This window comes from Xanthomonas sp. A1809, assembly GCF_017746015.1.
GTDB classification, from domain to species: domain Bacteria; phylum Pseudomonadota; class Gammaproteobacteria; order Xanthomonadales; family Xanthomonadaceae; genus Xanthomonas; species Xanthomonas euvesicatoria.
In genome coordinates this window covers 471-58141 of sequence record NZ_JAGHWZ010000014.1, presented here as the reverse complement: position 1 = coordinate 58141, position 57671 = coordinate 471, and the positions used below count along the sequence as shown (strand labels likewise).

45 protein-coding genes and 1 pseudogene (1 of these 46 only partly in view) are annotated in these 57671 nt (G+C 64.5%); 22 read left to right on the top strand and 24 right to left on the bottom strand.

What is annotated here, in order from left to right; all coding sequences use genetic code 11:
- From J7396_RS17275 to J7396_RS17245, 7 genes are all read right to left on the bottom strand, one after another.
- Positions 1-739, bottom strand: the 5' portion of a protein-coding gene (locus J7396_RS17275; RefSeq protein ID WP_209261802.1) for an NAD-dependent epimerase/dehydratase family protein. Its footprint begins 206 nt before the window's first position; 739 of the gene's 945 nt are visible here — the first part of the coding sequence; its start codon is at positions 737-739; its stop codon lies beyond the left edge, outside the window.
- 1 nt (position 740) lies between these two features.
- Positions 741-1469 (bottom strand): SDR family oxidoreductase, encoded by a 729-nt coding sequence (locus J7396_RS17270; protein ID WP_209261801.1) that lies wholly within the window; start codon positions 1467-1469, stop codon positions 741-743.
- Between the two features lie 2 nt (positions 1470-1471).
- The gene (locus J7396_RS17265) at positions 1472-2773 is read right to left on the bottom strand and encodes an FAD-binding oxidoreductase (protein ID WP_008576931.1); all 1302 of its coding nucleotides are present in this window, start codon (positions 2771-2773) and stop codon (positions 1472-1474) included.
- The gene (locus J7396_RS17260) at positions 2773-4161 is read right to left on the bottom strand and encodes a UbiA family prenyltransferase (protein WP_008576933.1); all 1389 of its coding nucleotides are present in this window, start codon (positions 4159-4161) and stop codon (positions 2773-2775) included. The genes J7396_RS17265 and J7396_RS17260 overlap by 1 nt, the downstream gene beginning before the upstream one ends.
- A gap of 102 nt (positions 4162-4263) precedes the next feature.
- Positions 4264-5250 carry a lysylphosphatidylglycerol synthase transmembrane domain-containing protein gene (locus tag J7396_RS17255; RefSeq protein ID WP_209261800.1) on the bottom strand — a complete coding sequence of 329 codons (987 nt, stop codon included), beginning with the start codon at positions 5248-5250 and terminating at the stop codon, positions 4264-4266.
- A gap of 15 nt (positions 5251-5265) precedes the next feature.
- Positions 5266-6210, bottom strand: coding sequence for an electron transfer flavoprotein subunit alpha/FixB family protein (locus tag J7396_RS17250; protein WP_209261799.1), 945 nt, complete (start codon positions 6208-6210; stop codon positions 5266-5268).
- Positions 6210-6956, bottom strand: a complete 747-nt coding sequence (locus tag J7396_RS17245) for an electron transfer flavoprotein subunit beta/FixA family protein (RefSeq protein ID WP_209261798.1) — start codon at positions 6954-6956, stop codon at positions 6210-6212. Before J7396_RS17245 ends, J7396_RS17250 begins: the two co-directional genes overlap by 1 nt.
- Positions 6957-7183: 227 nt before the next feature.
- Here J7396_RS17245 and rfbB point away from each other — a divergent pair, with 227 nt between their 5' ends.
- From rfbB to J7396_RS17220, 5 genes are all read left to right on the top strand, one after another.
- The gene (gene rfbB, locus J7396_RS17240) at positions 7184-8239 is read left to right on the top strand and encodes a dTDP-glucose 4,6-dehydratase (protein WP_057680819.1); all 1056 of its coding nucleotides are present in this window, start codon (positions 7184-7186) and stop codon (positions 8237-8239) included.
- A gap of 55 nt (positions 8240-8294) precedes the next feature.
- Positions 8295-9182 (top strand): glucose-1-phosphate thymidylyltransferase RfbA, encoded by an 888-nt coding sequence (gene rfbA, locus J7396_RS17235; RefSeq protein ID WP_031424432.1) that lies wholly within the window; start codon positions 8295-8297, stop codon positions 9180-9182.
- Positions 9179-9736, top strand: coding sequence for a dTDP-4-dehydrorhamnose 3,5-epimerase (gene rfbC / locus J7396_RS17230; protein WP_011052372.1), 558 nt, complete (start codon positions 9179-9181; stop codon positions 9734-9736). The genes rfbA and rfbC overlap by 4 nt, the downstream gene beginning before the upstream one ends.
- Positions 9733-10632 (top strand): dTDP-4-dehydrorhamnose reductase, encoded by a 900-nt coding sequence (gene rfbD / locus J7396_RS17225; protein WP_209261797.1) that lies wholly within the window; start codon positions 9733-9735, stop codon positions 10630-10632. The genes rfbC and rfbD overlap by 4 nt, the downstream gene beginning before the upstream one ends.
- Positions 10633-10972: 340 nt before the next feature.
- On the top strand, positions 10973-12139 hold the full coding sequence (locus J7396_RS17220; protein ID WP_008576953.1) for a nucleotide sugar dehydrogenase: 1167 nt from the start codon (positions 10973-10975) through the stop codon (positions 12137-12139).
- A gap of 289 nt (positions 12140-12428) precedes the next feature.
- On the opposite strand, the gene J7396_RS17215 is transcribed toward J7396_RS17220, so the two are convergent.
- Both J7396_RS17215 and J7396_RS17210 read right to left on the bottom strand, forming a co-directional pair.
- Positions 12429-13832, bottom strand: a complete 1404-nt coding sequence (locus J7396_RS17215; protein ID WP_008576956.1) for a mannose-1-phosphate guanylyltransferase/mannose-6-phosphate isomerase — start codon at positions 13830-13832, stop codon at positions 12429-12431.
- Between the two features lie 47 nt (positions 13833-13879).
- A complete protein-coding gene (locus tag J7396_RS17210; RefSeq protein WP_008576959.1) occupies positions 13880-15226 on the bottom strand; it encodes a phosphomannomutase/phosphoglucomutase in 1347 nt (448 codons plus the stop codon).
- 134 nt (positions 15227-15360) lie between these two features.
- On the opposite strand from J7396_RS17210, the gene J7396_RS17205 reads away from it, so the two are divergent.
- Together J7396_RS17205 and J7396_RS17200 are read left to right on the top strand one after the other, a co-directional pair.
- Entirely contained in the window at positions 15361-16092 is a 732-nt protein-coding gene (locus J7396_RS17205; protein ID WP_008576961.1) for a CoA transferase subunit A, read from the top strand.
- Positions 16092-16721: a CoA transferase subunit B gene (locus J7396_RS17200; RefSeq protein WP_008576962.1), complete on the top strand. Its 630-nt coding sequence runs from the start codon at positions 16092-16094 to the stop codon at positions 16719-16721. Before J7396_RS17205 ends, J7396_RS17200 begins: the two co-directional genes overlap by 1 nt.
- A gap of 56 nt (positions 16722-16777) precedes the next feature.
- Here J7396_RS17200 and J7396_RS17195 read toward each other — a convergent pair whose 3' ends face one another.
- Positions 16778-18865 carry a glycoside hydrolase family 99-like domain-containing protein gene (locus J7396_RS17195; RefSeq protein ID WP_008576964.1) on the bottom strand — a complete coding sequence of 696 codons (2088 nt, stop codon included), beginning with the start codon at positions 18863-18865 and terminating at the stop codon, positions 16778-16780.
- Entirely contained in the window at positions 18862-20511 is a 1650-nt protein-coding gene (locus J7396_RS17190; RefSeq protein ID WP_209261796.1) for an electron transfer flavoprotein-ubiquinone oxidoreductase, read from the bottom strand. Before J7396_RS17190 ends, J7396_RS17195 begins: the two co-directional genes overlap by 4 nt.
- Positions 20512-20626: 115 nt before the next feature.
- Between J7396_RS17190 and J7396_RS17185 the strand changes: the two genes are divergently transcribed.
- Positions 20627-21226: an alpha-ketoglutarate-dependent dioxygenase AlkB gene (locus tag J7396_RS17185; RefSeq protein ID WP_008576968.1), complete on the top strand. Its 600-nt coding sequence runs from the start codon at positions 20627-20629 to the stop codon at positions 21224-21226.
- Positions 21227-21778: 552 nt separating this feature from the next.
- On the opposite strand, the gene J7396_RS17180 is transcribed toward J7396_RS17185, so the two are convergent.
- The 4 genes from J7396_RS17180 to J7396_RS17165 all read right to left on the bottom strand — a co-directional run bounded on the left by J7396_RS17180 (position 21779) and on the right by J7396_RS17165 (position 25389).
- Positions 21779-22423 (bottom strand): ABC-type transport auxiliary lipoprotein family protein, encoded by a 645-nt coding sequence (locus J7396_RS17180; protein ID WP_209261795.1) that lies wholly within the window; start codon positions 22421-22423, stop codon positions 21779-21781.
- Positions 22420-23346: an MlaD family protein gene (locus J7396_RS17175; protein ID WP_008576973.1), complete on the bottom strand. Its 927-nt coding sequence runs from the start codon at positions 23344-23346 to the stop codon at positions 22420-22422. The genes J7396_RS17180 and J7396_RS17175 overlap by 4 nt, the downstream gene beginning before the upstream one ends.
- A gap of 2 nt (positions 23347-23348) precedes the next feature.
- Positions 23349-24191 (bottom strand): ABC transporter ATP-binding protein, encoded by an 843-nt coding sequence (locus J7396_RS17170; RefSeq protein WP_008576976.1) that lies wholly within the window; start codon positions 24189-24191, stop codon positions 23349-23351.
- Between the two features lie 85 nt (positions 24192-24276).
- Entirely contained in the window at positions 24277-25389 is a 1113-nt protein-coding gene (locus J7396_RS17165) for an ABC transporter permease (RefSeq protein ID WP_008576978.1), read from the bottom strand.
- Between the two features lie 168 nt (positions 25390-25557).
- Between J7396_RS17165 and J7396_RS17160 the strand changes: the two genes are divergently transcribed.
- Complete coding sequence (locus tag J7396_RS17160) at positions 25558-26817, top strand: threonine/serine exporter family protein (RefSeq protein WP_008576981.1); 1260 nt, start codon at positions 25558-25560, stop codon at positions 26815-26817.
- Positions 26818-26873: 56 nt separating this feature from the next.
- Here the strand turns inward: J7396_RS17160 and J7396_RS17155 are convergent, their stop codons facing one another.
- The 3 genes from J7396_RS17155 to J7396_RS17145 all read right to left on the bottom strand — a co-directional run bounded on the left by J7396_RS17155 (position 26874) and on the right by J7396_RS17145 (position 29918).
- Positions 26874-27335, bottom strand: a complete 462-nt coding sequence (locus J7396_RS17155; protein ID WP_014091070.1) for an H-NS family nucleoid-associated regulatory protein — start codon at positions 27333-27335, stop codon at positions 26874-26876.
- Positions 27336-27478: 143 nt separating this feature from the next.
- Positions 27479-29173 carry a proline--tRNA ligase gene (locus J7396_RS17150; RefSeq protein ID WP_008576984.1) on the bottom strand — a complete coding sequence of 565 codons (1695 nt, stop codon included), beginning with the start codon at positions 29171-29173 and terminating at the stop codon, positions 27479-27481.
- A gap of 343 nt (positions 29174-29516) precedes the next feature.
- The gene (locus tag J7396_RS17145) at positions 29517-29918 is read right to left on the bottom strand and encodes a DUF4124 domain-containing protein (protein ID WP_209261794.1); all 402 of its coding nucleotides are present in this window, start codon (positions 29916-29918) and stop codon (positions 29517-29519) included.
- A 131-nt stretch (positions 29919-30049) separates the two neighbouring features.
- Here J7396_RS17145 and pssA point away from each other — a divergent pair, with 131 nt between their 5' ends.
- The 4 genes from pssA (at position 30050) to J7396_RS17125 (ending at position 33718) form a co-directional block, all read left to right on the top strand.
- Entirely contained in the window at positions 30050-30823 is a 774-nt protein-coding gene (pssA, locus tag J7396_RS17140) for a CDP-diacylglycerol--serine O-phosphatidyltransferase (RefSeq protein WP_008576987.1), read from the top strand.
- Positions 30824-30845: 22 nt separating this feature from the next.
- Positions 30846-31301: an alanine acetyltransferase gene (locus tag J7396_RS17135; protein ID WP_014091069.1), complete on the top strand. Its 456-nt coding sequence runs from the start codon at positions 30846-30848 to the stop codon at positions 31299-31301.
- Positions 31298-31780 carry a ribosomal protein S18-alanine N-acetyltransferase gene (gene rimI / locus J7396_RS17130; RefSeq protein WP_007964194.1) on the top strand — a complete coding sequence of 161 codons (483 nt, stop codon included), beginning with the start codon at positions 31298-31300 and terminating at the stop codon, positions 31778-31780. Before J7396_RS17135 ends, rimI begins: the two co-directional genes overlap by 4 nt.
- A gap of 804 nt (positions 31781-32584) precedes the next feature.
- Positions 32585-33718, top strand: a complete 1134-nt coding sequence (locus J7396_RS17125; RefSeq protein WP_008576993.1) for a pectate lyase — start codon at positions 32585-32587, stop codon at positions 33716-33718.
- A 305-nt stretch (positions 33719-34023) separates the two neighbouring features.
- On the opposite strand, the gene J7396_RS17120 is transcribed toward J7396_RS17125, so the two are convergent.
- Positions 34024-35997 carry a transglycosylase SLT domain-containing protein gene (locus J7396_RS17120; RefSeq protein WP_209261793.1) on the bottom strand — a complete coding sequence of 658 codons (1974 nt, stop codon included), beginning with the start codon at positions 35995-35997 and terminating at the stop codon, positions 34024-34026.
- A gap of 260 nt (positions 35998-36257) precedes the next feature.
- Between J7396_RS17120 and J7396_RS17115 the strand changes: the two genes are divergently transcribed.
- Positions 36258-39137 carry a TonB-dependent receptor gene (locus J7396_RS17115; RefSeq protein WP_071117239.1) on the top strand — a complete coding sequence of 960 codons (2880 nt, stop codon included), beginning with the start codon at positions 36258-36260 and terminating at the stop codon, positions 39135-39137.
- Between the two features lie 294 nt (positions 39138-39431).
- Here the strand turns inward: J7396_RS17115 and J7396_RS17110 are convergent, their stop codons facing one another.
- The 4 genes from J7396_RS17110 to J7396_RS17095 all read right to left on the bottom strand — a co-directional run bounded on the left by J7396_RS17110 (position 39432) and on the right by J7396_RS17095 (position 44733).
- Positions 39432-42266: a valine--tRNA ligase gene (locus tag J7396_RS17110; RefSeq protein WP_209261792.1), complete on the bottom strand. Its 2835-nt coding sequence runs from the start codon at positions 42264-42266 to the stop codon at positions 39432-39434.
- 198 nt (positions 42267-42464) lie between these two features.
- Positions 42465-42890, bottom strand: a complete 426-nt coding sequence (locus tag J7396_RS17105; protein ID WP_008571796.1) for a DNA polymerase III subunit chi — start codon at positions 42888-42890, stop codon at positions 42465-42467.
- Positions 42890-43216: a hypothetical protein gene (locus tag J7396_RS17100; protein WP_014091064.1), complete on the bottom strand. Its 327-nt coding sequence runs from the start codon at positions 43214-43216 to the stop codon at positions 42890-42892. The genes J7396_RS17105 and J7396_RS17100 overlap by 1 nt, the downstream gene beginning before the upstream one ends.
- Positions 43217-43260: 44 nt before the next feature.
- Positions 43261-44733, bottom strand: coding sequence for a leucyl aminopeptidase (locus tag J7396_RS17095; RefSeq protein WP_008571794.1), 1473 nt, complete (start codon positions 44731-44733; stop codon positions 43261-43263).
- A 107-nt stretch (positions 44734-44840) separates the two neighbouring features.
- Here J7396_RS17095 and lptF point away from each other — a divergent pair, with 107 nt between their 5' ends.
- The 3 genes from lptF to J7396_RS17080 are packed head-to-tail and all read left to right on the top strand — an operon-like array spanning position 44841 to position 47330.
- Complete coding sequence (lptF, locus tag J7396_RS17090; protein ID WP_008571793.1) at positions 44841-45923, top strand: LPS export ABC transporter permease LptF; 1083 nt, start codon at positions 44841-44843, stop codon at positions 45921-45923.
- Entirely contained in the window at positions 45920-47026 is a 1107-nt protein-coding gene (gene lptG, locus J7396_RS17085) for an LPS export ABC transporter permease LptG (protein WP_209261791.1), read from the top strand. The genes lptF and lptG overlap by 4 nt, the downstream gene beginning before the upstream one ends.
- Before the next feature lie 4 nt (positions 47027-47030).
- Positions 47031-47330, top strand: a complete 300-nt coding sequence (locus tag J7396_RS17080) for a hypothetical protein (RefSeq protein WP_008571790.1) — start codon at positions 47031-47033, stop codon at positions 47328-47330.
- Between the two features lie 117 nt (positions 47331-47447).
- Here the strand turns inward: J7396_RS17080 and J7396_RS17075 are convergent, their stop codons facing one another.
- A complete protein-coding gene (locus J7396_RS17075; protein WP_008571789.1) occupies positions 47448-47915 on the bottom strand; it encodes an RDD family protein in 468 nt (155 codons plus the stop codon).
- Positions 47916-48270: 355 nt separating this feature from the next.
- Between J7396_RS17075 and xerD the strand changes: the two genes are divergently transcribed.
- From xerD to J7396_RS17055, 5 genes and pseudogenes are all read left to right on the top strand, one after another.
- Entirely contained in the window at positions 48271-49242 is a 972-nt protein-coding gene (gene xerD / locus J7396_RS17070) for a site-specific tyrosine recombinase XerD (protein WP_057680834.1), read from the top strand.
- 7 nt (positions 49243-49249) lie between these two features.
- A pseudogene (locus tag J7396_RS22630) lies at positions 49250-49479 on the top strand (hypothetical protein); the annotation flags it as partial.
- A gap of 226 nt (positions 49480-49705) precedes the next feature.
- On the top strand, positions 49706-50503 hold the full coding sequence (locus J7396_RS17065) for a DsbC family protein (protein WP_008571787.1): 798 nt from the start codon (positions 49706-49708) through the stop codon (positions 50501-50503).
- Positions 50504-50807: 304 nt separating this feature from the next.
- Entirely contained in the window at positions 50808-54854 is a 4047-nt protein-coding gene (gene purL / locus J7396_RS17060; protein WP_209261790.1) for a phosphoribosylformylglycinamidine synthase, read from the top strand.
- A 647-nt stretch (positions 54855-55501) separates the two neighbouring features.
- A partial coding sequence (locus tag J7396_RS17055; protein ID WP_209261789.1) for an adhesin occupies positions 55502-57671 on the top strand: 2170 nt, incomplete at its 3' end.

Below are 57671 nucleotides of genomic sequence, written 5' to 3'. Positions count from 1 at the left end.
AGCTGATCGGGATATGCACGATCAGGGTGTGCAGTTTCTTGACCCGCTTGATCGTCTTGATGATGTCGACGTAGTCCACGCGCGTATCGCCAACGATATCGTAGACATCGCCGTCGGGCTCGCGTTCGATGCATTTTGCGATGCAACGGCAGAAGTCGCGCTCGTATAGCGGCTGACGCATGAAGCGGCCATCACCCGGAATCGGGAACACCGGCGTTTTGGCCATGAAGCGCGACAGCCAGCCGAGGTGCTTGGGATCGAACCAGCCGAACATCAGGGTTGGGCGTAGCACGCAGTGGGGCAGGCCACTGGCGACCACCATCTCTTCCTGCGCGCGCTTTGTGTTGGTGTAGTCATCCTTGGCCACCGAGTTCACCACCGAGGAGCTGATGTGCACCAGATACGGCACCTTCGCCGCGCGGCAGGCATCGAGCACGTGCGCGGTCGCGGTCAGGTTGTTTCGGGTGAATAGATCGGTTGTCTTACCGGTGATCTGCGCGTGCAACTGGGCGACGCAGGCTGCACCCTCGAACTCGCGTGCCCAGTCGCCGGGCTCGGCAAGGTCCGCCTGCACCACGCGCACGGCCGGGTGCAGCTCGCGCAGGATCTGCAGGTTGTGCGCATGTTTGTCGATCGCCACCAGCTGGGTGTAGCCCTGCTGTTCGAGTTCGACGATTAGGTTCTGGCCGACCAGGCCCGCGGCGCCGGTGATGACGATCTTGGCGTGTTTGTCCGTCATGTCAGAGCTTGATCCTGCGAAAAATGAATTCCGGGATGTTCTTGATCACCAGCATGATTGCCCACCAGAAACTAGGCAGGTAGGCCACAGCGCGACGCTTGTCCACTGCACTGAGGATCCCCTTGGCAATCTGGTCCGGCTTTGCCCACAGTGCGCCCTTTTTGAAGGCAGCGGTCATGGGGGTGTCGACGAAGCCCGGCTTGATCGTGAGCACGTTGATGCCTTGCGGGCGCAGGTGTTGTCCCAGGCCGCTCAGGTAGGCGGTCACTGCGGCCTTGGCGCTTCCATAGAGGTAATTACTGGCTCGGCCGCGATCTCCGGCCACTGAGGAAATGACTGCTAGCGTAGCGCCCGACGTCAGTCGCGGCACAATCGCTGCGCACAGGGCAATCGTGGAGGTGCCGTTGGTGGCGAATTCGCGCAGCGACAGTTCGACCGATGCGTTACACGCAGCCTGATCCGGCAACGTGCCATGTGCGACCAATACGACATCGACACCGCCCAATGCTGCCCAGGCTGCATCCAGAACCTGGCCATGATGCGCATCGTCGTTGACATCCAGCACGCCGATGCTGGTTCGCGCGCCGCGGGTCGTGAGGTCGGCGGCAATTGTTTCCAGGCGCGGGACTTGGCGGCCGAGCAGGTGGATGGCCACACCGCGTGCGGCGTAGCGTCGGGCGGTTGCTTCGGCAATGGCCGAGGTGGCCCCGATAATGAGGACGCGTTGCATGTCTACTCCGTGACCCGGCGCCAGAAGCCGGAAGAAAAACGTGGATCGAGATAGCTGCCGAACTCGCGCCAGCGGCCATAGGCACGCTGAAACGACTGCGCTGTCATACGTGCGTCCTTGGCAGGGTACAGAGCACCGCCTGCGTCGTCGACAATGCGGTCCAATCGCTCAAGCAGGCGGAAGACGCCAGGACCGGTATTGGGAAAGTCCAATGCCAAGGTCGTGCCTGGCCTTGGGAAAGACAGCATGCCAAGGGAAGGTGTGTTGCCGAATTCCTTCAACACGGCCAGGAACGAGCCGCTGCCGCTGCGCGCGATCTCTGCAAGCAGCGCGTCCACTCCGTCCCGCGCGGTTGCGGGCGGCAAGACACATTGATACTGCAGAAAGCCAGAAGGACCGTACATGCGGTTCCAGTCACGGATTCCATCAAGCGGGTAAAAGAACGGTAAGAGGTGGCTGACGAAGCGTTTGCGCGGCGCGGGCTGGCGCCAGTAATAGAGCGTGTTGAAAGGCCGCAGGGAGAACGTATTCACCAGCGACATCGGCGGAGTGAAAGGCATGGATAGACCTGCACCTGGCGGTTTCGGTCGCTCTTGCGCAAGCCCGGTACAGTGATCTGCGCGGGTAAAGTGCCCGCGACCGCGCGCCTTGCCGCTTGCCAGACAATCGATCCACGCCACACTGTACTCGTGGCTTTCGGCTGCGGCCGCCGACAACGCAAAAAACTCATCAAGCGAGCCGAAGCGAATGTTTTCTGCTTCCAGCATGGGGCCGCCGACCCGACGCAGCTGAATTTCCGCCCAGGTGATCAGGCCGGTCAGCCCAAGTCCTCCCACTGTAGCTGCGAACCAGCGATCGGCCTCATCCGGCGTACACAATCTGCGCTCGCCATCGCTACGCAGCAGCTCGAATGCGCGCACATGGTGGCCAAAATTGCCGGTCCGATGATGGTTCTTGCCATGCACATCGTTGGCAATGGCGCCGGCAACGGTGACGTAGCGCGTGCCGGGCGTCACCGGCAGAAACCAACCTTGCGGCAATACCAGCTCGATGATCTCGGCAAGGGTGACCCCCGCCTCGCAGCGAAGGACGCCATTGCCGGGATCAAAGGCAATGAATCGATCAAGCCCGCGTGCGCACAGCAGTGCGCCATCCGGATTCAGGCAACTATCGCCATAACTGCGTCCGTTACCACGAGGCAGCGCAAAGCCGTCGAATGCGGGCAGATTCGCCGCTCGATCGTTGATCGGTAGCAGCGTCTGCTGCGCTCTGGGATACCGCCCCCAGGATTGCCCCGGCGCCATCAGATGGCACTCAGGGCGAATAATCCGCACAGCACCACAACGATCTGACTGACACGATCGGTGGCAGCGAATACGATCGGGTCGTCATGCATTTCTCCACGATGAGCAATGATCCAGACCCTGCTCACCCAATACAGCAACACCGGGCACACGAGCCAGAGCAGCTTGGGATTGCGGTACAGCTCCACACTCTCGGGACTGTTGATGTACAGCGCCATCACCATCACCGCGATGTAGCCGGCCGCCGCACCCATGGATTGCAGCAGCGAGAGATCCTCCACCGAATAGGCCCGGCCACTGGCCTTGGTCTTGCCGCTGCTCAACATGGCATGCAGTTCCGTGTAGCGCTTGAGCAGCGCGAGCGACAGGAACATGAACATCGAAAATGCCAACAGCCAGAACGACAATTCGATACCGATCGCCACGGCGCCGCCGATGATGCGCACGGTGTAGAGCGCTGCGAGCAGCACCACGTCGATCATCACAATGCGCTTCAAACGTAGCGAATACGCCAAGGTCATGACGTAGTAAGCAAGCAAGACCAGGGTGAATTCAATATTGCATGCCAGCGACAGCAGGAGGCCTGCCACTGTCAGTGCAGGGGCAACCAGTAGGCCATGCAGAAGCGGGAGTCGGCCTGCCGCAAACGGGCGCTTGCGCTTACGCGGATGCTGACGGTCAGGCGTCAAGTCCAGCAGATCATTGAGCACATAGACGCCGGAAGCGCATAAGCCGAATGCGACCAGCGCAATCGTGGATTGCAGCACCGATTCCAGATCCAGGAATCGGTGCGCGGTCAGAAGCGGAACGAACACGAGCAGATTCTTCAGCCATTGGTGCAGGCGCAACGCTTTCAGCCACGCACGGGCCCGCGACGGGGCAGGCCAATGCGCATGCACGGTCGTCCTTTGCGCCGCTGCCCTTGCCAGTGCGGTGCCGTTGTTGACGACCCAGGCGCCCCCGGCCTTGTCCCAGACGTGCAGATCCACGCTGCCGTTGCCCGCGTAATCGAAGTTGCCCTGACCAAACTCCTCGACCAGCACCTCTGCCTTGTTGCGACCAGACAGATTGCGCTTTCCATCACTGGCAATGACCTGCTCGAAGAGGCCCAGATGCTCTGCAATGGGCTGCACCAGGAGTGCGTCGGAGGCGGTGCACAACACGCGCGGGCGTTGCGCTGTGGTGCGCAACAGCTCTAGCACCTGATGGTTGTAGGGCAGGGTCTCTGCAGGCAGGACGACGCGGGACGCAAGTTCGCGCTTCAGCGCGGCCTTGCCACGCAACAGCCACAGCGGCAGCAAGAACACGTAGAGCGGGTTTCGCGCCAGCAACGCCAGCACCGACTCATAGAGAATGTCCGAATTCAAAAGCGTGCCATCCAGATCCACGCACAAGGCGCGTCCCGAAACAACCGGACGGGTGGTGCTGCTGGTAGGGGCGGACATCGACTGCCTGGCGATCCATTGCGGGGCGCCGATTATACCTGTCGTTCACCGCGCGCTCTTGCGGACGGCGAATTCTGCGGCAAGCATAGACACTGCACCGACCAGAATGGCGTACCAAAGCGTCACCAGGCGCGCCGCGACAGCGACCGCAATGGCGTCTGCAGTAGAAATTCCGAGCCGGTTGAGCATCAAGACGATGGCCAGTTCGGTCGAGCCGACGCCACCGGGAACAAACGACAGTGCGCCGATCAGCATCGCAAGTGGGTAAATACCGAGCGCGACAGTAGGCTCCAGTTGCAGGTCCATGCCGACGCAAAGGCTCACGAACACCGCCGATGTCAGTCCCCAGGCGATGAACCCGGCAAGCATGCTTTGCCCGAACGCAGGCAGATCCAGGCAGCTACGCAATTCCAGGGCTGCCGCAAGGAAAAAATGCGCCAGTTGCCGCAGCCAGCGGCCGGGAAGTCGCGCGGTCACGCCTTTCAGGTTGTCCAACAACGCGGGCCAGGCGGCTGCGCCGAACAGCGCGCAGACAAATCCCAGCACGACTGCAGCTAGCGCGCCCAGGGTGGGGAATACGGATGCGGCCAGCAGGGACAGCGACAGGATGACCAAAAGGTCGGATGCGCGCTCGAAGACGAAGACACCCAATGTGCGCTCGGCGGGAATGCCCATCCGCGCGAAGTAGCGAATCCGCATCAATTCGCCTGCCTTGCCTGGCGTAGCGGTCAGGGCGAAGCCCGCCAGATAGCCAGCCAGGCCAAGCCCCATTGGTACGCGATGCCCTTTGCGACGGAGCAGCCATTGCCAGCGCCAGTACCGAAACAGGTACGTCAGCGATACGGGCACGATTGCGAGCAACATCAGGTGCCAGACGTCACTCAGCCGCGAGAACGTCCCGTTCCCGTGGTCTACCCAGACCAATGCGGCGATATAGCCGCCGCATAGCAGCACGACGAAGCCGACCAGATAATCCAGACGGTGCCGCGATGTTGCGGCACCGTTGATGCGGGAAGACGAAGGCGCATCCATTGCAGCAGAAGGGCCTCAGCCCAACGCAGCCTCCAACTCCGGCAGCAGCGTAAACAAATCTCCCACCAGCCCGATATCGGCAATCTCGAAGATCGGCGATTCCGGGTCCTTGTTGATCGCCACAATCGTGCCGGCGTCCTTGATGCCGGTCAGGTGCTGGATGGCGCCGCTGATGCCGATGGCCACATACAGTTCCGGAGCGATGATCTTGCCGGTCTGGCCGACCTGCAGCTCGTTGGGTACGTAGCCGGCGTCCACTGCCGCGCGCGAGGCGCCCACGGCGGCGCCGAGTTTGTCGGCCAGGCTGTAGATATGCTGGAAGTTCTCGGCCGAGCCGACGCCGCGGCCACCAGAGACCACGCGCTTTGCGCTCTGCAGGTCGGGGCGGTCGGAGCTGCCTGCTGCCAGACCGACAAAACGGGTATGGGTCGGCAACGCGGCCTCCACCGTGGCCGCCTCGACCGTCGCGCTTCCACCGCCGGCCGCTTCCGGCCAGGAGGCGCTGCGCACTGTCGCGACCACGATCTGCTCGGCCGGGGCCTTGACGGTGATGATGGCGTTGCCTGCATAGATCGGACGCTTGAAGGTGTAAGCGTCTTCGACCGACATCAGATCGGAGATCTGGTTGACGCCCAGCAGCGCAGCCACGACCGGCATCAGGTCCTTGCCGAAGGTGGTGGAGGGTCCAAAGACATGCGTGTAGCCCTGGCCGGCAAGCTGGGCGATCTGCGGCCCCAGCACCTGCGCGATGGCGTGTTCGTTTGCGGCGTTCGCCACCGTCAGCACTCGGGCAACACCGGCTAACTGCGCGGCTTGCGCTGCAACCGCGGCCGGGTCGGCAGCCAGCACAACCACATCAATTGAGTAGGCCGAGATCGCCAGCGCAGCGCTGAGGGTCTTGGCGGTGGCCGCATTGAGCTGACCGTTGAGATGTTCGGCAACAACGAGAACCTTGGCCATTACAGCAACCCCTTCTGCTTGAGTGCGGCCGCCAGCTCGGCGGCGTCCTTGACCATCACACCGCGGCTGCGCTTGGACGGCGCGGCGTAGTGCGTGGTGGTCAGGCTGTCATGCGCGTCGACGCCCAGGTCGGCAAACGCCAGCGTTTCCAGCGGCTTGCTCTTGGCCTTCATGATGTCCGGCAGCTTGATGAAGCGCGGCTCGTTCAGGCGCAGATCGGTGGTGATCACTGCCGGCAGGTCCACTTCCAGCGTCTCCAGGCCGGCATCGACCTCGCGCGTCACCGTGGCCTTGCCATCGGCAACGACGAGCTTGCCGGCGAAGGTGGCCTGCGGGCGGCCCCAGAGGGTGGCGAGCATCTGGCCGGTCTGATTGGCGTCGTCGTCGATGGCCTGCTTGCCGAGGATGACCAGATCCGGCTGTTCCTTCTCGACCAATTTGAGCAGCGCGCGCGCGGCGGTCAGCGGCTGAACAGCCGCATCGGTCACCACATGGATTGCGCGATTTGCGCCCATGGCCAGGCCGTTGCGCAGGTGCGCAGCCGCATCGGCCGGCGCCAGGGTGGCGACCACGACTTCCGTGGCGATGCCGGCATCGCGCAGGCGCAATGCTTCTTCCAGGGCGATTTCGTCGAACGGGTTGGGCGAGAGCTTGACGCCCTCGGTCACCACGCCGGAGCCATCCGGCTTGACCTGAATGCGGACGTTGTAGTCCACCACGCGCTTGTAGGCGACGAGGATTTTCATCGTGTACGAGATCCTTCAGCTATTGCGGGAAGGCCCGGCCGCGGCGGCAGGCACGGGAGTGGGGGCATTCTAACCGGGTGAAGCGAACCATGCGATGGCGTATGGGTGGTGCGGTGCGGCACGTTGTCTCCCAAATTGGTCAATGCTTAGGCCCGGTATTGCTCTGACCGTATATCCTGTGTCGTTTGAATACGCAGCGCGGTTCGCGCGCGATAAGGAGATAGGCAGTGGCAACTTGGCTAGTAACCGGCGGCGCCGGCTTCATCGGTGGGAACTTTGTTCTTGAAGCAGTGGCTCGCGGGGTGCGCGTGGTCAATCTTGACGCGCTGACCTATGCGGGAAATCTGAACACATTGGCTCCCCTGGAGGGCAACCCGGACCATGTTTTCGTCAAGGGCGACATTGGCGACGGCGCGTTGGTCGCCAGTCTGCTGCACGAACACCAGCCCGATGCGGTGCTGAATTTCGCGGCCGAGAGCCATGTGGATCGCTCGATCGAAGGTCCGGGCGCGTTCATCCAGACCAATGTGGTTGGGACCCTGGCCCTGCTTGAAGCGGTCCGGGACCACTGGAAGGCGCTTCCGAAGGAGCGTCAGGATGCGTTCCGGTTTTTGCATGTGTCCACCGATGAGGTCTACGGCACGTTGGGTGAGACCGGCAAGTTCACCGAAACCACGCCTTACGCGCCCAACTCGCCTTACTCCGCATCGAAGGCTGCTTCCGATCACCTGGTGCGCGCGTTCCACCACACCTACGGTCTGCCGGTGCTGACCACCAATTGTTCGAACAATTATGGTCCGTACCACTTTCCAGAAAAGCTCATTCCGCTGGTAATCGCCAAAGCGCTGGCTGGCGAGCCACTGCCGGTCTATGGCGATGGCAAGCAGGTGCGCGACTGGCTGTTCGTCAGCGATCACTGCGAAGCGATTCGTACCGTGCTGGCGAAGGGCAAGGTCGGCGAGACTTACAATGTCGGTGGCAATTCAGAGCGGCAAAACATCGAGGTCGTACAGGCCATCTGCGCACTGTTGGATCAGCACCGTCCGCGTGACGATGGCAAGCCGCGTGCGAGCCAGATCACCTATGTGACGGATCGCCCGGGCCATGATCGCCGCTATGCGATCGACGCTTCCAAGCTGAAGAACGAACTGGGCTGGGAGCCCGCCTACACCTTCGAGCAGGGCATCGCGCAGACGGTGCACTGGTATTTGACCAACCAGGCCTGGGTGCAGGGCGTGCTGGATGGCAGTTACCGGTTGGAACGGATCGGTGCCTCGGCGTAAAGCGCCCCAGCAAGAGCCCGCGCGGTCGTGTGCGGGCCTCACAAGGAACTATCTCATGACACAACGTAGAGGCATTATTTTGGCGGGTGGGTCGGGCACGCGCCTGTATCCGATCACCAAGGGCGTCAGCAAGCAGCTGCTGCCGGTCTATGACAAGCCAATGATTTATTACCCGCTGAGCGTCCTGATGCTGGCAGGTATTCGCGATATTTTGATCATCAACACGCCGCATGAGCAGGCGCTGTTTCAGTCTCTGCTCGGCGATGGCGCGCAATGGGGAATCAATATTCAGTACGCCGTGCAGCCCAGTCCGGACGGGCTGGCGCAGGCGTATCTGATCGGCCGCGATTTTGTCGATGGCAAGCCGAGTTGCCTGGTGTTGGGCGATAATATTTTCCATGGCCACGGTTTGACCGAAACGCTACGCCGCGCAGACGCGCGCGAGCAGGGTGCGACGGTGTTCGGTTATTGGGTCAACGATCCTGAGCGCTATGGCGTGGCCGAATTCGATCAGCAGGGAAAGGTCATCGATATTGCCGAAAAGCCTGAAAAGCCCCGCTCCAACTATGCGGTCACCGGTCTGTACTTCTATGATGGAAAAGCCAGCGATTATGCGGCCGCCTTGAAACCTTCCCCGCGTGGCGAGCTGGAGATTACCGATCTCAATCGCTGCTATCTCGATGCTGGTGACCTGCATCTTGAGCCGCTGGGACGCGGGTATGCATGGCTGGATACCGGAACGCACCAGTCGCTGCATGAAGCGGCCAATTTCATCGAGACCATCCAGATGCGTCAGGGTCTGCAGGTGTGCTGCCCTGAAGAAATTGCATTCGGTCAGGGCTGGATCGATGCGGAACAGCTGGAGCGGCTGGCCGCCCCATTGCTGAAAAACGACTATGGCAAGTATCTGCACGAATTGGCTGTGCGAGGAGTAGTACCGTGAAAATCGTCGAAACCCGTTTACCAGGGTGTGTGGTCATCGAGCCGGCAGTGTTCGGCGATGAACGCGGATATTTTTTTGAAACATGGAATGCGGAGCGCTTCGGCCAGCATGGTCTGCCGACGAAATTCGTGCAAAGCAACGTGTCCACCTCGGCCAAGGGCGTGCTGCGCGGTTTGCACTACCAGTGGCCGCGTCCCCAGGGCAAGCTGGTCAGCGTGCTTGAGGGTGAGGTCTACGATGTGGCTGTCGATGTCCGCCATGGATCGCCCAACTTCGGGCAGTGGGCAGCCGTGGTGTTGAGCGCGGAAAACAAAAAGCAATTCTGGATTCCAGAGGGATTCGCGCACGGCTTTGCAGTGCTGTCGGAGCGAGCAGTGTTCAGCTACCTATGCACCGACGTCTACGTGAAGGAGGCCGATGCCGGCGTGCGCTGGGATGATGCGGCAATTGGCATCGACTGGCCGATCAGCAACCCATTGTTGTCGGCAAAGGACTCCGCCGCGCCGTTTCTGGGCGATGTCCCGGCCGAACGCCTGCCGGTGTATACGCCGTGACCACGCTGGTACTGGGAGCCAATGGACAGGTCGGCACGGAATTGCTGCGGGCATTGGCTGCCAATGGCCCGATCCTAAGTAGCACCCGCAGTGGTCGGTTGCCGGATGGGGCAGCGTGCGAGGTGGCAGACTTCGACGCACCGCAACGCCTGAGCGAATTGCTGGACCGCTTGCAGCCAAGTTGCGTCGTCAACGCAGCCGCCTATACGGCCGTCGATCGTGCCGAGCAGGAGCGTGATGCCGCCTTCCGTGCCAATGCCGAGGCGCCGGCGGTCATCGCGCAATGGTGCGCGCGCGCCGGTGTGCCCCTGGTCCATTACTCGACCGACTATGTCTTCGATGGACAGGGCACGCGCCCCTATCGGCCGGACGATGCCACCGCGCCGCTCGGCGTGTACGGGCAAAGCAAACTGGCCGGCGAGCAGGCAGTGCAGGCGGCCGGCGGCCGTCATCTGATCTTCCGCACTGCCTGGGTCTACGCGGCGCATGGACACAATTTCCTGCGCACGATGCTGCGCGTGGGCGCCGAGCGCGACGTGCTGCGCGTGGTCGCCGACCAGATCGGCACGCCAACGCCAGCGGCGTTAATCGCCGACATCACGGCGCACGCGCTGCGCCAGCCAGGCGAACCCTCCGGCTTGTGGCATCTGACCGCCGCCGGGCAGACCACCTGGCACGGCTTCGCCGAAGCCATCTTCGCGCAGGCGTGCGCGCGCGGCCTGCTCGCTCATGCGCCGCGCGTGGAGGCGATCAGCACCGCCGACTATCCCACGCCGGCCACGCGCCCGGCCTATTCGCGACTGGATATCCACAGCCTGCAGGACACCTTCGGCGTCCGCCTGCCGGACTGGCAGGATGGACTGAGCCAGGTGCTGGACACGCTCGCCCAGCGATGAGCGTCGTCGGTGGTGCCACCGATCGGTGCGGCTTCAGCACCGACTCATAGCTTGCACTTCGCTTCGGCTACCATCAGGGTTGATCCGCGCCGGACCGGCGATCTGCTCCACGCAGGTCGCGGCCGACGTGGATGTGCCGCTGAAGCGGATGCCACGCACGATGCATACGTTGGATGCATGCAGGTGTGCGCTGTATCGCATCAGCCGGCACCGTGCAGGTTCTCGCGTATCCCCCAGCGGGCGCGCCAGCCCCATTGCGGGCTGGGCCGTCCCGTCATTACGCCGTGACCTGCATGCAGCGCGCTACATCCTCCCCCATCCAATGTCGCAAGGAATTCCAATGAAGATCGCTGTCGCGGGTACCGGCTATGTCGGTCTGTCCAATGGCGTATTGCTCGCCAAGCACCATGAGGTGGTGGCGCTGGACATCGTCGAGTCCAAGGTGAAGCTACTCAACGAAGGCCGCTCGCCGATCGTCGACAAGGAACTCGAGGCCGCGCTGGCCCAGGGTGGCTTGAACTTCAAGGCTACCCTGGACGCCAAGGAGGCGTTTGCCGGCGCAGAGTTCGTGATCATCGCTACGCCCACCGACTACGATCCGGACACCAACTATTTCAACACTGGGTCGATCGAGGTCGTGATCGCCAAGGTGCTGGAGATCAATCCGCAGGCGACCATGGTGATCAAGTCGACCATTCCGGTCGGCTACGTCGCCAAGCTGCGCGCGCAGTTCGGCACCGACAACATCATCTTCTCGCCCGAATTCCTGCGCGAAGGCCGGGCGTTGTACGACAACCTGTACCCGTCCCGGATCATCGTCGGCGAGCGTTCGGCGCGTGCGGAAACCTTCGCGCGGCTGTTGCAGGAAGGCGCGCTCAAGCCCGACGTGCCGGTGTTGTTCACCGAGCCGACCGAGGCCGAGGCGATCAAGCTGTTCGCCAATACCTACCTGGCGATGCGCGTGTCCTACTTCAACGAACTGGACACCTACGCGCTTACCCATGGGTTGGATAGCCGCCAGATCATCGAGGGCATCTGCCTGGATCCGCGTATCGGCAGCCACTACAACAATCCTTCCTTCGGCTATGGCGGTTACTGCCTGCCCAAGGACACCAAGCAGTTGCTAGCCAACTATCAGAGCGTGCCGCAGAACATCATCCGGGCGATCGTCGATTCCAATACGACCCGCAAGGACTTCATTGCCGCCGACGTGCTACGGCGCAATCCCAAGGTGGTCGGCATCTATCGGCTGATCATGAAGGCCGGATCGGACAATTTCCGTTCGTCCAGCATCCAGGGGGTGATGAAGCGCCTCAAGGCCAAGGGCGTGGACGTCATCGTGTACGAGCCGACGCTGAGCGATCCTGAGTTCTTCCGTTCGCGCGTGGTCAACGACCTGGAGGCCTTCAAGCGCGAAGCCGATGTCATCATCAGCAATCGCATGGCCGACGCGCTGCAGGATGTGCAGGACAAGGTGTATACGCGCGACCTGTTCGGCGACAACTGAGCCAGACAGGCGCTTGAGTCCTGGCGGGTGGCGATGCCATCCGTCCAGGACGCCCATGGGACTCACGGCGATGCGGTGCTATGTACCTGCTTCGCAGGCAGGTACCCGCGGTGGCGAACCGTGGGCGATGCAGCTGCGTTGCCCGCATTCACAGGTGTGCGACACAGCCAATGAGGCGTGTGGCCTCTGATCCGCGCGCGAACCGTATTGCGATAAACGTGGCCACGGATAACGCAGGACGGCGGCCGAAGGCCGCCGTCGATATTGCCGTCTACGGTGAGACGCGCGATCAAGCGCGGCCGTAGGTGTCTTCGAAGCGCACGATATCGTCTTCGCCCAGATAGCTGCCGGACTGCACCTCGATCAATTCCAGCGGCAGCTTGCCCGGATTGCGCAAGCGATGGGTGACGCCCAGCGGGATGTAGGTGCTCTGGTTTTCGGTCAGCAGCAGCACTTCTTCGCCACGCGTCACTTCGGCGGTGCCGCTCACCACGATCCAGTGTTCGGCGCGGTGGTGATGCATCTGCAGGCTCAGCACCGCACCGGGTTTGACGGTGATGCGCTTGACCTGGTGGCGTTGGCCCATGTCGATGGAATCGTAAGCGCCCCATGGACGATAGACCTTGCGATGCCAGGTGGCCTCGGAACGGCCAGCGGTCTTGATCTGGCTGACGACGTCCTTGACCTCCTGGATGCGGTCGCGGTGGCCGACCAGCACGGCGTCCGGCGTTTCAACGACCACCACATCCTCAAGCCCAACCATGGCGATCAGGCGCGAGCCGTACGCATACGTGTTCTGGCAATCGAGCTGGATCACGTCGCCATGGTGCGCGTTGCCTTGCGCATCCTGGCTGGAAACATCCAGCAGCGAAGACCACGAACCGACGTCGTTCCAGCCCGCGTCCAAGGGCACCACAACCGCATCGGCGGTCTTTTCCATCACGGCATAATCGATTGAATCCGACGGGCTGGCGGCGAAGGCGTCCTTGTCCAGACGGGTGAAATCGGCGTCGCGCTTGCCGTTTTCCCACGCCTTCTGGCACGCATCGGCAATAGCCGGATGGAACTTGCGCAGCTCTTCGAGGTAACGCGACGCACGGAACAGGAACATGCCGCTGTTCCAGTAGTACTCGCCGCTTGCCAGGTAGCTTTGTGCGGTGGCGAGGTCGGGCTTCTCGACGAAGCGCTCGACTGCGCTTGCACCGGTACCGGCGCCGGCCTTGATATAGCCATAGCCGGTTTCGGGCGCAGTCGGCTTGATGCCGAAGGTCACCAGCTTGCCTTGCTCGGCAGCAGTCGCTGCCAAGGTCACTGCCGCCTGGAACGCAGCCTCGTTCTGAATGACGTGGTCGGAAGGCAGCACCAGCAATAGCGGGTCGGCACCGTCGCGGGTCGCTTCCAGCGCTGCAACGGCAATTGCCGGCGCCGTGTTGCGTCCCTTGGGCTCCAGCAGGATGGCCGAAGGCTTCACGCCTAACTGCTGCAACTGCTCGGCGGCCATGAAGCGGTGTTCTTCATTGGCGACCACGATGGGGGCGTGACCTGCGACGGGAGCCGCGCGCAGCCAGGTCGACTGCAGCATGCTCTTGTCGCCGACCAGCGGCAGGAACTGCTTGGGATAGGACTCGCGCGACAGCGGCCACAGGCGCGTGCCGGAGCCGCCGGACAAGATAATGGGTAGGACGTCGCTCATGGGCGGGGGAAACTCCAAAGTGCGTCTATGGGTGGGAGAGGGGTCAATCAGCCGCGCAACAGGTCAGAAATTTCCTGCGTACGCGTTTCCAGCAGTGCGGCATCGCCGCGCGTTTCCACGTTTAGGCGCAGCAGCGGCTCGGTATTGGAGCTCCGCAGGTTGAAACGCCATTGGCCAAAATCGGCGCTGATGCCGTCGGTGTAATCCAGCTCCGGCGACAACGACGCGTAATGCTCCATCACGCGGGCAACGGAGGCCTTGGCATCGGCCACCTTGAAGTTGATCTCGCCGCTGCAGGGGAATTTCTGCATGCGCGCTTCGACCAGATCGGCCAGCGAACGGCCCGACTGCGACACCAGTTCGGCGATCAGCAGCCACGGAATCATGCCGGAGTCTGCGTAGGCGAACTCGCGGAAATAGTGGTGCGCGCTCATCTCGCCGCCGTAGACGGCATTTTCGCTGCGCATCTTTTCCTTGATGAAGGCGTGGCCGCTCTTGCACAGCACCGGAATGCCGCCGGCTTCTTCGACCTGCTCGACCGTGTTCCAGGTCAGGCGCGGGTCGTGCACGACCTTGCCGCCCGGCTGCTTGGCAAGGATGGCCTGTGCCAGCAGGCCGACCAGGTAATAGCCTTCGATGAAGCGGCCGGTGTGATCGAAGAAGAAACAACGGTCGAAGTCGCCGTCCCACGCGATACCGAAATCGGCGCCGTTGTCCTTGACCGCCTTGGCGGTGGCGTCACGGTTTTCCGGCAGCAGCGGGTTCGGAATGCCGTTGGGGAAGTTGCCATCGGGCTCATGGAACACGCGCACGAACTCGAACGGCAGATGCGGCGCAAGCAGGTCGACGATCAGACCGGCGCCGCCATTGCCGGCATTGACCACCAGCTTGAGCGGCTTGAGCGTGCTGCGGTCCACGTAGCTGAGCAGGTGCTCCAGGTACTCGGTCTTGTCGGTGCGGCTCTGCTCACTGGCGGTGGGCTCGCCCGGCGCTGCGGTATCGGCCGCGACCGTGTCGCGGATGGCGAACAGACCGGTGTCCGAGCTGATCGGTCGCGCTTGCTCGCGGACCAGCTTCATCCCGTTGTAGTCCATCGGGTTGTGACTGGCGGTCACCATCACGCCGCCGGCAGCCTTGAGGTAATCGGTCTGGAAATAGACTTCCTCGGTGCCGCACAGGCCGATGTCGATCACTTCACGGCCACTGGCGCGCAGGCCCGCCGAAAGCGCTTCCTGCAGCGCCGGGCTGGCCAGGCGCACGTCGTGGCCCAGGACCACCGGCCCTTGATCCAGCTGCGCCGCCAGCGCCACGCCGATGCGGCGGGCCAAGTCCTCGTTGAGTTCATCCGGCACACGGCCGCGAATGTCGTAGGCCTTGAAGGCGGGTAGCGTCATGGGCAAATCCTGAAGTGGGGGACGCCCGAGTTTAGCGGCTGCGCCGTGTCTTGGGTGTGGCGGAATTGCGACCGGGGACAGGGAACAGTCAGCGGATAGAATGGGCGCTTCACATCAGCGAGGTGAGGGCGGTGATGCGCAGTGACGGACGTGGTGCGGCAAGCGGCAAACGCTATGCCGATGCCAAGGCAGCACTGGACGGGGTACTGGCCAATGGTCAGACCCTGGCGGTGGGCGGCTTTGGGTTGTGTGGAATCCCGGAGGCATTGATTGCAGCCGTGCGCGACAGTGGAATCGGCGGGTTGACCGTGATCTCGAACAACGCCGGCGTCGACGGATTCGGGCTTGGTCAATTATTGGCCACCCGGCAGATCCGCAAGATGATTTCGTCCTACGTGGGCGAAAACAAGGAATTCGAACGCCAATACCTGGCGGGCGAGCTCGAGCTGGAGTTCAATCCGCAAGGCACCCTGGCCGAGCGTTTGCGCGCCGGTGGCGCGGGCATTCCTGCGTTTTACACTGCCACCGGCTACGGCACGATCGTGGCCCAGGGCAAGGAAACGCGCGAATTCGACGGCAAGCATTACGTGCTTGAAACCGCGTTGCAGGCCGACGTGGCGCTGGTCAAGGCATGGCGCGCCGATACCGCCGGCAACCTGGTATTCCGTAAGACCGCGCGCAATTTCAATCCCGCCTGCGCCATGGCTGGACGCGTGTGCATCGCCGAGGTCGAGGACATCGTGGAGCTGGGCGATATCGATCCGGATCAGGTGCATCTGCCCGGCATTTACGTGGACCGCCTGGTGCTCAACGCCACGCCGGAAAAACGCATCGAACAGCGCACCGTGCGCGAAGGACAGCAGTGATGGCCTGGACCAGAGACCAGATGGCCGCACGCGCGGCACGCGAACTGACCGATGGTGCCTACGTCAACCTGGGCATCGGCCTGCCGACGCTGGTCGCCAACCACATTCCCGACGGTGTGGATGTGTGGCTGCAGTCGGAGAACGGCCTGCTTGGCATCGGCCCGTTTCCAAGCGAAGACGAAGTGGATGCAGACCTGATCAATGCAGGCAAGCAGACCGTGACCGCCCGCGCCGGTGCCAGCTATTTCGGCAGCCACGATTCATTCGCGATGATCCGTGGCGGCCACATCGACCTGGCGATTCTCGGCGCAATGCAGGTCACCGACCGTGGCGATCTGGCCAACTGGATGGTGCCCGGCAAGATGGTCAAGGGCATGGGCGGTGCAATGGATCTGGTGGCCGGCGTCAAACGCGTGGTGGTGTTGATGGAGCACGTCGCCAAGGACGGAAGCCATAAGATCTTGCGCCAATGCGACCTGCCACTGACCGGTGTCGGCGTGGTGGACCGCATCATTACCGATCTGGCAGTGTTCGATGTCACTGCAGATGGATTGGTGCTGGTGGAGGCGGCAGACGGAGTGGAGTTGGACGAGTTGCGCCACAAGACGGGCGTTGAATTTGCGACCTGACCGAGGCGATCTACGCAACGGCGAGCGCATGAGCAACTAGCGACACGCAAGGCGCCTCAAGGCGCCTTGCGTGCGTAGCGGTAAGGTCCGGTTGCGGTAGGTTGAGCGATTCCCAACAGCTGTTCGACTGTTGCGACATGATGTCCGCAGTGGCCTACCGCAACAGCCAGGAAGCGCTCGATCGCATGGGCCAATGTCCCATCGATCTGACCTTGCTCGTCTTCAAATTCACTGGGATGCAAGTGCGCATCCAATAACGGACGTAGCGCTTCCAGCTTGACCCAGAACATACTGCCGGACGCGAACATGCTGTGTTCGTTTATTGCGTCCGTGCCTGTGCGGACAGCGAGGTAATCGAGTGCATCGGCATTGCCGCCGATAAAGTCGGTGACGGGTAACAAGTGCTGCGCGGGCGCCGCGAGGCCGAGCAGGGGGTCGTCGGCGAATCCGCGCATGATTGCATCGACGTGCTGCGGCGCGAGCAATGCGGAGAACATTTCGCGCCGCCACGTGTCCCCATCCTCGCGGTGGGTCGATTTTTTCGTGTGCAGCTTCAAAACCACCTGCTCGCCTTCGTCGAGCAATCGATTGGCAACCCGCAGGAAAGGAAGAATATCGCGCCCACGATTTTCGAAGCCTTCCACCTGCGCCTGGACGCCGCGCTGCTGCAGGCGCTGGCGAACCTGCTCGACCATCGTGATATCGGTAGTGATGACGAGCCGCAGCGACAGTCCGCAGTGAGCAATTGCCTCTAGCGCTTCGTCCAGTACGTCGAGGTACCAGGCGTGCAACACCACGCAGACATCGCGCTGATCAGAGCCGGTGGCGGCTCCTGCCGTGTGCAACAGCGCTTGCCGTGTCGCGTGCAGCCATGCGTACCCAAGGCGGGTATCGGGTTCGAGCACAGCGCCCTCGGCCCACTCGTTCCAGGCGTTGATGAACACCAAGCGATGCGCGGGCGGCGTATTCCTTAGACGATCCCGTACGGTACGCATCAGCCAATCGCGATAGCGGCGAGGTGATGCATGCAGATAAATGCGGCCCTTTCCCGAGCGCCGCGGCTCATTGTCCCAGCCAGGGTTTACGCCCGGGTACAAGGTGTACTCGCGCAGGGGGCGCTGTTCCATGTCGCGGGCAAGTTCTCGCCAGTCGAGTACGTCGCCATTGAATTCTGGATTGATCAAGCGCTGTCGGGCAGCCACCGAAGGCGGTGTGCTCATATTTGGCGGGAATTCGACAGCAGCATCGAATCCGATATCGCGCGGGTCGGGCCGTTCGAAACCCTGCACATACGCAAGGTGAATCTCGCCGATTCCGTGGTCGCGGCACCAGCTCCGCCAGCGATCGGCTGTCTGTGCGGGTTCAGGCATCAAATGTGGTCGATACACCAACAGCACCGGCCGCCCTTCGACGCGCAGGTACTTGGGATTTCGCATGTAAGTTGCGACATGCGCGATAAAGGCCAGGTCGTCATCCACATCATGCGCCTGATCGATCAGGATATCGTCGCCGCGGCCATCCCAGCGGCGTGCCCATTTTTCATTGGCCCAGCAAAGACAGAACGGCAGGGTGATCGTGTCATCCTGATGCCATTGGGTGATCGGCATTTCCAGCAAGGTCTTGCCGGCAAACCAATAGAAATAAAAACAGAAGGCGCGAAGGCCATACTCTTGCGCAAGGCGCGCCTGCTCGCGCATGACAAGGGGATTGCGAAGGTCGTAGAAGCCCAGATCCGCCGGGAGTCTGGGGTGCTGATGGCCTTCGAACTGGGGAAGCGCACGGCTGACATTGCGCCATTCGGTGAATCCCTTGCCCCACCATGCATCGTTTTCGGGGATCGGATGAAATTGCGGCAGATAAAACGCGATCAGCTGGGCGGGAAGCGTTTCGGGCAGCGTGGTCGCACTGTATGGGACATATCCAATCGCTGCTTCGTCGCTGCGGACTGTTGGCCGTCGCGAGCTGCCATGGCGCACCCGGCCGCGTGCCGGTTCCGGGACCCAGTCCGCATGTCGATCCAGAAACCAACCGCGCCAGCGGTCGCGCGTTGCGTCGCTCAGCGGTATCGCACGAAATCCTGCGCGCAACAGACCGAACACCGATGTGCGCAGGCGCGACTGCAGCGAGCGACCGGGCGCACTCACAGATTCTGGTAGTTCGGACCAGAACCACCCTCCGGCGTGACCCAGGTGATGATTTCGTACGGGTCCTTGATGTCGCAGGTCTTGCAGTGCACGCAGTTGGCCGCGTTGATCTGCAGACGCTTGCCGGAGGGGCTGGCGGTGCCTGCGACCATTTCGTAGACGTTGGCCGGGCAGAAACGGGTGCAGGGGTTGTCGTATTCGGTCACGCAGCGGGTGGCGCATACATCGGTGTCCAACACCTTCAGATGTACCGGCTGGTCTTCATCGTGCTCGGTGGCGGCGAAATATACGGCTTGCAGGCGATCGCGCGGGGCGAGGTCGCGGGTGACGTAGTCGCGCTTGGGCTGTTCGTACTCGCCGAGCTTGTGCAGCGCCGACCAGTCGGGTTTGTTCTTCAGCGTCCACGGCGAAGCGCCCTTGAGCGCGGTTTCCCAGGCCGCGTTGAGCAGGCCGAACCACAGGCCCTTCTTGAAACCGGGCTTGATGTTGCGGACTTGCTTCAGCTCGGCCATGACCTCGGAGGCGCGCAATTTGGCATCGAAGCCCTGTGGCGCCAGCTGCGATTGCACCAGGTGTTCGGCGGCCAGCATGCCGCTGCGGATCGCCTGGTGGGTGCCCTTGATCTTGGGTACGTTGAGCAGGCCAGCGGTGTCGCCGATGAGCAAGGCGCCGAGCATGTCCACTTTCGGCAGCGATTGCCAACCGCCGCTGACCAGTGCGCGGGCGCCGGCAGACAGAATGCTGCCACCTTCCAGCAGCGGCTTGATCATGGGGTGGTTCTTCCATTGCTGGAAGGCTTCCCACGGTTGGTAGGCCGGGTCGCTGTAGTCCAGCCCGCTCACATAACCGAGCGCGATCTGGTTGTTGTCCAGGTGATAGACGAAGCTGCCGCCGTAGGTGCGGTTGTCGGCTGGCCAGCCAATGGTGTGCACGATCTTGCCGGGCGTGACGCGGCCTTCGGGCACCTGCCACAGCTCCTTGATGCCGATCGAATAGCCTTGCGGGTCGCTGTCGGCGGTGAGGTCGAAGCGCTTGAGCAGCCGCTTGGTCAGGTGGCCACGCGCGCCTTCGGCCAGCACGGTGACCTTGGCGCGGATGTCGATGCCGGCGGTGTAGCCGGGCTTGTGCGTGCCGTCTTTTGCAATACCCATGTCGCCAATGCGCACGCCCACCACCTGGCCGCTGTCGTCGTGCAGCGTTTCGGCGGCGGCGAACCCTGGATAGATTTCCACGCCCAGCGCTTCGGCCTGCGGCGCCAGCCAGGCGCACATCGCGCCCAGGCTGACGATGAAGTTGCCATGGTTGCGCATGCCCGGCGGCACCACCGGGAACTTGCGTGCGCTGTCCTTGCCGAGGAACCAGAATTCGTCGTCGGTGGCCGCCACGCAGATCGGCGGCGGATTGTCGCGCCAGCCTGGCAGCAATGCATCCAGCGGGCCGGGCTCGATCACCGCACCGGACAGGATATGCGCGCCGATGGTGCTGGATTTTTCGATCACGCAGACGCTGATGTTCGGATCGAGCTGCTTGAGCCGGATCGCGAACGACAGCCCGGCCGGACCGGCACCGACGGTGACGACGTCGTATTCCATGACGTCGCGCTCGACCGCCTCTGACGCGTGTGCGCCCACTCCCGCTTCCGACATTGCTCCGCTCCCGTTGGCTCGATGGCTGTTGCGCATTTTCCGGGATTGCATGTGACGGCGGCAAATCGGGTCGATTCATCCGCGCCATGCGGGGCTGCGTGCTAGCGTTTCCGGAATGAAGATTCGGGTGGCATTGCCGGGGGCGGAGATCAACTGGTGGCGTGGTTGGCTGCCGCCCGCGCAGGCCGATGCGCTGATGCAGGCGCTGCTGGCGCAGGCGCACTGGGAGGTGCACCGCATCCGGATGTTCGGACGCATGGTGGATTCGCCGCGCCTGAGCAGCTGGATCGGCGATCCGGAGGCGAGCTATCGCTACTCGGGCACACGGTTCTCGCCACAGCCCTGGCTGGAGGTGCTGCAGCCCGTGCGCATGCGGCTGGAGGACGAAACCGGTCACCGGTTCAACAGCGTGCTGGTCAATCGCTACCGAAGTGGCAGCGATGCGATGGGCTGGCACAGCGACGACGAGCCTGAGCTGGGCGCGCAGCCATTGATTGCCTCGGTGAGCCTGGGTGCGACGCGGCGCTTTGCGTTCAAGCACCGCGACGATGCGGCCCTGAAGCAAATGCTGGAGCTCGGTCACGGCGACCTGTTGCTGATGGGCGGCGACACCCAGCGCCACTACAAACACGCTTTGCCGCGCACCGCCAAGCCGGTCGACGAGCGCATCAATCTGACCTTTCGTCAGATCGCAGTGCGCGTGTCCCAGCCATGAGCGGCTAGCAACTTGCAGCGCGCTCGCCTGGGCAGTGAGCCCGGTGGGCGTGTCGGCCGCAGCTTGCGTGGGCGCAACCAGCAATCCAGGTCAAACGATGAGTGGATCGAGTGCGCGGTTCCCTCACCGCTTGCGTAACACGCCGTGAACCCATCCATGCGGGCTCGATGGCGGTATCCATGCCGCCAACGGTCCCGCAAGCGGCAAGGACACCGCACCAGAAAGTGCATTGATGACGTGATTGAAGAGCGAGGACGCCCCGCCCAGACAGTCGACTGGCTGCTGTGTTGAAGAACGAGCAGACCGCGTCGAGAAGCCGCTAGCTGCTTCTTTGAAAGCTGTGCACACCGAACATCTCAACTGGTCCTTGCCCGCCTACCCTCGCCGAACCTTGGCGGCATGGATGCCGCCAGGAAGCATGCAGGGACGTACTTGCAGCGTGTCTTGCGATAGTGGGAGGGTAAGCGCCCTGCAGCCATGGCACAGATCAGCCGCTCTGCAGGAGACCGGCGTGACGTCGCCTGTCAGCCGCTTCAAGCCTGTCGCTTGCGCTTACAACGAACGCGGCACGTTCTGGCTGTCCTGTTGCCCGGTGGTCAGCGTCCAGCCGACCAGCTCGGTGGTGACCTGGGTCAGCGCCTGCTCGAAAGCCACCGCGACTGCGGCGGTATCGGTGCCGGTGGACGGGCGCGCGACCAGGAAGGTGCGCGAGGCGACCACGCGTTGGTCGGTCGAATGCAGCAATTTGGCGTTGAGCTCGATCGTGGCCGAGGGCAGCGACTGGCCGGCGTAATCGGATTCGAAGCGGCGCAGATCGATCGCCAGCTTGTAGTCCGAGCGGATGCCGGTGCCGATATGGGCCACCGCGGCGATCTTGCCGGAGTCTTCGAACGCGCGCACCACGCTGTCTTCCAGCATGTCGGTGGCTGGCTGTGCCCAGCCAGCGCCGTGGTAGACCTGCAGTTCGCCAGGGGTCGGGCGCACATTGATGCGCGGGCTGTCGATGACGCGTGCGGCGCTGGGCTTGGCCACCACCAGCTGCCAGGTCACCTGCGGCCAGGTGGGATTGGGCGTCACGCGCACCGTCGGGGCGTAGATGGTGGCAGGCTTCTTGTCGCCGCCGGTCAGCACCGAGCAGCCGCCCAGCGCCAGCAACGAGGCGCACAGCAGGGGACGCAACACACGCATGGCAGTCATTTCGGTTCGAACTCCTTGGGTGCGTCGCGGCCGAGCAGGTAGCGCGCAGGGTTGTTGTCCAGTTTGTCGCTGACCCGGCGCAGGTCACGGATCAGGCCGCGCAATTCGGTCAGTGTGGGGCCGAGCTGGCCCAGCCCATCGTTGGCAAAACTATTGATGGCCGCGCGGTTCTCGCCAAGGATGTTGTCGGCATTGCCGGCGGCCGAATCCAGCTTGACCAGGGTGGCATCGAGTTTTTCCAGGATGCCCGGCAGCTGCTGTACCAGGTTCTGGTCCAGCCGCTTGATGGTGCCGTTGGTGGTGGTCAGGGTGGTGTCCAGATTGCGCGCGGCGTCGCGCGCGCTGACGATCAGCGCCTGCATGCCTTCGTCGCGATCGGCGATGCCGCCGCTGATCTTCTCCAGGTTCTGCAGCGTGGCCGAAATGCTGGCCACATTCTTGTCCGAGAGCATCTGGTCCATGCGCTCGACGATGCGATTGGCGGTGTCGGTGATGTTCTGCAGCGCCGACGGGGTGGTCTGGATGATCGGCGCGTCGCTCTTGTCGATGCTGGTCAGCGCCGGCGCTTCGGGCGTGCCGCCGGAGAGCTGGATGATCGACGGGCCGGTCAGGCTGGTGATCGCCAGCTTGGCGCGGGTGTCGCTCTTGATCGGCGTGGTGGAGTTGACGCGCACATGCGCGACCACCTGCCGCGGGTCGTTCGGCGCCAGGGTCAGCTCGGTGATCGAGCCGACCGCGATGCCGTTGTACTGCACCGGGCTGCCGACCGACAGGCCGGTCACTGCCTCGCGGAACACCACCCGGTATTGCTGCCAGGTGCGGTCGGAGGAGTACTTGGCGGCCCATAGCCCGAACAGCAGCAGGGCCAGGCCGGCCACGATGGTGAAGGCGCCGATCAGGACGTAATTGGCTTTGGTTTCCATGCTCAGGCGGTCTCGGTGGAGTCGGTCTTGGCCGCGCGCGCGGCGCGGGCGCGCGGACCGTGAAAATAGTCCTGGATCCAGGGGTGATCGATCTGCTCGACCTCGGCCAGCGGCGCGTTGGCGATCACCTTGCGGTCGGCCAGTACCGCGATGCGGTCGCAGATGGCGTACAGCGTATCCAGGTCGTGGGTGATCAGGAACACGGTCAGGCCCAGGGCCTGCTGCAAGGTGCGGATCAGACGGTCGAAGGCGGCCGCACCGATCGGGTCCAGCCCGGCGGTGGGTTCGTCCAGGAACAGCAACGGTGGATCCAGCGCCAGCGCACGTGCCAGTCCGGCACGCTTGCGCATGCCGCCGGACAATTGCGAAGGCAGCTTGTCCAGCGCATCGGCCGGCAGGCCGGCGAGCTTGATCTTCAGCAGCGCCAGTTCGAAATACCAGCGCTCGGGAAACTCGCCATGGTGTTCCTTCAGCGGCACCTGCACGTTTTCGCCCACGGTCATCGACGAAAACAGCGCCCCGTCCTGAAACAGCACGCCGGTGTTCCGGGTGATGTGCTGGCGGTCGGCGAACCGGCCCGAGCGCGCGTCCGCGCCCAGCACCTGGATGCTGCCGGCATCGGGATCGCGCAGGCCCAGGATGCTGCGCATCAGCACCGACTTGCCGGTGCCCGAACCGCCAACCACGCCGAGGATTTCGCCGCGCCGCACATCCAGATCCAGGTCTTCGTGCACGGTCTGGCTACCGAAACGGTTGGTGAGCCCTCGCACGGAAATCGCCAGCTGTTCGTCGTCGGCCTCGGCCTGTGGGCCCGGATTGGGGAGTGGGGATTCGGGAGTGGTCACAGCACCTTCCTCTCCAATACCAGTGCAAGCGCCGCGCTGCGGCTTTGTACGAATCCCGAATCACGCATGTCCAATCCCGGCTTCATCACCACCCCATCTTCATGAACCACAACGCCGCGATCGCGTCGAGGATGATGACCAGGGAAATCGTCTGCACCACCGAGGACGTGGTGCGTTCGCCCACCGATTGCGCGGTGCCGCTGACCTTCAGCCCTTCCAGGCAGCCGATCAGGCCGATCACCAGCGCAAACAGCGGCGCCTTCGAGAGCCCGACCAGGAAATGCCGCAACTGGATGGTTTCGTGCATGCGCGCCAGATACATTTGCGGCGGAATATCCAGGTCGAACGCGCCCACGGTGACGCCACCGGCCAGGCCGGCGATCATCGCGATGAAGGTCAGCAGCGGCAGGGTGAAGATCAGCGCGAGCAGGCGCGGGATCACCAGCAGGTCGATCGGGTCCAGGCCCAGGGTGCGGATCGCGTCCACTTCCTCGCGCGATTTCATCGCGCCGATCTGCGCGGTGAAGGCGCTGGCGGTGCGGCCTGCCAACACAATTGCCGTCAGCAGCACCGCGAATTCGCGCAGGAAGGCGATGGACACCAGCTCCACCACGTAAATTTCCGCACCGAAGTCGCGCAGGATGGTCGAGCCCAGGAAGGCGATCACCGCGCCCACCAGATACGACAGCAGCACCACCAGCGGCACCGCGTCCAGGCCCACCTGCTCCATGTGATGCACGGTGGAGGTCAGCCGGAAGCGCCGCGGCTCGTGGATCAGCCGCATGATCTTGACCAGGTTTTCGCCCAGAAAACTGTTCAACTCCAGGATGTCCTGGCCGACGCGATGCGTGGCCCGGCCCAGGCGGTCGAGCGCGGCGACGAAGCCGTAATCGCGTTTGGGCTTGGGGCGCTCGTCGTTGAGTTCCTCGATGGTGCACACCAGTGCCTGGTGCTCATCGCGGAAATCGATCGCGTCTTCCTTCAGGCCCATGCGGCCGGCAAAGCGCAGCAGCTGCAGTACGCCGGCCGAATCCAGCTGCTGGATGCCGCGCGCGTCGATGCGGCGCACCCCGTCGGGTACGGCCTGCAGCAGTTCTGCCTGAGGCAGGGCGGTCGCCAGGACCCAACTGCCAGCGAGGCGGACCTGTGCCTGATCCTGCGAGTCTTGTTCGATGCGTGGAGGTTGCGGTTTGATCATGGGTGGCCTGTCCGTGGCGCCAGCATACAGGGCCAATGTGAGCGACGGATGGGGACGCAACCGCAGCGGTGTGCCGATGGCCGTCGATGAGGGCGCCGGCTACGCGCGCTGCGGCATACACTGGCGGCCTCGCCGGACACGGCGTTTCTCCGATCCGACCCGCCACGCATGTCCGCTGCCACCGTCGTCCTCCCGTCCGCCAGCGCCACCTACGCCCAGCGCGTCGCCTTCGTGTCCGAAATTGCCGGGCGCCTGCATTCCTATGGCACCACCGCGCAACGGCTGGAAGCAGCGGTGGTGGGGTTGTCGCAGAAGCTGGGCCTGGACTGCGAGCCCTGGTCCAACCCCACCGGCATCATCCTGAGCTTCAGCGACCCCACCAAGGCGATCGGTTCCAGCGACATCACCCGGGTGATTCGCCTGGCGCCGGGCGAAAACGATCTCTACAAGCTCAGCGTGGCCGATTATGTGGCCGACAGCGTGGCCAACGGCCGCATGAGCATCGCGCAAGGACATACCGCATTGCGCCGGCTGGACCGCGAGGTGGACCGGCGCGGCAAGACCCTGCAGGTGCTGGCGTTCGGGCTGGCCGCCGCCGGCGTGGCCGGGCTGTGGAAGCTGCCATGGCTGGATATCGCCACGGCCGGGGCGATCGGCATGTCGATCGGCCTGCTCACCCAGTACACCGACAAGCGCGCTGCCACCAAGGAAGCCGGCGAGGCGCTGGCCGGTCTGCTGGCGGGCGTGGTGGCCGCGCTGGTGGCCTCGCTGATCGGGCCGTTGAACCTCAACACGGTGATCATCGCCTCGCTGGTGGTGCTGCTGCCCGGCATGTCATTGACCAATGCGTTCAACGAGCTGGCCAGCCAGCACTGGGTCTCCGGCACCGCGCGTCTGGCCGGTGCGGTCACCACGGTGCTCAAGCTGACCGTAGGTGCGGTCATTGCGGTGACCCTGACCCAGCTGGTTGGCCTGCATCCCCAGGTGGCCGCGCTGCGGCCGCAGGCCGGCTGGGTGGAATGGGCCTCGCTGGTGGTGGCCGCTTATGCGTTCGCGGTGCTGTTCAAGGCCAATCGACGCGATTATTTATGGATCATGGCGGCGGCCATGTCAGGTTATGTCATCGCGCGTTATGCAGGACATGCCTGGGGTGGTCCGGCCGGGGTATTCGCTTCGGCAATGGCATTGACCGCTGCGGGCAATTTATTCGGGCGCGTGGTCCACAAGCCCGGTGCGCTGATCCGGTTGCCCGGCATCATCATGCTGGTTCCCGGGAGCGTCAGTTTGCGTGGCTTTTTGACCTTGGTGCAGCAACAGGATGTCAGCGTCGGACAAGCCGCACTCTTGGCGGTGACCAATATCGTGATGGCATTGATGGCCGGATTGCTGTTTGGCAATCTGCTCATTCCGGCCCGCAAGAATTTATAAGGGCAAACACCCCGCAATAAAAACGCCGGCATGGCCGGCGTTTTTATTGGTTTGAATCAGGCAGCCTTGGACTTCTTGGCGGCGCGCTTGGTGACGGCCTTGCGCGGCGAGGCCTTCTTGGCGGTTGCTTTTTTCGCACCGCCGACCTTGCTGATCAGGAAGTCTTCCACCTTCTTGCCGGCGGCGGTCAACTCGGCCAGCCAGCGCGGCTGCTTGCCACGGCCGGTCCAGGTTTCCTGGGCGTTGGCGGGGTTGCGATACTTCGGCGGCACCTTGCCCAGCTTGCGGCCGGCACGCGGACCCGGCTTGCCGGCACCCGCCGGACGGCCCGGACCGGCACTGGCAGAAGCGCCAAACAATTCTTCGATGGAATAACCCTGGGCTTTTGCAGCGCGGACCAGCTGCGTGCGGACCTTGGCGATCGGCGCGCGCTTGGCAACCACGGTCTGCTGCTTCTTTGCATTTTTGATCAGGGCGCTCAACTGCTTGGCCGACAGGCCACTAAGATCGATCGACATCACTGCTCCGGAAGATGAGAGAAAAAGAATGCCGGTCCATGGCAGCGGTGGCCATCATAAAGTGAGAAAACCGGTGTGACAAATGCGCCGAAATAATTCGGCGCTTTGTGTTCATCCATTTGAAGCCGATACCCGGGGTTTGATCAATGCGCCAGGCGGGAGAATAACGCTGCTTTATCCAGGCTTTCCGCTGCATCGGCGGTACGGGCGCGATATTCAAATGTGCCAGCCGCCAATCCACGTTCCGAGACCACCACCCGATGCGGAATGCCCAGCAGTTCCATATCGGCGAACATGGCGCCCGGGCGCAGTCCGCGATCGTCCAGGGCGGCATCCAGGCCGGCGGCAAGCAATTGGTCCAGCAAGGCCTGGGCGGCGGCGAGCACCTGTGGGTCCTGCTTGGGATTGATCACGCAGACCACCACCTGCCACGGCGCCATTGGCGCGGGCCAGATGATGCCGGCATCGTCGTGGTTCTGTTCGATCGCCGCGGCCACGATGCGCGAAATGCCGATACCGTAGCAGCCCATCTTCATCACCGCCGCCTTGCCGCCTTCGTCGATGACAGTGGCTTGCAGCGCCTGCGCGTACTGGCTGCCAAGCTGGAACACATGGCCCACCTCGATGCCGCGAGCCAGGCGCAGTTCGCCGCCGTCTGCCGCGCGTTCGCCTTCGACCACGTTGCGCACATCGGCCACGGTCTCCGGTTCGGGCAGGTCGCGGCCCCAGTTGACGCCGACCAGGTGGGCGCCGGACACATTCGCGCCGACCACGAAATCGGCCAGTGCGGCGACATCGCGGTCGGCCACCACGCGCACCGGACGCGCGGTGTTGACCGGGCCCAGGAAGCCCGGCTCGCAGCCGAGGTGTTCGCGGATTTCGCTTTCGTTGGCCAGGCGGTAATCGGCCAGCCCGGGCACCTTGGCCAGCTTGATCTCGTTGACCGCGTGGTCGCCACGCACCAGTACCAGCACGAAGCCGGCCTGGGTCATCACCGCCACCGACTTGACCGTGCGCTGCAGCGCGATGCCGAGCAACTGGGCCACGTCTTCGCAGGTCTTCTGGGTGGGCGTTGCCACCTGCTGCATTGCTTCGCTGGCCGCGGCGCGCGGGGCCGGCGGTGCCGCACTGGCGGTTTCCACGTTGGCGGCGTAATCGGAGCCGGTGGAGAACGCCAGCGAGTCCTCGCCGGAGTCGGCGATGACGTGGAATTCCTGCGATGCATCGCCGCCGATGGCGCCGGAATCGGCCTGCACGGCGCGGAAATCCAGTCCCAGGCGGGTGAAGATACGCGTATAGGCGGCGCGCATGTTGTCGTATTCGCGCGCCATGTCCTCGTCAGTGAGATGGAACGAATACGCGTCCTTCATCAGGAACTCGCGCGCACGCATCACGCCGAAGCGCGGGCGGATCTCATCGCGGAATTTGGTCTGGATCTGATAGAAATTCAGCGGCAGCTGCTTGTAGCTGTTGATTTCCTGGCGCGCGAATTCGGCCGCGGCCTCTTCGGCGGTGGGGCTGTAGCAGAACTCCTGTTCCTTGCGGTCCTTGATCTTGAGCAGCTGCCCGCCGAACTTCTCCCAACGCCCGGTAGCGTCCCACAGCTCGCGCGGCTGGATGGTGGGAAACAGCACTTCCACTGCGCCGGCGCGGTTCATCTCTTCGCGCACGATGGCTTCGACCTTGCGCAACACGCGCAGGCCCAGCGGCGACCAGGTGTACAGCCCGGAGGCCAGCTTGCGGATCATGCCCGCGCGCAGCATCAGACGGTGGCTGACCAACTCGGCGTCGGCCGGGGTTTCCTTGGTGGTGTGCAGGTGGAACTGGGAAAGACGCATCGGGCTTCGCTTGGGCGGAAAGCCGCTAGTTTGCCAGTCTCGCGCCCTGCCGGTCATCGCCAGGCGCGCGTTGCCGGTTGTCGCTGGCAGGGCAGGCCCCTGCGGGGCGGCTCGAGTGGCTGGCTTGCCGGCGCACGTGCGCCGTAGACCGCGCAGTCGTCCGCACGTATCCATCACCGGTGCCGGGCGCTCATGCGGCCCCGGGGGCGCGCTTTCTACCACCTACGCATGTGTTGCCATCAGGTCGGGCGCGCTGGCTCTGCAGGTGGTCGCGGCACCAGGCGTTGAACCCCAGCCCTGCGGCGGGACGGCAACTCCCGTCCCCCTGGGAGCTTTTCCCGGCTCAGGTGGCCGGGCCGCCTGGGGCTGCCGGCTTGCAATAGGCCTTGACGGCGGCGTCGGCCAGGTTCCTCTGGGTCGCACGGGCTTCCTGGTCCAGGACGGCGCCAGGCTTGCCATCGGTGCCGGCCGCCATGGAGACCTCGCCCTTGCCGCTGAGCAGTTCCAGATTGCGGCGCGCGGTGAGGCAGTCGGCCGATTCGGGCGCGGCCGTCTCTGCTGCAGCGATGGCGGCGGTGCCGCTGCGCGCATCGATTCGGCGCGCTTCATAGCGCTGGCCGGTCGGTGGCGGGGTTTCGGTGTAGTGGGTCACGCCCTTGGCGTCCTTCCACTTATAAAGATCGGTCGCGCCGGCGGCGGCGCTGACCAGCATCAACAGGGCGCAAAGCCCGGACGACAGCTGCATGTGGCTTCCCCTGGATGATTCCCGCCGCGATTGCAGCATCCGCAGCGGGCGCTGGCAAGTGATGGGCGCGCAGGGCGCTGAACCAGCCAGCGCGCTACCGCCGGACAGACCTCAGGCCCTACACTTGGCGGATGGATGAGATGAGACCGCCCCCGCGCTCGCGCACGATTTACCTGCTGCCGAACCTGTTCACCACCGCCGGGCTGTTTTCCGGTTTCTACGCCATCATCGCCGCCGCCAATGGACAGTTCGTCCAGGCCGCCATGGCGGTGTTCGTGGCTGCGGTGATGGACGGGCTGGATGGCAGGGTGGCGCGTCTGACCAATACCAGCAGCGAATTCGGTGTGCAGTACGACTCGCTGGCCGATCTGGTCAGCTTCGGCATGGCGCCCGCGCTGGTGATGTACCACTGGTCGCTGTCGGCACTGAAGTACGACAGTAGCGTGATGGGCCGGGTCGGTTGGTCGGCTGCCTTCCTGTATGCGGCCTGCGCGGCGCTGCGGCTGGCGCGCTTCAACACCCAGGTCGGCGTGGTCGACAAACGCTGGTTCATCGGCCTGGCCAGCCCGGCGGCGGCTGGTCTGATGATGTCCTTCGTTTGGGCCTTCGCCGACGACAGCCTGGGCTTCGATGGCGAGCAGCTTCGCTATGTGGCGCTGGCGGTCACGGTGGTGGCGGCGTTGCTGATGGTCAGCCGGATCCGGTTCTGGAGCTTCAAGGGCGGCGCGCGCGGCCCGCGTGCCGACCGCGTGCCGTTCCTGGCGCTGGCGATCGCCACGGTGGTGATTGCGCTGTTGGTGATCGATCTGGCGCGCTCGTTGCTGGTGATCGGGGTTCTGTACGCCTTGTCGGGTCCGTTGATGTGGTTGTGGCGACGCTGGCGGCGCGTGCCCGAGCTGCCATGAGCCGGTTTTTGTGAGCGAGGCGATGAGCGAGCCGATGTGGTCCGATCTGCAGGTGTCGTATCTGCAGGCGTTGGGGCACACCGTGTATCTGGACCGCGCTGCGGTCGACGCATTGCCGGCGCCTGTCGAGGTTGCCGAGCGCGCACCCACGGCCGCACCGACGCGTATGGAGCGTGCGCCGTACCCTGCAACGGCCAATGCGCCCGTTGCGCGGCGGAATGCACCGGCGGCACCGGCCCAAGCGCCCCGCGCGCCCAGCACTGCGCCAGCGTCGGCGCCGCAACGGCGCAGCCGTGTCGGCATGCCGGATCGCCTGCAGATGGCCTTGCTGCGCGCGTCCGGCTGCAATCCGGGCGATCCTGCGACCCAGGCCTTGATGGCCTCCTGGCCGCTGGCGGAACTGCGTGGCAATGCGGCCGCCAAGCGTGCGCTGTGGCCGCAGCTGCGCGCGCTGCGTCGGCGCCGGGACCCGGCGTGAGCGCATTGAACGCGCCGCAACCCACCTCGCTGCGTGCCATGCGCGAGAGCGACCTGGATGCGGTGATGGAGATCGAGCTGCGCGCCTATCCATTTCCGTGGACGCGCAACATCTTTCGCGACTGCCTGCAGGCCGGGTACCCCGGCTGGGTGATGGAGCAGGGCGGCCGTGTCATCGGCTATGGCGTGATCAGTATCGCCGCCGACGAGGCGCACGTGCTCAACGTCTGCATCGCACCGGAGGCGCAATCGCAAGGACACGGTCGCGTGTTGCTGCGCGCGCTGATCAAGGGCGCCTGCGATCGCGGTGCGCGGCGCGCGTTCCTGGAAGTGCGCCCGTCCAATCCATCGGCGATCGCGCTGTACCACTCCGAAGGCTTCAACGAAATCGGCCGGCGCCCGCGCTATTACCCATCCCACACCGGGCGCGAAGACGCGTTGGTGATGGCGATCGAATTGTTCTTCGAAGGGTTTTCCTGAGCGCACGCACTCGTCGTTGAGGATGCGGCTGGTTGGCGTCGCTGCGGTGCGCGGTTGCTGCGCTGGATGCCGGCGCTGATGGTTTTTCGATTCGATGCTTGCGCTGAGCGGTTGCATGACGCACCTGCGCATGGCGCGTGCGGCATCACGCTTGCCCAACGGGCTGGTCTTGCGCACTACCACCGGCTTGATGAGGTCCGCAGCGACACGGTAGCCCAATTGATTAAGGGCAGCGCTGACCCATGCGTATCAAAACGCGTGGGGTCAACACAATGCTGCGCCTGTGCAATCGATCCCAACGTGGTCATGTGGAATGCCGGCAACACTGCGGCGATGGGTTTGCGCTTCGCGCAGGGCGTTGGCAGATACGTCCGTCTGCGAGGTGGCGAATGTTTCGCCATGGGCCGATAAGCGCTTTTTTCGTTGCGGTTTATGTCCAATGCCGCAGCGCGGCAATGGCTTGCAACGACGAGCGCGCCGAAAAATACAGGTATTTGCACGGTGGCGCGCTTTCTCGCGTGGCACCCCGCATGGCGTGACACCCAATCTTGCTGCGTTGCAGTGTCCTTGCGCTGTCTCCGTGTGTCCTGATCGCAGCGTTTTGTCTCTTCTTTTGTGTCTCGCAAGCGTTTGCGTGATTACGCATGCATATCCGAAAAACTTCTAGATACAAGCGGTTGCAATGCTCCTAGTATCGGCTCCGCGGAATGGGATATTCCACATCTGAATAATACGTTCCGAGTCTGCTGGACCAGGGGTGCGCCGCTGCGTGGCGCATCGAACCCATCTGAGGGAGAGATCAAGATGAAGCCGAAATTTTCGACGGCGGCCGCCGCGTCGCTGTTCGTTGGGTCGTTGCTGCTCACCGGCGTTGCCTATGCCGATGCGGCGTTGGAGGTTGCAACCACGGGCTGGGCAACCCAGAACGGCGGCACCAAGGGCGGCTCCAAAGCGGCTGCCGCCAATATCTACACCGTCAAGAATGCCGCCGAGTTGAAAGCTGCATTGAGCGCAAGCGTCGGTAGCAATGGACGCATCATCAAGGTCAGCGGCATCATCGATATCAGCGAAGGCAAGCCGTACACCAAAACCTCGGACATGAAGTCACGTGCGCGCCTGGATATTCCGACCAAGACCACCTTGATAGGCATCACCAGCAACGCGGAAATCCGCGAAGGCTACATGTACGTCAAGGCCAACGACGTCATCATCCGCAACCTCACCATTGAAAATCCATGGGACCCGGAACCGGTCTGGGACCCGGATGACGGCAGCGCCGGCAACTGGAATGCGGAGTACGACGGCCTGACCGTGGAAGGCGCCAGCAACGTGTGGGTGGACCATGTCACCTTCACCGATGGCCGCAGGACCGACGATCAGAACGGCACCGCAAATGGCCGTCCGAAGCAGCACCACGATGGCGCGATGGACATTAAGAAAGGCGCCAATTTCGTCACCGTCTCGTACTCGGCCTTCAAGTCGCACGAGAAGAACAACCTGATCGGCTCCAGCGACAGCGCGTCCAGTACCGACAGCGGCAAGCTCAAGGTCACCATTCACAACACCCTGTTCGAAAACATTTCCGCGCGCGCTCCGCGTGTGCGCTTCGGTCAGGTGCATCTGTACAACAACTACCACGTCGGCAGCACCAGCAATAAGGTCTATCCGTTCTCTTACGCGCATGGCGTGGGCAAGGAGTCGAAGATCTTCTCCGAGCGCAACGTGTTCGAGATCAGCGGTGTCAGCAGCTGCGACAAGATTGCCGCCGACTATGGTGGCAGCGTGTATCGCGATCAGGGTTCCCTGCTCAACGGCAAGGCGCTGTCGTGCTCGTGGAATACCAACATTGGCTGGACCCCGCCCTATACCTACAACCTGCTCTCGGCCGACAAGGTCGCTGCAGACGTCAAGGCCAAGGCAGGCGCCGGTAAGCTCTAACCGCCACTGGTTGCAGGGCTGCAAAGTCAGCGCCGCACGTCGTTGCACAACGCCCGCAGTGATGCGGGCGTTGTGCGTTCCGCGTGGCGATGTGGGGTCTCACGGAAGTAGCGGCGTTGCAACGGGCAGTGGAGAGCTGCTTGCAGCACCCTTACCTATCCAAGCCTATCCATGATCGCTGGACACGCTGCAGGTACATCCTTGCCCGTCCCTGCGCGGCGTCCATGCTGCGTCAGGTGCCGTACGCAATGACGGCGCTACGCACTCGCCAAGGCCCTGCAACCGTGCAGGGCGCCTGGCGTCGCTCAATCCTGCGCGGTGTTATTGGCTGCCTGGCCCGGGGTACAGACCGGCTTCAAGCGCTTGTCCACCAGCTTGCCCATGAGCCGGTCGCTGAGCGGCAGCATGTCGCCGTTGAGGCGCCAGTCGTAGATCACGCTGAAGGCCAACACGCGCGCGACATAGTCGCGGGTTTCCTTGTAGCTGATGGTTTCGATCCAGAAGTCCGGCTCGAAATTCGGCCGCTGCGACTGCCAGCGCCCGGTGGGGCCTGGACCTGCGTTGTAGGCGGCAATGGTGAGGTAGGGCAGTCCGTAGGTGTTGAGCAACTGGCGCAGATACGCCGTGCCGATGGCGATGTTGGTGTCCGGCTCATAGAGGCTGGTGGCACCCGCATAGCCGGGCAGGGCGATCCCCTTGGCGACGGCCGCGCCAGTGCCAGGCAACACCTGCATCAGGCCCATTGCTTTGGCCGGCGAGCGCGCGCGCGGATTGAAGATGCTTTCGGCACGAATTTCCGCAGCCACCCAGGCTGGGTCGATCGCATTCTTGGCGGCCTCGCGACGAATGCTGTCGTCGTGGTGCAGCGGAAAACGCAACGCATAGAGCCGTTGCTCGTCCGGCTGCTTGCCGAGCGCGAACACCGCACGGTCGAACCAGCCGTTGTCGCCGGCAACTTCCACTGCCAGACGGCGCTGGGTGTCGTCGAAGCGGGTGGCGGCATCGTTCCATTCGGCCACGGCCCAACCGGGGCGGTCGATCTGAAATAACGCGATTGCGCGGACCAGGGCCGGGTCGCGCGCAACAGCGGCCTTCGCCTGCGCGCTGTCGTTGGGCTCCCAGGGGCACAGCCGGTAAGGCTGCTGCAGGCGGTCGGCGGCCAGGAATCCGTGGAAGGTCGGCGATTGCGCGGCGGCGCGATACAGCGGCTGGGCCGCCGCAGCAGCGCCGGTCTTTTCGGCCAGGCGGGCTTCGAAGTACTGCCAACGTGAGTCGCTGCGCTGGCTCGCCGGCATCTTGCGAATCGCGGCCAATGCCGCCGGCCAATCGCCGCGCGACATCGCCTCACGTGCACGCCATTCGTGCAGGCGTTCGTCGTAGGACGCCTCCGGTACGGCATTGAGCCGACGCGCCGAGTCCGGCAGGTACGAGGCGACGGTCCACAATGCGATCTGGTACAGCACCTGCCCACGCTGCGCCTGGCTGAAGCCGAGCGCACTGGCAAGTTGCGGTAGCTGCTGCTCGGCAGCGTCGGGATCGCTCTTGGCCAACTTGGCCAGCCCGTCCACCGCGATGCGGCGGCTGCGCTCGGTCTTGGGCCAACCTAGTGCACGTGGGTGGACCTTGTCGAGAAATGCAGCGTAATCGGTGGCCAGGGCCAGATCGGCGGCGGGTAGCCCGCGTGCGGCCGTACGCATGATTGCAGGCTGTTGTGCATCGGCAGCAGCTTCCACACGTTCCCAGCGCAGCGCCGGTGTGAGTTCACCGCGCGATTCCAGCCCGGCAACCACTGCATCGCAAGCATCGGGCAGCGCCTTGCCGTTGCGCCACAGCGTCAGCGCATCGCGGCTCCATTGGGCATCGGCCTTGCCAGTGGCCAGGCGCGCGGTCAGTTGCGCGCAGCGCAGGCCGACGTTGTCGGTGGACTTCCAGTTGGCCAGCAGCGTGTTCCAGTCCTGCCGCCGCGCCACTGCCGGCAACCACGTGCTGCGGAAGCTTTCAGCCACGGGCTGGCCGGCGTAACGCTGCAAGAATGCTTGCGCCTGCGCGTTGGAGACAGTGTCGATATTGCGCTTGAGCGCGGCAAATTCCAGCCATCCATACAGTGGATGGCGGCTCAGCGCAGCGAGCTGACCGGCATCGGTCTGGCCGCGCTCTGCGGCCGCGATGGCATCGCGCATGGCAGTCAACTGCGGGTCGAGGGTTTGCGCGTGCAATGCGGTGCTGCCAAGGCACAGCAGGCCGATGAAAACAGTGGCAAGGCGGGGGGCATAAGTCATGCGGTGATGATACCCAAGCACGCCTGAGCGCCTGAGTGAATGCGCGCCGCTTGCGCATGATGGTGAGGAAAGTCTTCGCTTGCAAGCGCTATGGGTCGAGCACGCGCGTGCGTGCAGATGACAACTTGTTGCGACCGCTGCCGCTCGGTGCGCTGCTGCACCGCCAGTTGCGGTGCGTTAATGTTTCGTTTAAGAATTGGGAAGGACCGCAGGGCACGGGGGCGTGCGGACACTCAAGAATCCTTCTGGAGAGAGAAAGGATGAAGCGTCTGATTGGCCCCCGTCGGTCATGCCTGGCCGTGCAGTTGTCGTTGTGTCTGATTCCCACACTGGCCTGGGCGCAACAGCCCGAGGCCGCACCGAACACGCGCACGCTCGACAGCGTGCAGGTCACCGGCACGCGCATCAAGACCGCGGAATTGCAGGGCCAGGTACCGATCCAGACGCTCAATCGTGCCGATATCGAACGCACCGGCCTGACCTCCATCGGCGAAGTGCTGCAGGAGCTCACCGCGTCCGGTTCGGCGCTCAATGCCAAGTTCAATTCGTCCGGCAACTTCGGCTTTCCGCCCGATGGCAGTGGCGTGGGTGCAGGCTCGGCGCAGGTGGATCTGCGCCATCTCGGTTCCAAGCGTGTGCTGGTGTTGGTGGATGGTATTCGTTGGGTCAACGAATCCTCCGCCTCCGGCGTGGGTTCGTCCACCGATCTCAACACCATTCCGTTGGCGATCGTCGAGCGCATCGAAGTGCTCGAAGACGGCGCCTCGTCGCTGTACGGCTCGGATGCGATCGCCGGTGTGGTCAACATCATCACCCGTCGCACGTTCGACGGTGCGCAGGTCACGCTCAACTACGGGCAGTACGGCAAGGGCGATGGCGCCAACCAGGGCATGGATCTGGCCTGGGGTAAAAGCGGAGAGGATTTCAGCCTGTTTTTGGGCGCCAGCTACGTCAAACAGGATCCGATCTATGCGCGCGATCGTGCGCAGGCCCGCTTCCCGATTCCTGGCACCGGGCTGACCTTCGCCAGCTCGGCAACGCCGGATGGCCGCTTCCAGTTCGTCGATCCCAACACCGGCGTGCGCCAGAACCTCACGCCCAATGCCGGCGTGGGCACACCGCAATACGATGGCAGCGGCGGTTGCACGCGCAGCGACGACTATCACTGCTTCGGCACCGCAGACCGCTACAATTTTGCCGAGCAGAACCTGTTGCTGACGCCGTCCGAGCGCAAGGGCGTGTTTGCACAGTTCCGCTATTACTTCAACGACGACGTGCAGTGGTACGTCAAGGCGTTGGGCAACCGGCGCGAATCGACCAACCAGGCCGCACCGGAGCCCATCTTCCTCGGGCCCGATGCCGGTACCGGCAACCCGCTGGCCGACAACATCGTGATCTCCGCGCGCAACCCGTTCAACCCGTTCGGATTCGATCTGGATTCGGCCACCAATCTGATCCAGATCGGTCGCAGGCCGGTGGAAGGCGGGCCGCGGCGTTACGAGCAACAGGTCGATACCCAATATTTCGGCACCGGCCTGGTCGGCACGTTCGAAGGCGCAGGGCGGACCTGGTTCTGGGACGTCAACGGCATGTACAGCAAGAACAAGGCCGAGCAGACCAACTACGGCAGCTACAACCTCTACAACATCAACCTGGCGCTGGGCGACCCGGCTGCCTGCGCGGCCGTGGCCGGCTGCGTGCCGCTGGATATCTTCAGCGGTGCCGGCAGCATCACGCCGGAGATGTTGCGCTGGATCCAACCGGTGGTGCGCGACCGCAGCCAGAACGAATTGAGCCTGTTCACCGCCAATCTCAGCAGCGAGTTGTTCCAGTTGCCCGGCGGTGCGGTGTCGTTCGCCAGCGGTTACGAATACCGCAAGTACGAAGGCTCTTATCGGCCCGATCCGCTCACCGTGGCCGGGCGTTACAACGGCGTGCCCTCCTTGCCCACGGCAGGCAGCTACGACGTCAACGAAGCCTATCTCGAACTCAATATTCCGATCTTCGCCAACTCGGCATTGGGCGACAAACTGGATCTGAATATCGCCGGGCGCTATTCGGACTATTCGACATTCGGTGGCGAATTCACGCCCAAGTACGGCCTGCGTTGGCAGGTCACCGATGAGTTCGTGTTGCGCACCAGTTATGCCGAAGGCTTCCGGGCGCCCACCATCGGCGAGCTGTTTGGTTCGGCGGCGCGTGCGGACCTGCAGTTGTCGGACCCGTGCTCGATCGGTCTGGGCGGTACGGCGCCGCGCGGCAGTGCGGCCAACTGCGCAGCACTCGGTGTGCCTGCCGGTTATCAGCAGGCCAACCAGCAGATCTCGGTCACCACCGGCGGTAACGCGCAACTCGATCCGGAGCGTTCGCGCAGTTTCAGTGCGGGCTTCGTCTTCAGCCCGGGATTTGCGAGCGATGCCAGCTGGTCCGACCGCCTCGACCTGGAGGTGACCTTCTATCGCCATCATGTGGATGGCGCGATCCAGGCGATCAATGCGCAGACGCAGCTGGATCTGTGCGTGGATACGCTGGATGCGTTGTACTGCGATGGCATCGGGCGGGCATCCACCGGCGGCATCAACGCCTTCAATAACCGCTTGACCAACCTGGGCTCGATCAAGACCGACGGCTGGGACGTGGATCTATTCTGGACCTTGCCGCAAACCGCATTCGGGCGCTTCAAGCTATCGTGGCAGAACACCTTGGTAGGCCGCTACGAGGCGCTGGGTGCGGCGGGTCAGCGACAGCCGCAAGGGCCGGGCATCGAGGTGGTGGACAGCGCAATTCCGGAGTGGACCAGCAACGCGGTATTGGATTGGTCGCTGGGTAACTGGACGGCTTCGTGGACTGCGCGGCACATTTCCAAGCTCACCGAGCAGTGCGGTGACGCGGTGGAGTTTGCGGTGTGTTCGGATCCGTCGGTGGGAACCAACCGCTTGGATGCGATCACCTATCACGACGCGCAGGTGGGCTATCGCATCGATTGGCTCAAGGGCCTGCAACTCACGGCCGGCTTGAACAACGTCTTCGACAAGGATCCGCCGATCTGCCTGTCGTGCTCCCTCAATGGTTACGACGCATCCACCTACGATATTCCCGGCGGACGCTTCTGGTATGCGCGTGTGGATTTGAAGTTCTAGTCCAACAGCGCCTGGCTGGTGCGATGCGTTGGCGAAAGGGCATTGGCGCTGCGGCTTTCCTGCAGGGCCCTTGCCCGCCCACCATCGCAGGACACGCCGCAAGTACGTCCTTGTAGGCTCCTTGGCGGCATCCATGCCGCCAAGGGTTCCGCGACGGTGGGCGGGCAAGGACCAGTCGAGCTGGTCGGTGCGCATGTCTGCAATCGAGACATGACGGACATGCTGATGTAACGGTTGGTCCCGCAAGCGGCGAGGGCACTACGCCCTCGATACGCTAGCAGCTGATCAACCGCTTCAGATCTTCGCGCGCTGCTCGCGCAGGCCGGTGAGCTGCGTGGTCCAGTCGTTCAAGCGCGCACGCTCTTGTTCGACCACGGCGGCCGGTGCGTTCTGCACGAAGGTGGCGCTGCCGAGTTTGCCGTTGCACTTGGCGATCTCGCCTTCCACGCGCTTGATTTCCTTGTCCAGGCGAGTGCGTTCGGCATCCATGTCGACCAGGCCTTCCAATGGCACCAGCAGCGTGAGTTCGCCGACGATGGCGGCGGCCGACGGCGGTGTGTCCTGGCCAGCGTCCAGCCAGTCGATGCGTTCGAGCTTGAGCAGGAACGACAGCTGCGAGGCGAAGCGGGCAACGCGCGGGCGGTCGTCGGCAGTGCCGGCCTGCAGCAGCAGGCGCACCTGCTTGGACGGTGGCACGTTCAATTCGCTGCGCACGCGACGCAGCGCCGACACCATCGACTTGAGCCATTCGACATCGGCTTCAGCGGTGGCATAGCTGCTGGTGTCGACATCGCCGGGCTGCGGGAAGCTCTGCAACGAGATCGTCGCAGTGGTGATGCCCAGGCGCGGCGCGACCTGCTGCCACAACTCTTCGGTGACGAACGGGGTGAGCGGGTGCAACAGGCGCAGCAACGACTCCAGCACATACAGCAGCGTGTGGCGCGTGCTGGCGGCCGCGTCGGCGTCCTGGTTGTTGAGCGCCGGCTTGGCCAGCTCCACGAACCAGTCGCAGAACGCGTTCCAGGCGAATTCGTACAACGACTGCGCGAGCAGGTCGAAGCGATAGTTGGCGTAATGCGCGTGGGTTTCTGCGGTGGCCTTGTCCAGGCGCGCCAAAATCCACTTTTCCGCTTCGGTGCGCGGCTGCGGCACGCCGGTAAAGCGTGCGCCTTCGGTGTTCATCAACACGAAGCGCGTGGCGTTCCACAGCTTGTTGCAGAAGTTCTTGTAGCCCTCGGCGCGGCCCAGATCGAACTTGATGTCGCGGCCATGCGTGGCCAGCGCGGCGATGGTGAAGCGCAGCGCATCGGCACCGTGGGCGATGATGCCGTCCGGGAATTCCTTGCGCGTGGCTTTTTCGATCTTCTCGGCCATGCGCGGCTGCATCAGGCCATGGGTGCGCTTGGCGACCAGATCCTCGATGCTGATGCCGTCGATGATATCCAGCGGATCGAGCACGTTGCCCTTGGACTTGGACATCTTCTGGCCTTGCGCATCGCGAATCAGGCCGGTGATGTAGACATCGCGGAACGGCACCTGGCCGGTGAAGCTGTCGGTGGCCATGATCATGCGCGCCACCCAGAAGAAGATGATGTCGAAGCCGGTCACCAGCACGCTTGAAGGCAGATAACGCTCGAAGCCGCGCTCGGCCATCGCCTGCGCATCCGGCCAGCCCAGCGTGGAGAACGGCCACAGCTGCGAGGAGAACCAGGTTTCCAGCACGTCGCTGTCCTGGTGCAGCGCAATCTCCGCACCCAGGCCATGTTTGGCGCGCACCTGCGCTTCGTCATGGCCCACGTAGCACTTGCCGGCCTCGTCGAACCACGCCGGAATGCGATGGCCCCACCACAGCTGGCGGCTGATGCACCAATCCTGGATGTTCTCCATCCAGTGGCGATAGGTGTTGATCCAGTTCGGCGGCACGAACTTGATCTGGCCGCTTTCGACCAGCTCCAGGCCGCGCCTGGCCAGCGCGTCCATCTTCACGAACCACTGGTCGGTGAGGTAGGGCTCGATGACCTGGCCGGTGCGATCGCCGCGCGGCACCTGCAGCTTGTGTGGCTTGGTTTCGACCAATACGCCCAGGTCTTCCAGTTCCGACAGCACCAGCTTGCGTGCGTCATAACGATCCAGGCCGCGATAGCGCTCCGGCGCATTCTCGTTGATGGTGGCGGTGACGGTGAACAGATTGATCAGCGGCAGGTCATGTCGCACGCCCACCTGGTAATCGTTGAAGTCATGCGCCGGCGTGACCTTGACCACGCCGGTGCCGAAGGCGCGGTCGACGTAATCGTCGGTGATCACCGGCACGTGCCGGCCGGTCAGCGGCAACACGATGCGGGCGTCATGCAGCGTGAGATAACGCGCATCGTCCGGGTGCACCATCACCGCGGTATCGCCCAGCATGGTTTCCGGGCGCGTGGTGGCCACCACCAGATAATCGCGGGTTTCGCGCAGCGTCTCGTTGCCGTCGGCATCGTGCTCGACGTGTTCGTAGCTGACGCCATCGGCCAGCGGGTAACGGATCGACCACAGGAAGCCGTCTTCTTCGACGTTTTCCACTTCCAGATCCGAGATCGCGGTCTTCAGCACCGGGTCCCAGTTGACCAGGCGCTGGCCGCGGTAGATCAGGCCTTGCTCGTACCAGCGCACGAACGCTTCGTTGACTGCGGCCGATGGCTGCGGGTCCATGGTGAAGGTGCTGCGCGACCAATCGCTGGAGGTGCCCAGCCGGCGCATCTGGCGCTCGATGGTGTCGCCGGATTCGGCCTTCCACTCCCACACCTTGGCGATGAAGCCCTCGCGCCCCAGCGAATCGCGTGTTTGTCCCTTGCCTTCCAGCGCCAGATTGCGCGAGACCACCATCTCGGTGGCGATCCCGGCATGGTCGGTGCCCACCTGCCACAAGGTGTCGTAACCGCGCATGCGGTGATAGCGCACCAACGCATCCATCAGCGTCTGCTGAAACGCATGGCCCATGTGCAGCGTGCCGGTGACATTGGGCGGCGGCAGCAACACGGTGTACGGCTCACCCTTGCCGGACGGCACGAAATAACCGGCTGCCTCCCACTGCGCGTACAGGCGCGATTCGAAGGAAGAGGGGTCGTAGCTGGAGGCGAGGGTGGTCATAGGGGCGCCGGGATTCGTTGTTCGGGATTCGGGATTGGTTGCGTCATGGGGCCGGCGAGAGTCACCGGCAATCCACTCGTCAACGTCGGTGTTCGTGCTGCGGAGCGAAGATCGGCTGTCTGAGGTTGGATGCAGTCGTTGGAGACGCAAGATCTGCTTTACGAATCCCCAATCCCAACTCCCCAATCCCCGCCGCACTCACATGTCGTACTTGGTCAGTTCCAGGCCCAGGGCCTTGTACTGTTTCCAGCGTTCGCGCAGCGGTTCGCGGGCAGCGGGGTCGGCCGGCACCACTTCGAGCACGCGGTCGCAGGCGCCCAGATAGGGGTCGTCGCGCAGGTTGATCACCAGCGGGCGCGAGGGGGCGGCGAACTCCGGGGCGGCAATCAGCACCGGGGCCAGTTCGTCTTCCTCATCGGTGCCGGCAATCTGGTGCGGCACGTAGGCTTCGTCGTCGAACGCCCACAGCAGGTCGTCCAGCGCCTCGGCCTGCTGCGTATCGCGGGCCAGGATCAAGGTGGGCAGGTTGGCGTCGTTGGCCTTGCGCGCCAGCTCGCAGACCAGCCGCAGCGGTTCGTTGAGGAAGCGCGGCTTGGCGATCAGGTAGAAGTCGGCACGGGGCATCAGGCGGTCACAAAGCGGGAGGAGAGCAACAATTCGGTGGTCATGCCGGCGGCCACGAACAGGGCCGCACAGCCAAGCACGGCCAACAGCAGGCCGCCGAATGCGCGCAGGCGGCGCCCGGGCGGGCGAGAACGGTACAGGTACACCGGCAGGAACAGCACGGCCAAGGCCACGATGCCGATATTCATCCAGGCCGGCCGGCGGTAGCCAAGCCGGCGGCTGTCGGCCGCCAGCCACACAAACAACAGCAACAGCTGCACGACGATCCAGAGCAGATCGATGCCAGGGCTGGTCCAGCCCGGCACCGCGCTGGCGGCTCCATTCACGACGGAGAAGCCAGCGATGAGCGCCAGTGCAGCGCGCGGCGACATCAGGCGGCGCGATCCAGCAACCACTGGGTCAGCAGACCGACCGGGCGACCGGTTGCCATGCCGCGCTTGCCTTCGTCGCTGGCCACGCCGGCGATGTCCAGGTGCGCCCAGCGCTGGTTCTCGGTGAAGCGCGACAGGAAGCAGCCGGCGGTGATGGCGCCGCCCCAGCGGCCGCCGATGTTGTAGACGTCGGCGAAGGTGGAATCCAGCAGGCCCTGGTATTCGTCCCACAGCGGCAGGCGCCAGGCGCGGTCGAACACGTGCTCGCCGGCGGCCAGCAGTTCGTTGGCCAGGTCGTCGTGCTTGCTCATCAGCCCGGCGGTCTGGTGACCCAGCGCGACCATGCAGGCGCCGGTCAGCGTGGCCACGTCCACCAGCGCCTCGGGATTGAAGCGCTCGGCGTAGGTCAGTGCATCGCACAGGATCAGGCGGCCTTCGGCATCGGTATTGCCGACTTCGATGGTCTTGCCGGACATGCTGGTGATCACGTCCGACGGGCGGTACGCGTTGCCGTCGATGGCGTTCTCGACCGCCGGCACCACCACCACCAGGTTGATCGGCAGCTCGGCCTTGACCGTGGCCACGAAGGTGCCGATGACGTTGGCGCCACCGCACATGTCGTACTTCATTTCCTCGATGCCGCCCTGCGTCTTGAGGTTGACGCCGCCGGTATCGAAGGTGATGCCCTTGCCGACCAGCACGTACGGGCGCGCGTCGCCGCCGCCGTTCCACTTCAGCACGATCAGGCGCGGGCGGTTGGCCGAGCCGCGTGCCACCGACAGCAGCGAGCCCATGCCCAGCGCTTCCATCTGCGCCTCGTCCAGGATCTCGGCTTCGGCACCCGGGAACTTGCCGGCAAATGCGGCGGCGGTCTCGGCCAGGTAGGCCGGGGTGCAGTAGTTCGGCGGCAGGTTGCCCAGCTCGCGGGCGAATTCCACGCCTTCGGCGGTAGCCACGCCCACGGCGAGCGCGCGGGCGTCGTTGCCGGCAATCGCCAGGGTGGTCAGGCCGGTCTCGTCCACCTTCTTCTTGCCCAGTGTGGCGGTGTAGCGGTAGGCGGCATGGTCGCTGACGGTCACCGCCTGGCGGATGTTCCAGGCCGCATCGCGGGCCTTGACGCTGAGTTCGGTCAGGGTGAGCAGGGCGGTGCCGACCGCGCCGGTCTTCAGCGCGCGGGTCGCATCGCCGACGGCCTTGAGGTAGGGCGCCACGCCGAACTTGCCGGCTTCGCCCAGGCCGACCACCAGCACGCGCGGCGCGGTGACGCCGGGCAGGTCGTGCAGCAGCGTGGTGCTGCCGGTCTTGCTGGCCACGTCGCCGCGCGCGACCAAGGCCGTCAAGCGACCCTGACTGGCGCTGTCCAGCGCCTGGGCAGCGGGCGAAAGGGTCTTGTCGGCGAACACGCCAACCACGATGCAGTCGACGGCAGCGCTTGCCGGCGCGTCTTGGTTCAGGGTGAATTGCAGGGCCATTGATCAGATTCCGTAGGCAAATCCGTACAATCGCGGGCTGTTTACGCCAACCGGACTAGGCTGGCGGCGCCGCGAACGAATCCGAGAGTTTAAAACAAGCCCACCCCATGCCGAAGCTCGATCGATACCTGCTTAGCGATTTCACCCAGAGCTTCCTGGCCACCTTGATCGTGCTGCTGGTCGTCAGCGTCGGCGGCGTGCTGGTGGATATCCTCGGCAATATCGCCGACGGCCGCATCCCGGCGCGCTTGCTGCTGTCGCAGGTAGGGCTGCAATTCGTGGCGTATCTGCCCATCATCCTGCCGCTGGCCTTGATGCTGGGCCTGCTGCTGGCACTGGCGCGGCTGTACCGCGATTCAGAAATGGCCGTCATTACCGCCATTGGCGTGGGCCCCAGGCGCATGCTGCGGCCGATGCTGATGCTGGTGGTGCCGGTGGTGGTGGTCATCGGGTTGTGCTCGCTGTGGCTGGGCCCCTGGGCGAGCCGTACCGCCGAGGCGATGCTGGAAGATGCCAACCGCAGCGTGCTGATGGCCGGCCTGGAGTCGGGCCAGTTCACGCCGTTGTCCGGCGGCGGGGTGGTCTACCTGCAAACGATCTCTGCCGACGGCAAGGGCCTGGGCAAGGTCTTCATGCAGCGCCAGCAGAACGACCGCATCGATGTGGTCACCGCCGACCGCGGCGCGATGTTCTTCGAAGGCAAGACCGACCGTTACCTGCGCCTGGACGATGGCTACCGCACCGAGGGCCCGGCGAGCGGCGCGACCCTGGACTACCGCTTGATGAAGTTCGCCAGCAGCGATATCGCCTTGCCAGACCGCACCCGCGTGCACGATGCCAACGACCCCGAAGTGATGTGGACCACCCAGCTGCTGTCCGACGAGCGCCCTGCCGCGCGCGCCCAGCTGCATGAGCGCCTGGCGCCGCCGTTGCTGGCACTGGCGTTTGCCTTGCTCACCTTGCCGTTGTCGCGCAGTGCGCCGCGGCAACAGCGTTATGGCCGGATCATGCTGGCGTTTCTGGCCTACATGGTGGGCACCAATCTGATGATCGTCGGCACCCAGTGGATCGCCAATGGCAAGACTCCGGCGGCGCTGGGCCTGTGGTGGTTGACGCTGCCGCTGCTGGCCGTGGCGGTGTGGGCGTATGCGCGCGATGGCCGCGTGCGTCGGCCGGGGGCGCGCGCATGAAGCTGACGCCGCGGGTCCACGATTGGTATGTCGGTCGCGTGGTGCTGTTCACCGTGCTGCTGACCTGGGCGGTGCTGCTGGGGCTGGATCTGGTCAACGCCTTCGCCAGCGAAGCCAAGAACATCGGTCAGGGCAGCTACACCTTCGGGCACGCGGTGGCTTACGTGGCCTACACCGTGCCGCGCCGGGCCTATACCTTGTTCCCGACTGCCGCGGTGATTGGCGCGCTGATGGGCCTGGGCCAGTTGGCCGCCACCTCCGAGCTGACGGCGCTGCGCGCGCTGGGTGTGTCGCGCAAGCGCATGTCCGCCTCGGTCGTCGCAGCGATGGCGCTGCTGACCGCCAGCATGGTGATCAGTGGCGAAACCATCGGGCCGTGGGCACAGAATCAGGCCGACACGCTCAAGGCCAGTGCCCGCTTCAACAGCGATATGGCGTCTTCGCGCTACGCCGGGCTGTGGGCACGCGAGGGCGACACCTTCCTCAATGCATTGAGCGGTGAAGAGAAGCTGCTCGATGGCGGTGGCACTGCACTGGATCTGCACGATGTGCGGCTCTACCACCTTGATCCCAGTGGCAGGATGCAGCAGTTGACCTACGCCTCGTTGGCCGAACACCGCGACGGCCGCTGGACCCTGCGTCAGGTCCGTCGCGACACCTTCCAGGAACGCTCGGTGCAGCGCGAAACCTTTCCCGAATTGCCGTGGCAGTCGCAACTGAATCCTGCCGCGCTGGCCGCTGGCCTGGCCAAGCCGCGCAATCTTTCTGCGCACGATCTGGAGCAGAGCATCGAATACCGTCGCCGCAATGGATTGGACGCGCGCGATTACGAAGATCAGTACTGGAGCCGGTGGTTCTATCCGCTCAACGTGCTGGCGCTGTGCATGGCGGCAATCCCGTTCTCGTTCGGCTCGCTGCGCAGCGGTGGCCTGGGCAAGCGCCTGTTCCTGGGCATCCTGTTCGCGCTGGGTTTCTGGCTGCTGCAGCTGTTCTTCGGCCGCATGGCCGGCGCGCTCAAGCTGGATTACCGCATTGCCTATGCGCTGCCGCCCATGGTGATGCTGGGTGTGTCGGCGTGGTTGTTCCGCAGGCGTAGTAGCTGAGCGCATGCGGCGGGTAAGCGTGTTGGGTGTGGCGCTCTGCCTGCTGCATCTGGCGGCGGCTGCTTTTTGCGTGTGGGGAGCGCTCAGCGCTCAGGGCGATCCCAAGGGCCACTTCGTTCTGCTGCAATTGCCGTTGACGCCTCAGCTGATCGCACTGGATGCTCTCCACGCGGATGCCTGGTTGACCAACATGCCTTGGGCGACAAGTTATGCGTTGTTGGTTCCGCCATTTCTGGCAGTGCTGTATGCAGTTGGGCATGCGTTTCAGTGGCTGATTGCTCGCGCCTTCTTGGCCGCCAAATAAGCCGCAGCCTGGCTTGGTCACTGCCGCCGGCCCCATCCCACTCCAGGTGCAAGTCGCATGCATGGAACATGCCGGAGCCTCTGGATATGGGGGTGATGGACTGCCGACCTGACCTGATTACTTCAATGGCCTGGCAATCCGTTCCAGCCGTGTGTGACTCGCACGGTCGTGCCAGGTCAGCCGGTCGCGATCCAGCCACGCCCACCAGAACCCCAGCCCGCCCAGCGCCAGCGACAAGGTGCCGACGGCATAGCGGATCCATAGCGCACGCCATGACACCCGTGGGTCGATCAAGCGCAGCCGCCAGGGGCGCATGCCCAGCGTCTGCCCGCCGCGGCGCCAACTCACGGTGGCGTAGATACCTGCGGCGATCCAGCAGCACAGCCACAACAGCCATTGCCAGCCGCTGAAAGGCGCGATGTTTTCGCGCGCGGGGTGCCCGGCGAGCGTAAAGCCCAGCGTGAACACGGTGGAGATCAGCATCGACAGCGCCAGCACCGGCCAGGCGTCGTAGCACAACGCCAGCAGCCGCCAGCCCACCAGGGCAGGGGGGCGCGCAATGCGAGGCGAAGGGATCGAGGTCATGGCGCGAGCATAACGGTCGCCAAGCACGGCGCAACGCCGCGCTGCAGTAGCCGCGCTCTGGTGCCTGCGCGCGCTGACGCACGCCACGCATCGAACGGCGATCAACCGCATCCTGGCGCGACGGCTGGTGCGCAGACGCGGCGTGTTCAATCGGGCGCATGCCCATGCCGGGACCTACCGGCCATGGCGGCGCTGGCGTCGCGATCCGGGTCGCCTTTGCGCCTGCGGCCGACGCGTGCTGATCAGGCAGAACAATGACGCGCACATCTACCGCCCCGCGCGCGCAGGCAACACACCTACCGGCAACCCACGCGCATTGGCGCTCAAAACGCGCGCCGCGTTTTATGCTGTGGCGATGTCTGCCAGCAGCCCCGCCGAACGCCGCCAACTTGCCCGCCAGCTGCCACCGGTGCAGGCGGCCGATGCCAGCGTGATCGAGCGTTTCCTCGACCGGTTCTGGGCCGAGCAAGGCGTGGCGCGGCAGACCCTGGAGAGTTATCGGCGCGACCTGGAAGGGCTGGCGCGTTGGCGCGACGGCGCACATGGTGGCTTGCTCGGCATCGACCGTGCCGCCCTGTTCGACTATCTGCGCTGGCGTACCCAGGCCAATTATTCCCCGCGCAGCACGGCGCGGCTGTTGTCGACCTTGCGTGCGTTCTACGGGCTGTGCCTGCGCGATGGCGTGCGCAGCGACGACCCCACCGCCCTGATCGACCCGCCGCAACTGCCACGCTCGCTGCCCAAGGCCTTGACCGAAAGTCAGATCGAGGCCTTGCTGGCTGCGCCGGACGTTGACACCCCGGCAGGCCTGCGCGATCGCGCCATGCTGGAGTTGATGTACGCCGCGGGCCTGCGTGTGAGCGAGCTGGTCAACCTGCCGGCAGTGGGGGTGAACCTGCGCCAGGGCGTGCTGCGGGTGACCGGCAAGGGCAGCAAGGACCGGCTGGTGCCGCTGGGCGAGGAGTCCCAGCATTGGCTGGAGCGTTACCTGCGCGAGGCGCGCCCGCTGCTGGCCGCGAACACGCCGGTGGCGGCGGTGGACGGGCAGGTGCCATTGTTCATCGACGCCGCGCGTCAGCCGCTCAGCCGACAGCAGTTCTGGGCGTTGGTCAAACGCTATGCAGCGGTCGCGGGTATCGACCCGGACACGGTCAGCCCGCACGGGCTGCGCCACAGCTTTGCCACCCATCTGCTCAACCACGGCGCCGACTTGCGCGCGTTGCAGATGCTGCTGGGCCACAGCTCGTTGTCGACCACCCAGATCTACACGCTGGTGGCGCGCCAGCATCTGCAGAAACTGCACGCCAGCCATCATCCGCGCGGTTAGTCGGCGCATGCGTGCCGGCGACGCACCTGTCGCGGTTGCGGCAGAACTGCCAACAGGTCATCGCCGCGCTGGCGGCCGCACCAACAACGCCAGCCGACGTTGCTGGGGGGCTCGCCAGACACGCTCGGCGGCTCCGGCGGCGTTGCCGGTCAGGCTGGCATCGGCTGGCGTGACCTCCTGGTTGTCATACCTCGAGCTGACTCTCAGCGCCGGACGTCACGCGGCGGTGCACTCCAGGAAACAATCAGAGCGGGGGACGACGCTTACGGGCACCTTCAAGGCGCCTTGCGACGGCGAAAGTGCCCAGCCCGCCGCCAGACCCGGCAAGCCACGCTCCGTATTGCGTCTGTCCAGCAGGTGCAGCAACGGGGTGCCTGTAGCGTTCACAATCTGTCGCGGCCGCGGCCAGGCTTCATCTGCGCTGTGCGAGAATCTGGGCACCTCATTCCATCTGGATGCGTGAATGTATCGTCTTGCCATCGCCGCGCTGCTGGGCGCGATCAGCCTTACCGCCTGCGCACAATCCTCGCAGCCTGCGGCAAGCACTGCCGGCGCCAAGCCCGCCGCCGCGCCCGCCGCCACCGGCACGGTGGACCAGCGCGTGAGCACGGCGCTCAAGGCGCTGGACCCGGATTTCAAGCCCGATTACATCGGTGCCGCGCCGTTCCCCGGCTTCCGCGAAGTGGTCGTCGGCGGGCAGGTGCTATACGTCAGCGACGACGGCCGTTACCTGATCCAGGCGCAGCCATTCGACATCCAGAACAAGCAGTTCGCCGCCAGCCCGGGCTTGCTGGCCTACCGCCGCAAGCAGCTTGACACCGTGCCCAAGGCCGACCGCATCGTGTTCGCCCCGGCCAACCCGAAGTACACCGTCACCGTCTTCACCGATGTGGAATGCGGTTACTGCCGCAAGTTGCATAGCGAGATCGGCGAGCTCAACAAGCAGGGCATCGCGGTGGAATACCTCGCGTTCCCGCGCATGGGCCTGGGCAGCCAGGACCACAAGGAAATGATTGCGGTGTGGTGCGCTGCCGATCGCAAGCAGGCGCTCACCGCTGCCAAGTCGGGTCAGCCGGTCGCCTCCAAGGACTGCAAGAACCCGGTGTCGATGGAATACAACCTGGGCCAGCGCCTGGGCGTCAACGGAACGCCGGCGATCTTCGCGCCCGACGGCACCCAGCTCGGTGGCTACCTGCCGCCGGCGCAGTTGCGTGAGGCGCTGGAAAAGCGTGCCGTGAGCACGGCAGGCGGCAGCCGCTGAGGCCGTCTCGGCTCTGATCATCGTGGCGTCGCCGATGGCGACGTTGCGGTGGTCGCTTGCGCAATGACAAGGGCCCAGGTGCGACCGCATCCGGGCCTTTGCCGTTTCTGAGGGGTGGCCGCCATCTGGCCGCCTCCTTCATGCTGGCCGGCGCCACTCTCTGGCACGGAAGCGGCGACAACGCTCCCGCCCGACGATTCCCCATTCCCGATTCCCGATTCCCGGCCATCGCACGCCCGGTCCGGCGTCGATCCATCAGCTCCGTTACAATCTGCAGCCCCGTTTCTGACACGGTTCCCCGGACATGATGGTCCTCGAGGGCGCTTCCGCCCTTTCGCCGTTCCGCCGCGCTCGGCTCGAAACCCGCCTGCAAACCCTCGTTCCCGCGCTGCGTCTCACTGGCGCCTGGCACGTGTACTTCATCCGTGCCGAGGCCGGGCAGTCGCCCGACCAGGCCACCTTGCAGCGGATCCTGCAGGCCAACGCCGCGCCCGCCGCGCGCGATGCCGATGCCTCCTCGCGCTACGTGGTGCCGCGCCTGGGCACCTTGTCGCCGTGGTCGAGCAAGGCCACCGAGCTGGTGCGCGGGGCCGGGCAGCCGATCCAGCGCGTGGAGCGCGGCACCCGCATCGACCTGGCCGGCTGGCCGGACGACGCAGCCGCCCAGGCCGCCGTGGCCAAACTGCTGCACGACCCGATGACGCAATCGCTGCTCGGGTCGGCCGCTGCCGCCGAAGCGCTGTTCAACGTGCCCGACCCGGGCCAGTTGCAGCGCGTGCCGCTGGATGGGCTGGAGCAGGCCAACCGCGACCTGGGCCTGGCGCTGGCGCAGGACGAGATCGACTACCTGCGCGAACGTTTCGGCGCGCTGGGCCGCGACCCGGCCGACGTCGAACTGATGATGTTCGCCCAGGCCAACTCCGAGCATTGCCGGCACAAGATCTTCAATGCCAGCTGGACCATCGACGGCAAGCCGCAGGAGCGCTCGCTGTTCCGGATGATCAAGCACACCCATCAGCAGACCCCGCAGCACACCTTGTCGGCCTATAGCGACAACGCGGCGGTGGTGGAAGGCGTGCCGGCCGCGCGCTATCGCCCGGATCCGGCCACCGGCCAATACCGCAGCGAAGCGGTGCTGCCGTCGGCGTTTGCGATCAAGGTGGAAACGCATAACCACCCGACCGCGATCGCACCGTTCCCCGGCGCGGCCACCGGTGCCGGCGGCGAAATTCGCGACGAAGGCGCCACCGGGCGTGGCGGCAAGCCCAAGGCCGGGCTGACCGGGTTTTCGGTCTCGCACCTGCGCATTCCGACCCTGCCGCAGCCGTGGGAAGCGCCGCGCGCGCTGAACCCGCGCATGGCGCCGGCGCTGGACATCATGCTCGACGGCCCGCTGGGCGGCGCCGCGTTCAACAACGAATTCGGTCGCCCGAACCTGCTCGGCTATTTCCGCAGCTTCGAGCTGGCCGAAGGCCAGGGCCTGACCCGCGCCTACGACAAGCCGATCATGCTGGCCGGTGGCCTGGGCGCGATCGATCGCAACCAGGTGGAAAAGCTGCGCCTGCAGCCGGGCGATGCGGTGATCGTGCTCGGCGGCCCGGCGATGCTGATCGGCCTGGGCGGCGGTGCGGCCAGTTCGGTGGCGGCCGGCGACAGCGCCGAGGCGCTGGATTTCGCCAGCGTGCAACGCGAAAACCCGGAAATGGAACGTCGCTGCCAGGAGGTCATCGACCGCTGCGTGGCACTGGGCGTGGACAACCCGATCCGCTGGTTCCACGACGTGGGCGCGGGTGGTTTGTCCAACGCCATCCCCGAGCTGCTGCACGATTCGGGCGTGGGCGGCATCATCGACCTGGGCCGCGTGCTCACCGACGACCCCTCGCTGTCGCCGCTGGAATTGTGGTGCAACGAATCGCAGGAGCGCTACGTGCTCGGCGTGCCGCAGGCGCGCCTTGAAGAATTCGCCGCCATCTGCGCCCGCGAACGCTGCCCGTTCGCCGCCGTCGGCGTGGCGACAGCCGAGGAGCGGCTGGTGGTGGGCTATGGCGTCCTGGACGCCGGGAATCGGGAATCGGGAGTCGGGAGTCGTAACGGCACGCTTGTGGCTGCCGACACCGCTTCACACCATTCCCCATTCCCGACTCGCGATTCCCAGCTCCCGATCGATCTGCCCATGGACGTGCTCTTCGGCAAGGCGCCGAAGATGCATCGCGATGCCGCGCATCCGGCCGCTCCCAGGTGGCCGGTGCTGCAGACCGCGTCGCTGGACCTGCAGCAGGCCGGTTTGCGCGTGCTGGCGCATCCCACCGTGGCGTCCAAGAGCTTTCTGGTCACCATCGGCGACCGCAGCGTGGGCGGGCTGACCGCACGCGAGCAGATGATCGGCCCGTGGCAGCTGCCGCTGGCCGATTGCGCGATCACACTCGCCGGTTTCGACACCTTCGAAGGCGAAGCGATGTCGATCGGCGAACGCACCCCGCTGGCGCTGTTGAATGCCGCCGCATCCGCGCGCATGGCCGTGGGCGAAGCCATCACCAACCTGTGCGCGGCACCGGTGCAGCGGCTGGACAGCATCAAGCTTTCGGCGAACTGGATGGCCGCCGCCGGCCACAGCGGCGAAGACGCGTTGCTGTACGACGCGGTGCGCGCCATCGGCATGGAGTTGTGCCCGGCGCTGGAGCTGAGCATTCCGGTGGGCAAGGATTCGCTGTCGATGCAGTCGCAGTGGCAGGTCGGGAATGGAGAGTCGGGAATCGGGAATGGTGAAACGCCAGAGCCCTCCGCTTTCACCATTCCCGATTCTCCATTCCCTATTCCAGGTGGAACGCTGAAAAGCGTTTCGCCGGTCTCGTTGATCATCAGTGCGTTCGCGCCGGTGACCGATGTGCGCACGCAGCTGACCCCGTTGCTGCGCAGCGGTGAAGACAGCGAGCTGTGGTTGATCGGGCTGGGGGGCGGCAAGCAGCGGCTGGGCGGGTCGGTGCTGGCGCAGGTCTATGCCGACGACACTGCGCTGCCGGCATTCGGTGGCGAGGTGCCGGATCTGGACGATGCGCAGCGTCTGCGCAGTTTCTTCGAATTGATCCGCGACGCGCGCGAGGCCGGGCTGTTGCTGGCGTATCACGATCGCAGCGATGGCGGTGCGTTTGCTGCGTTGTGCGAGATGGCGTTTGCGTCGCGGCAGGGCCTGGATATCACGCTGGATGCGTGGGGCGACGATGCGTTCCGCAGCCTGTTCAACGAAGAACTGGGTGCGGTGGTGCAGATCGCCAGCGAGGACCGCGCCGCGTTCGCCGATCTGGTCGAGCGGCATGCGCTGACCGAGTGCGCGCAGCGCATCGCACGCCCCACCGGCGCGCCGCGCATCCGCGTGAGCGGGCAGGGCCGCGTGCTGGCCGAGTGGCGCTGGGAAGAGTTGTTCGACGCCTGGTGGTCGGTGACCCATGCGATGCAGAAGCTGCGCGACAACCCGGACAGCGCCGATGAGGAGCGCGCGCTGGCACGCGATTTCAAGGCGCCAGGCCTGCGTCCGAAGCTGGTGTTCGACCCTTCCGACGATGTGGCGGCGCCGTTCGTGGCCACCGGTACGCGGCCCAAGGTGGCGATCCTGCGCGAGCAGGGCGTCAACGGGCAGATCGAGATGGCCTACAACTTCGAGCGCGCCGGTTTCCGTCCCTACGACGTGCACATGAGCGACCTGATCGAGGGCCGCGTGAATCTGGGCGAGTTCGTGGGCTTTGCGGCGTGCGGCGGTTTCAGCTACGGCGACGTGCTGGGCGCCGGCCGCGGCTGGGCGACATCCATCCTGGAACGCTCGGCGTTGCGCGATGCGTTCGCCGCGTTCTTTGCACGCAGCGATACGTTCGCGCTGGGTGTGTGCAACGGGTGCCAGATGCTCAGCCAGCTCAAGGACATCATTCCCGGTGCCGAGCATTGGCCGCGCTTTTTGCGCAATCGCAGCGAGCAGTTCGAGGCGCGCACCGCGCTGCTGGAAGTGGTGGAGTCGCCGTCGATCTTCCTGCGCGGCATGGCGGGCTCGCGGATTCCGGTGGCGGTGGCGCACGGCGAAGGCCGCGCAGCGTTCGATAGCGCCGTGGACCAGGCCGCTGCACGCGTGGCGCTGCGTTACATCGATGGCGATGGTGCGGTGGCCTCGCAGTACCCGCTCAATCCGAACGGTTCCCCGGACGGCATCACCGGGCTGACCAGCAGCGACGGCCGCGTCACCATCCTGATGCCGCACCCGGAGCGTACGCCACGCAGCGCAAACCTCAGCTGGCACCCGGCTGGCTGGGGCGACGACTCGCCGTGGCTGCGGATGTTCCGCAACGCGCGGGTGTGGTGCGGTTGATGGCGTGCGGCTGATCGGCAGCCGCTGACGCATGATCCGACGGCCGTGTGCAGCGATGCACACGGCCGTTGTCGTTTTGGCAGGCGCGCTGAATCTGCAATTGGAATCGGTTGCAGGCTCGTCGCGCGCTGCCGCTACTACTCCATTGCGCGGTGCCCATTGCAGACCCATGCGTGGTTGCCGGCCTCGCCAGCATCGGGCACACGCGACCGGTGGCGCGTGTGGCGCGCTCGAATCAGGCGATGGAGCGGCTCGATGACGATGGTCGCGCGATTACCCACATGCGCCTCGGAATTCTTTCGAGACTATTTTTGTGGTGGCAGCGAAGATGGGACTAAATAATTAATCGGCACCTGGTCATTTTGAAATAACTAACAAAAGTATTAGTTATTTATTTCGCATGACTGATTGCGTGCTATGTGTGACGGAAATCGCATTTGAAAGTTGGTTTTTTCAATAAATTCATCCGGCGTTATCGATCTTTCGATCTCCGCATCTTCTTATTTACTGTGTTGAATCTTTCGCGGTGGAAAACTCCATCGCTGAAGCAAGCGCGCGCGAATATAAAACCTCAGGGGGACCGTGCGATCTGTTCGTGCGGTGGTCGGTTTTTTACACACCAGACCAAAATGGGGAGTTAGGCGTTAATGAAGCGAATTTATCTGGAGGCTGGTCGCGAGTCTTGTGCTCACGACCAAACGGTGACGCGTGCTCGCACGGTGGGAAATACGCAGGGGAGACTGCCGCGCGACCATGCCGGCGGAGTGCTGGCCACGGCAATGGTGATCGTGTTGTTCGGCATGGCCGGGGCGGCCTGCGCCACGACCACGCCGGCGGCAGCGACCACGCAGTGCCAGGTGATCGATGGCAGGCGACAGTGCCCGGGCGAGGCGGGCACGGTGGCTCAGGTCGCTACTGCAGGAGCCAACGACAGCGCCACGCAAGTGGCAGCAATATCCGCCGCCGATGCGCAGATCCCGGCATTCGCGGACGGCGAGGATGCGCTGGCATTGGGCAATGCGAGCAATGCGCTAGGCGATGGAACCATGGCATTGGGCGGTGGAAGCCTGGCCTTGGACCGCGACGCGACCGCGATCGGTCATAACGCTGCGGCCGCGGGAGAATCGGCGATTGCAATTGGCGGCGTGACGACCGTGTTTGATTACGATGCCAACGGCTTCGTCATTGGCCAACGCGAACAGGCCACGCAGGCCTCAGGTGTGGGCGCCACGGCTGTGGGCGGTGGTGCGGTAGCGGGAACGCCGTATGCCAGCGCCATCGGCAGCGGCGCCAGCGCCAGTGGCGTGCAGAGCACGGCGCTGGGGTATCGCGCACAGACTTCCAGCGACGGTGCCACCGCCGTGGGCGGGCTTTCCAGCGCCAGTGGCTTTCTTTCCACTGCCGGCGGTTATTCCTCGCGCGCCAGCGCAGACACCTCGACCGCATTCGGTTACAGGGCGCGAAGCGACGGTGCCAGTAGCGTCGCAGTTGGCGACACCGCGTTGGCCAGCGGAGCACAGAGCGTTGTCGTAGGCGGCGTCAGCAACTTCGGCTCGATTACCGCAGCGACCGGTCTTGGCGGCATTGCGCTGGGCTCGGGTGCGCAAAGCCAATCCGATTATGCGATTGCCATTGGCTACGATTCCAACGTGTTTCCGAATGCGCCCGGCAATACCGATGCGGTGGCGATCGGGCACAGCGCCGGGTCGTTCGCACCACGCACCGTGTCATTGGGCGGCTTTGCCCTGGCGTCCGGCGATGGCGGCATTTCGATCGGACATGGCAGCACCGCTTACAACGAAAATAGCGTAGCGTTAGGCGCGCGTGCGATGACCTCGCAGTTCAATGGCGACAGCACCGTCATTGGTGCGGACGCGCAGGCCAACGGCGTGGATGCCGTGGCGATCGGTTACGGCGCGAAGGTGGGATCCTGGGTCGACGATGCCTGGAATCGTTCGGCATCCAGCGCGGTTGCGCTGGGTGCGCACTCCTATGCGTTTCGCAGCAATACGGTGTCGGTCGGCGATGTGCAAGCCGGCTTGACGCGCCAGATCACCAGCGTTGCAGCCGGTACCGAAGCCACCGATGCGGTGAATGTGGCCCAGCTCGATACGGTGCGCGCCGCCACGTCACGCATCGATGGCTATCTGGCAGTGACGCCGGCCACCACGGACGCAGCGGCGGCATCTGCGCAGGGACAGGGCGCCATGGCACTGGGTGGCGCAAGCAGCGCGCTTGGCGCATCTGCCACCGCGGTGGGCTTCAATGCCACCAGCGTTGGCCAGGGTAGTGCTGCGTTGGGTAGCCTTGCGGTTGCTGCCGGCGAGCGCAGCGTGGCGGTTGCCTCCGGCAGCCGTGCCGCGGCCACCGGTGCCAGCGCGATAGGGGCGGACAGCAGCGCCAGCGGCGTGAACAGCACTGCGATGGGCCGGCAGACCAATTCCATCGGCGAAAACGGCGTTGCGCTGGGCTACAACGCCTTCGTCCGCGAAAGCGGCAGCAATGCCGTGGCACTGGGCGCGAATGCCGGTGCCAACGGCGCCGATTCGGTGGCTCTGGGCTCGGGCTCGCGCACCTACGATGCCAATACGGTGTCGGTGGGCAGCGGCAACGGCCGCGGCGGCCCGGCCACGCGCCGTATCGTCAATGTGGGTGCCGGCACGATTGCCAGTGCCAGCACCGATGCGATCAATGGCGGCCAGTTGTTCCAGTCGTTGAGCAATGCGGCCAGCTTCCTCGGCGGCGGTGCGGCGATCGGTGCGCAAGGCGTATTTGTTGCGCCGACCTACGTGATCCAGGGGGCCAGCTACAACAATG

Bases quoted from the DNA above. Each gene is read 5' to 3' on its own strand.
- xerD (WP_057680834.1), top strand. From the start codon at position 48,271: ATGTCTGCCAGCAGCCCCGCCGAACGCCGCCAACTTGCCCGCCAGCTG.
- J7396_RS17125 (WP_008576993.1), top strand. From the start codon at position 32,585: ATGAAGCCGAAATTTTCGACGGCGGCCGCCGCGTCGCTGTTCGTTGGG.
- J7396_RS17120 (WP_209261793.1), bottom strand. From the start codon at position 35,997: ATGACTTATGCCCCCCGCCTTGCCACTGTTTTCATCGGCCTGCTGTGC.
- J7396_RS17270 (WP_209261801.1), bottom strand. From the start codon at position 1,469: ATGCAACGCGTCCTCATTATCGGGGCCACCTCGGCCATTGCCGAAGCA.
- lptF (WP_008571793.1), top strand. From the start codon at position 44,841: ATGCCGAAGCTCGATCGATACCTGCTTAGCGATTTCACCCAGAGCTTC.
- J7396_RS17215 (WP_008576956.1), bottom strand. From the start codon at position 13,832: ATGAGCGACGTCCTACCCATTATCTTGTCCGGCGGCTCCGGCACGCGC.
- J7396_RS17245 (WP_209261798.1), bottom strand. From the start codon at position 6,956: ATGAAAATCCTCGTCGCCTACAAGCGCGTGGTGGACTACAACGTCCGC.
- J7396_RS17165 (WP_008576978.1), bottom strand. From the start codon at position 25,389: ATGATCAAACCGCAACCTCCACGCATCGAACAAGACTCGCAGGATCAG.
- J7396_RS17115 (WP_071117239.1), top strand. From the start codon at position 36,258: ATGAAGCGTCTGATTGGCCCCCGTCGGTCATGCCTGGCCGTGCAGTTG.
- J7396_RS17205 (WP_008576961.1), top strand. From the start codon at position 15,361: ATGCGCAGTGACGGACGTGGTGCGGCAAGCGGCAAACGCTATGCCGAT.
- J7396_RS17135 (WP_014091069.1), top strand. From the start codon at position 30,846: ATGAGCGAGCCGATGTGGTCCGATCTGCAGGTGTCGTATCTGCAGGCG.
- purL (WP_209261790.1), top strand. From the start codon at position 50,808: ATGATGGTCCTCGAGGGCGCTTCCGCCCTTTCGCCGTTCCGCCGCGCT.
- J7396_RS17080 (WP_008571790.1), top strand. From the start codon at position 47,031: ATGCGGCGGGTAAGCGTGTTGGGTGTGGCGCTCTGCCTGCTGCATCTG.
- J7396_RS17075 (WP_008571789.1), bottom strand. From the start codon at position 47,915: ATGACCTCGATCCCTTCGCCTCGCATTGCGCGCCCCCCTGCCCTGGTG.
- J7396_RS17185 (WP_008576968.1), top strand. From the start codon at position 20,627: ATGAAGATTCGGGTGGCATTGCCGGGGGCGGAGATCAACTGGTGGCGT.
- J7396_RS17150 (WP_008576984.1), bottom strand. From the start codon at position 29,173: ATGCGTCTTTCCCAGTTCCACCTGCACACCACCAAGGAAACCCCGGCC.
- J7396_RS17110 (WP_209261792.1), bottom strand. From the start codon at position 42,266: ATGACCACCCTCGCCTCCAGCTACGACCCCTCTTCCTTCGAATCGCGC.
- J7396_RS17180 (WP_209261795.1), bottom strand. From the start codon at position 22,423: ATGACTGCCATGCGTGTGTTGCGTCCCCTGCTGTGCGCCTCGTTGCTG.
- J7396_RS17175 (WP_008576973.1), bottom strand. From the start codon at position 23,346: ATGGAAACCAAAGCCAATTACGTCCTGATCGGCGCCTTCACCATCGTG.
- lptG (WP_209261791.1), top strand. From the start codon at position 45,920: ATGAAGCTGACGCCGCGGGTCCACGATTGGTATGTCGGTCGCGTGGTG.
- J7396_RS17220 (WP_008576953.1), top strand. From the start codon at position 10,973: ATGAAGATCGCTGTCGCGGGTACCGGCTATGTCGGTCTGTCCAATGGC.
- J7396_RS17255 (WP_209261800.1), bottom strand. From the start codon at position 5,250: ATGGATGCGCCTTCGTCTTCCCGCATCAACGGTGCCGCAACATCGCGG.
- pssA (WP_008576987.1), top strand. From the start codon at position 30,050: ATGGATGAGATGAGACCGCCCCCGCGCTCGCGCACGATTTACCTGCTG.
- J7396_RS17190 (WP_209261796.1), bottom strand. From the start codon at position 20,511: ATGTCGGAAGCGGGAGTGGGCGCACACGCGTCAGAGGCGGTCGAGCGC.
- J7396_RS17200 (WP_008576962.1), top strand. From the start codon at position 16,092: ATGGCCTGGACCAGAGACCAGATGGCCGCACGCGCGGCACGCGAACTG.
- J7396_RS17145 (WP_209261794.1), bottom strand. From the start codon at position 29,918: ATGCAGCTGTCGTCCGGGCTTTGCGCCCTGTTGATGCTGGTCAGCGCC.
- J7396_RS17250 (WP_209261799.1), bottom strand. From the start codon at position 6,210: ATGGCCAAGGTTCTCGTTGTTGCCGAACATCTCAACGGTCAGCTCAAT.
- J7396_RS17105 (WP_008571796.1), bottom strand. From the start codon at position 42,890: ATGCCCCGTGCCGACTTCTACCTGATCGCCAAGCCGCGCTTCCTCAAC.
- J7396_RS17065 (WP_008571787.1), top strand. From the start codon at position 49,706: ATGTATCGTCTTGCCATCGCCGCGCTGCTGGGCGCGATCAGCCTTACC.
- J7396_RS17210 (WP_008576959.1), bottom strand. From the start codon at position 15,226: ATGACGCTACCCGCCTTCAAGGCCTACGACATTCGCGGCCGTGTGCCG.
- J7396_RS17095 (WP_008571794.1), bottom strand. From the start codon at position 44,733: ATGGCCCTGCAATTCACCCTGAACCAAGACGCGCCGGCAAGCGCTGCC.
- rfbA (WP_031424432.1), top strand. From the start codon at position 8,295: ATGACACAACGTAGAGGCATTATTTTGGCGGGTGGGTCGGGCACGCGC.
- J7396_RS17160 (WP_008576981.1), top strand. From the start codon at position 25,558: ATGTCCGCTGCCACCGTCGTCCTCCCGTCCGCCAGCGCCACCTACGCC.
- J7396_RS17155 (WP_014091070.1), bottom strand. From the start codon at position 27,335: ATGTCGATCGATCTTAGTGGCCTGTCGGCCAAGCAGTTGAGCGCCCTG.
- J7396_RS17265 (WP_008576931.1), bottom strand. From the start codon at position 2,773: ATGGCGCCGGGGCAATCCTGGGGGCGGTATCCCAGAGCGCAGCAGACG.